Here is a 56,107-nt window from a genome sequence, read left to right as displayed (position 1 = left end):
GCGCCGGGTCGCGGGCAAGGGCGCGATGGCCATGGCCGCGCTGCCCTTCGAGGACGCGGCCGCCCGGCTGGCCGGCCACCCCGCGGTCTGCGCCGCGATCGCCTCCTCCCCCGGCTCCACCGTGGTCTCGGGCGACACGGAGGCGGTCGCCGCCCTCGTCCGGGACTGGGGAGCCGAGGGCATAGCCGTCCGGCCCGTCAACTCCGACGTCGCCTTCCACAGCGCGCACATGGACCCGCTGACGGAAGCGCTGCGCGAGGCCCTCGCGGACCTGCGGCCGCGCATGCCCGAGGTGCCCCTGTACAGCACCGCGCTCGACGACCCGCGCGCCCGGGCCCGCCACGACGCCGGCTACTGGGTGGCCAACCTGCGCAACCCCGTGCGCCTCGCCCAGGCCGTCACCGCCGCCGCCGAGGACGGGCACCGCCGCTTCCTGGAGGTCTCGCCCCACCCCGTCGTCTCCCACTCCGTCGGCGAGACGCTGGACCACCTGGAGGTGGCGGGCGGCCACGTAGCCCACAGCCTGCGCCGCAACCGGCCCGAACTGCGCACGCTGCTGCTGAACCTGGCCGCGCTGCACAGCCACGGCGCCGCGGTCGACTGGACCGCCCACTACCCGGCGGACCGGATGGCGGAGCTGCCCCCGATCGCCTGGCAGCACCGCCGCTACTGGACCGACGCGGTGCTGCCGGCGGGTGCCGTCGTCGCCCACGGGCACGACGTCACCGGGCACACCTTGCTCGGCCCGCCGGTCGACGTGGCCGGCACGACGCCCCTGCGCGTCTGGAACACCTACCTGGACGACTCCGTGCGGCCGTTCCCCGGCGGCCACGCCCTGCACGGCACGTCGATCGTCCCCGCCTCCTCGATCATCCACACGTTCCTGGAGGCCGCCCCGGGTCAGGGCGGCAGCAAGGCGCTCTTCGGCGTCTCGCTGAAGTTCCCGGTGGCCCTGGCGACGCCGCGCGAGGTGCAGGTCGTCCAGGAGGGGCTGACGCTGCGGCTGAGCACCCGGCCGACGGGCCCCTCCGGTGCGACCGGGCCGGGCAACTGGCTGACGCACACCACCTCGTCGACGATGGCCGCGGACGCGCCGCCCTTCCCGGCGGGCATGGTGTCCGTGACCGCACCCGAGGGCCTGACGGCCGCCGACCCGTCGGTCGTCATCGGGCGCCTGGACGCCATCGGCGTGGAGGGCATCGCCTGGCCGTGGACGGTCGAGGAGCTGCTCACCGGCGAGGGCGTCCTCCGTGCCCGCGTGCACGCGCCGGCGGTGCCCGGCGACCAGGTCACGTGGGCGCCGCTGCTGGACGCCGCGCTGGGCATCGTCCCCGTCATCTACGGCGGGCCGCCCGCGGTCCGGATGCCCGCGCACATCCGCGAGGTCCGGGTGGTGGGCGAGGCCCCCGAGACCGGCTGGGTCGACATCCGCCTCGTGGACCCGGCGACGGACACCGTGGACATCGTCATCAGCGACGAAGAGGGACGGCTGCGGGCCTGGCTGCCGGGGACGCGCTTCGGGGCGCTCCACGAGCACGGCGCCGCGGCGGACGACGGCGCGGCCGCCGCCGGCCCGGAGCCGCAGGCCGCGGACGGCGCACAGGCCGGCGCCGGGGACGACCCGGCGCGGTGGCGGGAGCTGCCGCCGGACGTGCTCGCCGCCCGCGTCCAGGAGGAGATCACGGGGCGGCTGGCGCGCGAGATGAAGATGCCCGCCGGCGAACTCGACCCGGAGCGGCCGCTGACCGACCTCGGGCTCGACTCGGTGATGTCAATGCGGGTCTGCGCCCGGCTGGAGAAGCTGCTAGGCGTGCGGCTGCCGGTGACCGTGCTGTGGAACTACCCCACCGCGAAGGGGCTGGCCGGCCACGTCACCTCCCTCCTCGCCCCGGAGAGCGAGCCGGTGACGGCCTCCGCGTAACAGCCGGCGCCGTCCGCGCAGCAGCGGGGACGGCGCACGGGCGGCCCGTGCACGCACCCCGGCCCGGGAGCCGTACACGGGCCGCCGCACGCTCGGCAGCACTTGCGGCGGACGGCTAGACCAGCGGGGTAAGGAACCGTTCCGGCTGGCACGCCTCGCAGGGAAGGGCGTTGCGCGCGAGGAGCTCCTCGCGGGCCTGCGCCGTGGACATGGTCACCTCGCCTCCCTTCGGTACCCAGCATCCGGCGTGGTGCAGTTCGTGCATGTTCCGCCCGGAGCCGCGGTGCGTGGTGACCGGCCAGACCGCGTGCTCCATGTCGGCCCGGTACGGCGGGCGGCCGTCCCCCTGGCGGTGGCCGCCGGATGCCGGCGGATCGTCCTCCAAGTAGGCGTCGTCGGTGAGGACTTGCAGGACCACGGCGCGGACCCAGTCGCGCGGGTCCATCCCCGACTCCTGCGCGGCCGCCGTGATGAGGGCGAGTTCGTCGTCGCTGAAGAGCTGCTCCATGCCGCGCGACGGTAGCAGCGCGGGGCCTCCCGCGGAGGGCGGTTGCGCAGGTCGCGGTACCCCTGCGCGAGGTGCCCGAGCGGGGCCCCGATGCGGTTCCCGCTCGGCGTGGAGTTAGCCCGAAAGAGTAAGCCGGAGCCGGCCCGTCCGCACGGGTGATCGCAAACGCCGGATCTTCGCCTCCGGCTCCCCTAGGCTCCAGGACGTCACCGGCCCCTGAAACCTTCGGCCTTCCAAACCAAACAGACCGGATGGTTCGGTACCGCTGTCAAATGATCTCGGTACCCGTACCGGTACGGACCGTGCTGTCCGCGCTGCCCTCCGCATTCATGCTGTGACTGCGCCCTGGGGTTCGGGGCGTGCTCGCTCTACGGGAGGAAGCAGTGCCCAAAACACTCAATGGGGAGGACACCCCGTTGCACGGGGCGTCGGTGGAACCGTCTGAGGGGTCCGTGGGCATCAGAGCCCGCGTCGAGATACCCGTGCAGCGCGCCGACGGGGCCTGGACGCCCGGCCAGATGGTGACGTTCACCGGGCTCGGCGACGGGCTCGAGCACGTGGCGGTGCAGTTCGGACCGATCGCGGACGTCCCGCTGGTCCGGCTGCACTCCGAGTGCCTGACCGGAGACGTCTTCGGCTCCGCGCGGTGCGACTGCGGTCCGCAGCTGACCGAGTCGATGCAGCTGCTCGCCGCGTCCGGCGGCGTCCTGCTCTACCTGCGCCAGGAGGGCCGCGGCATCGGCCTGTACAACAAGCTCGACGCCTACCGCCTGCAGGACCAGGGCCTGGACACGTTCGCCGCCAACCGCGAGCTGAACTTCTCGGACGACCTGCGGGACTACCGCTCGGCCGCCCAGATGCTGCAGGCCCTCGGCGTGACCCGGATCAGGCTGCACACCAACAACCCCGACAAGGCCGCGCAGCTCGCCGCGTACGGCATCGAGGTCGTGGAGCAGGTTCGTACCGGAATCTTCCGTAACGAGAACAACGACCACTACCTGCGGGCCAAGGCCGAGTACGGCGGCCACTCGATCGAACTCGTGGAAGGAACAGCGTGATCCAGCACCGGGGACCCATCAGCGGCATCGCGGCGTGGCAGAGCGCCTACGTCGCCACCGCCGGCTACGACAACCAGGTCATCTGCTGGGACCAGCAGACCGGAACGGCCCTCGCCCGCTCCTTCCACGACCACCTGGCCAACCAGTGCGCGTTCTCCCCGGACGGGCGCCACCTGGTCACCTCCTCCAGCGACTACACCGCCCGCCTGTGGACGGTGCCGGACCTGCGCCTGGTCGCGGTCCTCGCCGACCAGGAGGACGACGTGGAGATGTCGGTCTTCCACCCGTCCAAGGAGCTCATAGCCACCGCCTCCCGGGACCACCGGGTGCGGGTCTACGACTTCTCGGGCACCCTCGTCGCCCGCTTCGCCGGGCACACCGCCGACGTCATCTCGGTGGAGTGGGCCCGCGACGCCGACGAGCTGATCTCCTCCAGCGACGACGGCACCATCAAGCGCTGGTCGCTGGAGACCGGCGGGCTCGTCGCCGACCTCGACATGGACGGCATCGAAACCGACACCATCGCCATCTCCTCCGGCGGCACCATCTTCGCGGGCAACGACGAGGGACAGATCATCGTCGTCGGCCCCACCGAGCGCACCGTGCTGCCGGCCCACGAGGCGGGCATCAAGCGCCTGGTCCTCGACGACGCCCGCAACCTGCTGGTCAGCCTCAGCTACGACCGCACCATGCAGCTGTGGGACGTCGCCTCGGGCGTCCCCGAGCGCCGCGACACCACCGCCCTGCCCGACGACGTCTGGCCCCGCTCCTGCGCCTTCGCGGGCGGCTCCCGGCTGGTCTTCGCGACCTTCGGCGCCGGCTACCGCGGCTACGACTACGAGGGCCGCACCTGGGACGCCGCCGAGGTGGCCCCCACCCAGGGCGTCAACGCCGTGCTGCCCACCCCCTCCGGCACGCTGACCATCGGCGACGCGGGCATCGTGCACCGCGGCGACACCGGTGTCGTGCACCACGAGGGCGAGGTCGTGGCCCGCACCGGCAGCCTGTGCAACTTCCTCACGCCGCTGGGCGGCCTGGTCCTCTCGGGCGGCCAGCTCGGCAAGGTCTTCGACGCCCTGACGGGCCGTGAGCTCCACCAGCACCGCTCCCCGCTCAACTGCGGTGCGGCCTTCGAGCGCGACGGCGTCTCCTACGCCGTGGTCGGCGCCTACACCGGCGAGGGCCTGCTGCTGCGCCTGACCGGCGCCGGCGAGGCCGAGCACGTCGAGGACCTGCCGCTGCACACCAACGCCGTCAAGGGCGTCGCGGTCTCCGGCGACCTCATCTTCTCCGTGGCCGCCGACGCCTCCGCGACCTGGTACCGCATCTCCGACCTCACCAAGGTCGCCACCATCGAGGACGCGCACGACCGGATCGCCAACGGCTGCGCCGGCCTGGGCGACGGCTGGTTCGCCAGCGTCAGCCGCGACCTGAAGCTGCGCGTCTGGGACCCGGAGCAGCGCGCCGAGGTCCTCGACACCCCGCACACCCACTCGATCAAGTGCGTCGCCGCCTCCGCGGACGGCCGGGTGATCGCCTCCGGCAGCTACAACGGCCGCATCGCGCTCTACGACCGCACCGCCGGCGCGTGGACCACCGTCGTCCGCCCGACCACCGCGGGCATCTCGTCCCTCACCTGGGACGCCGAGCGCAAGGCGTTCGCCGCGTCGTCCTACGACGGCCAGGTGTACTACACGCCCGCCGTCTGAGGACGGGCCGGCGACCGGTCGCGGGGGGGGGGGGGGGGGGGGGCGCCCCCCCCCCCCCCCGCGACCCATGCCCGCACCCGGAACCACCTCAGCACCAGCACCACCACGAGCACACGACAGGACCGTGCACCGATGGGCGCAAGCCACTCCATAGCCGACCGGTACACGGTCGAACGCACCGACGCCGTACCGCCCGACCAGCGCGCCTACGCCGCCCTCCTGCACAGCGACTTCCGCGAGCACTACGCCCGCGGCCGCGACGTGTGGACCGGCGAGGAGGCGATGCGCCAGGCGCCGCGCGCCCTCATGAGCGCCCTCCGGGCACGGACCGCGAGCACCCGGGCCGGCGCCCCCGGCCCCGGCGGCTCCGGCGGCTCCGTTCACGTTCTCGACATCGGCACCGGTCACGGCCGCGACGCCCGGCTGCTCCTGGCCGCCGGGCACCGCGTGACCGGCATCGACCTCGTCGCCTCCCCCGAGTGGGAGGCCCTCGCCGCCCGCCACCCCGGCCGCGCCCGGTTCCTCGCCACCGCCGCCCTCGACCTGCCCGGCACCGCGCAGTACGACGCCGCGCTGGACAACGGGTGCTTCCACCACCAGCACCCGGGGACGTACGGGCCGTACCTGCGCCGCATCCACGAACTGCTGCGCCCCGGCGGCCTCCTCACGCTCTCCGTCTTCCACGCGGCGGACGGCAAGGGCGGCCTCTACGCGAACGCGGGGAACCGCCTGTACCGCGAGTTCACCGAGCCCCAGCTCACCGCGCTGGCCGCCGCCCACGGGTTCGCCCTCGTGGCGGCCTGCCGGGTGCCGCGCGCCGTCGGGGACCTCGCCTACCTCGTGAGCACCTTCCGCCGCGCCGAGGCCGGCGGGCCGCAGACCGGAAACCCCCTCCGACCGTCCACGGGAGACCCGTCATGACCAGCAGCACGCCACCGGTCATCCTCGCCAACCCCCACACGCTCACCGACCGGGCCGCGATGGGCCTGCCCGACGCCTTCGTGGCGCGCGGCCCGCAGCACGTCCTGGCCGGCCACCGCGACCTGCTCGCCGCGGAACCGGACGCCCTCGTCGCCGTGGCGCAGGACCCCGCGGAGCCGTTCGCCCGCCGGTACGCCGCCGGCACCGTCCTCGGTCTGACGGGCGACCCCCGGCTGCGCCCCGAGGACCCGCCGATGGCCGACGTCCCAGCCGCGCGGGTCCGGCTCGGCCTGGAGCCCGGGAAGGTGGCCGAGGTCACCGGCCGCTGGCGCCACGCCGGCGTCCAGGAGGAGTGGATCGCCAAGGAGTGCCCCGCCTACGAGGCGGACCTCGCGGCGTACCGCATCGCCCTGTACCCCGTCACCAACGCCGAGTACCGGCTGTTCCTGGAGGACACCGGCCGCACCGAGCTGCCCACCGGCTGGCGCTTCGGCGTCTACCCGGAGCAGTGCGCCAACCACCCCGTGTGGACGGTGAGTCCCGAGGCCGCCGACGCGTACGCGGACTGGCTCTCGGCCCGGACGGGGCGCCGCTTCCGGCTGCCCACCGAGGCCGAGTGGGAGTACGCCGCCTCCGGCGGGGACGGGCGCGCCTTCCCGTGGGGCGACGACTTCCGGCCCGGGGCCGCGAACACCGTCGAGGAGGGCCCGCTGACGACGACGCCGATCGGCATCTTCCCGGCCGGCCGCTCGCCGTTCGGCGTGTACGACCTGGCGGGCAACGTCGAGGAGTACGTGGCCGGCGACTACGCCCCCTACCCGGGCGGCGAGGAGGTCGCCGACGACCTCGCCGTCGCCGAGGGCGCCTACCGGGTGGCCCGCGGCGGCAGCTTCACCCGCTTCGGCGACCTCGCCCGCTGCCGCCGCCGGCACGGCTGGTACAAGCGCGAGATCTACGCCATGGGCTTCCGGCTCGCGGAGACGCCGTGACGGCCGCGCCCGCCGCCACTCCGGCGGAACGCGAGGCGATGCGCCGGGCCCTGGAGCTCGCGGTGACCGCGCTGGGCCGCACCAGCCCCAACCCCGTCGTGGGCTGCGTCCTCCTGGACGCGTCCGGCGCCACCGTGGCCGAGGGCTACCACCGGGGCGCGGGCCACATGCACGCCGAGGTCGAGGCGCTGGCCGCCGCGGGGCACCGGGCCCGGGGCGCGACCGCCGTGGTCACCCTGGAACCGTGCGCCCACCGGGGCCGTACGGGCCCCTGCGCGGACGCGCTGCTCGCGGCCGGGGTGAAGCGGGTGGTGTACGCGGTGCCGGACCCCGTCCCCGGCCACGCGGGCGGCGCCGAGCGGCTGCGGGCCGCCGGGACCGAGGTCGTGGGCGGCGTGCTGCGCGAGGAGGCGGAGCGGGCCAACGAGCTGTGGCTGACCGCGACCCGGCTCGGCCGGCCGTGCGTGACCTGGAAGTTCGGCGGGTCCCTCGACGGCCGCTCGGCGGCGCCCGACGGCACCTCGCGCTGGATCACCGGCCCCGAGGCCCGTGCCGACGCGCACGCGCTGCGCGCCACGCACGACGCGGTGCTCGTCGGCTCGGGGACGCTCCGCGCGGACGACCCCCACCTGGGGCTGCGGCACGGCGTGACGGGCCGGCCGCCGCTGCGCGTCGTGCTGGACCGCACCGGCGCGATCAGGCCCGGCGCACGCGTCCTGGACGACGCGGCCCCGACCCTGGTGGTCGTCGGCGAGTCCGCAACCCCGCCCGCCCTTCCCCACGGACACACGGTGCTGGCCCTCCCCGAGGCCGGCGGGCGGCTGGACCTGACGGCACTGATGGACGCGCTGTACGAGCGGGGACTGCGCTCCGTGCTGCTGGAGGGCGGGGCGCGGCTGGCCGCGGAGTTCGCCGCGCGCGGCATGCTCGACCGCGTGGTCGCCTACGTCGCCCCGCTGCTGCTCGGCGGCGACGGGCGCGCGGTGCTCGACGGGTTCGGGGCCGGCACCCTGAGCGAGGCGCTGCGCCTGCAGCTGGACGAGGCCGGCCGGCTCGGCGACGACGTGCGGCTGGTGCTGCGCGCCCGTCCGCTGCCCGGCGGGCCGGAGCCGGAGGAGGCGCCGTGACCCCTCGGGTCGCGGTCGTCTACCACAGCCGCCGGGGCACCATGCGGGCCCTGGCCGGGGCGGCGGCGGCCGGGGCGCGGGCCCGGGGCGCGCAGGTGCGGCTGCTGCGGGTCGCCGGCGACGAGCCGGGCCCCGGACTGCCGGACGGCGTGGCGGCGCCGGAGGACGTGCTGTGGGCGGACGGCCTCGTCCTGGCCTCGCCCACGTACTTCGGCAACGTCTCCGCCGCGTTCAAGCGGTTCCTGGACAGCACGTCGAAGCTGTGGTGCGAGGGGCTGCTGGCCGACCGGGTGGTGACGGGCATGACGGCCGCGACGTGTCTGCACGGCGGCCGCGAGGCCACCTTGCTGACGCTGTATCAGTCGGTCTACCACTGGGGGTCCTGGGTGCTGGGCACCGAGCCCGGCGACCCGGCCTTCCACGGCGCGGGCGGCAATCCGTACGGGCTGGCCGTCACCGCCCTGCGCGACGGCTCCGTCGCGGAGGACGACCTGGCCGCGGCCTGGGCGCTGGGCCACCGGCTGGCCGCCGCGGCCGGCCGGGCGCGGCCGCGCCGCCCCGCGGAGGACCGCCCGCGGGCCGGGGGCCGCGGGGAGCGCGGCCGCGTGACGGTCGTGCACTGCGCCGAGGACGAGACGGTCCGGCTGCTGGCGCAGGAGTGCGCGGCCGGGGCCCGGGAGCTCGGCGCCGAGGTGCGGCTGCGCCGGCTCGTGGGGCCCGGCGTCCGGCGCGAGTCGGGGCTGCCCGCCCGGGCGGGCGGGGCCCCGCCCGCCGCCGCCGTCGGCCCGGACGACGTCGCGTGGGCGGACTCGGTGGTCTTCGGCGCCCCGGCGCGGGCGGGCGCCGTGGCCGCGCCGCTGCTGGGCTTCCTGCAGTCGCTGGAGCCCCCGGCCGGGCCGGGGCCGCTCGCCGGCAAGCCCGCCAGCGGCTTCGTCTCCACCGCGCGGCCGCACGCGGGCAGCGAGTCGGCCCTGCTCTCCCTCCACCACGTGCTGCACCACTCCGGTGCGGTGGTGGTGCCGCCCGGCTACACCGACCCCGCGGTCTTCGAGGCGGGCGGCAACCCGTACGGCACGTCGCACACCCGGTCGGCGGGGGCCCTGCCGACCGTGCAGGCGCTCGCGGCCGCGCGGCACCAGGGCAGGCGCATGGCCCTGGCCGGCGACCGGCTGCGCCGACGCCCGTCCGCGCCCCGCGCGGACACCCCCCTCGGGAAGGAAGTCACATGACCGTCAAGCAGTACGACGACATCGGCGAGGCCTACGAGGGCTTCAAGTCGCTGCCCATGGCCCGCTATCCGGAGTCGGCCAGCTTTCTGCGGATGCTCGGGGACCTGACCGGCCGGTCGGTCCTCGATCTGGCGTGCGGCACCGGCTTCTACACCCGGCAGGCCAAGCGGCTCGGCGCGGCGGACGTCCTCGGCGTCGACGTCTCCGAAGGGATGGTGGCCGCGGCGCGGGCCATCGAGGAGCGCAGCCCCCTCGGCGTGCGCTACCGGGTGGCCGACGGGTCGGACCTGCCCGTCTTCGACCGCCGCTTCGACGTGGCGACGGCCGTCTACCTGCTCAACTACGCGGACGACGCGGCCACGATGGAGTGGATGTGCCGGGGCGTGCACCGCAGCCTGCGGCCGGGCGGCGCGTTCTACGTGCTCACCCAGGCGCCGGACTACCGCTTCGACGGGCCGCCGACCGAGAAGTACGGCTTCCGTTACGAGCGGGTGGCCGAGGGCGAGGTGGGGCCGCGGGTGCGGATCACGGCGCTCCTGGAGTCGCCCGTCGAGTTCGTGACCAACTACCCGCGGCGCGAGGTCTGCGAGGGGGCGCTCTGGGCGGCCGGGTTCCGGGACGTCACGTGGGTGCCGCTGGAGGTGCCCGAGGAGGGCGTCAGGCTGTACGGCGCGGAGTTCTGGGAGGACTTCCTGGCCAACCCGCCGCTGGTGATGCTGCGCTGCATCGCCGGCTGACGGCTGACGGCCGCCGGTCCGGCGGATCGCGGTGCACGCCCGGGGCGCGGCCTCCGTGATCCGCCGGAGGCCCCCGTCACAGGAGCCAGGGCTTGAAGTCGTCCGCGGGCGGCAGGCCCGAGTGCTCGCGGGCGGCGGCGGCCGTGCGGTGGATGTGGAACAGCAGCCGTACGGCCGCGCCGGGGTCGCTGAAGGTCGCCTGCCCGTCGGGCTCCTCGCGCAGGGCACGGTCGACGCGCGGCACGACGGTGCGCGGGCCGATGATGGTGGCGCCGGCGGTGAACAGCATCCGCTCGGCCTCGCAGTAGGCGTCGGGCTCGGCCGCGGGGGCGGTGGAGGTGGTGATGACCGCCACGGGCTTGCCGGCGAGCGGGGAGCCCTCGGCGGGCCAGGTCAGCCAGTTGATGAGCGTACGCAGTGAGTCGGGCGGCGCGGCGTCCGACTCGGGGGCGGTGAGGACGATGCCGTCGGCGAGCGAGGCCATCTGGCGCAGCGCGTCGGCCACGGGGTGCGAGGGGGCGACGATTCCGCTGCCCGCGCGGGCCAGGACGGACGGCGCCGTGCTGACGACGAGCCGGGTGCCCGAGGCGCCGGGGGCCGAGAGGGCGCGCAGCAGCGGGTCGCCGTAGGGGTCGTCGTCGGTGGGGGCGCTCAGCCCCAGCAGCAGTACGTTCTCCACGGTGGGACTCCTTCCTTCGTTTTTTGACGGGTGGGCCTTGACGGATGGGCCTTGAGGGGACGTGCGTTCAGGGGTCGCAAGAGGCTTGCGGGGGGGCAGTCGGCGGGTCAGCCGGCCGGGGCGGGGCGCAGCCGCCGGGAGACGAGCACGCCCGCCAGGGCGAGCACCGCGGTGAGCGCGAAGGTGAACAGCAGCCCGGCCCGGGTCGTCGCGCCGTGGTGGTGGGCCATGGCGACGGCGGCGCCGCCGATGCCCGAGACCAGGGCGGTGGCGAGGGTCTGGGCGAGTTGCAGGGAGCCGCTGACCAGGCCCTGCTGGGCGGCGGGGGCCTGTTCGAGGGTGTCGGTGGTGGCGGCGTTGAAGCCGATGCCCATGCCGATGCCGCCGAGGGCCCAGCCGGCGATGGCGAGGAGCGGGGGCACGGCGGGGACGAGGACGGCCGCGGCCATGACGGCGAGCCCGGCGAGCAGCACGGTGAAGCCGAGGGTGACGCTGCCGGTGCGACCGCCCGGCCGGCCGTCGCGCCGGGCCTGCCAGGCGGAGCCGGCGACCCAGGTGATGGCACCGGCGGACAGGCCGAGTCCGGCCAGGGAGGCGTTGACGCCGCGCAGTTCCTGCAGGCCGAGCGGGAGGAAGGCCTCGCTGCCGAAGTACACGCCGCACAGCAGGAAGCGGATGCCGATGCCGGCGCCGGTGCCGGGGCGCAGGCTCAGCGTTCCGGGCGGGGTCACCCGGCGCAGGGCCGGTACGGCGACGGCCGCGCCGGCGAGGGCGAGCACGACGAGCAGCACGGGGTTCTTGAGCAGCAGGGCCTGCAGAAGAAGGGCGGTGCCGGCGGTGAGGAGGACGGCGGCGGCGAGCGGGCTCTTCCACCAGGGGCCTGCGGGGGCGTCGCTGCCGGTGGTGCCGGAGGGGCCTCCGAGGCGGCGCAGGCCCGGCAGGGTGAGGGCGGCGGCACCGGCGATCAGGGGCAGCATCAGCAGGAACACGCCGCGCCACCCGGCGAGTTCGGCGAGGGTGCCGGCGATCACGGGGCCGATCAGCGAGGGGACGGTCCATGCGGAGGAGAGCAGGGCGAACATCCGCGCCCGGAGGCGTTCGGGGTAGGCGAGTCCGATCACCGTGTAGGCCATGCTCATGACGGCCCCGACCCCTAGGCCCTGCAGCGCCCTTCCGAGGAGGAACAGCGGCCAGCCGGAGGCCGCGCCCGCCACCGCGCAGCCGGCGGCGAAGACCAGCATCCCGGCCGCCATGGAGCCCGCGGGCCCGCGCCGGTCGGCGGTACGGCCGGCGACCACCGTGCCGACGACGTTGGCGAGCATGAGCGCCGACAGACCCCAGCCGTAGGCGCCGAGTCCGCCGAGGTCGGCGGCGATGCCGGGCAACACCGTTGCCACGCCCAGGGATTCGAAGGCGACCATGCTCACGGAGAGGACGACGCCCAGGGTCAGCGCCCGGTAGGCCCCGGCGAACACGCTCTCCGCCGGCGGGGCGGCGCGGTCCGCCCCGGAAGGCGCCGCCGGGGCTCCGGCCCCCTCCGCCAGCTGGTTCACCTCTTGTGACACCACGACCTCCAGCACCAAGTTTCGTTACGTTCCGGGACGGAATCAATTGCAGCTTACCTATACTGGCCGCATGGTGAACACCCCTAACGGCGCGGTGGCCGAAGCGCGGGATCCGCGCCCCGGCACGCAGCAGCGCACAGGAAGGCCACGGGACGGGCGCATCGACGCGGCCGTGCCCGCCGCGGTGATGGAGCTCCTCAACGAGTCGGGCTACGGGAACCTGACCCTCGAAGCGGTGGCCGCCCGGGCGGGGACGAGCAAGCCGGCCCTGCGCCGGCGCTGGCAGTCCCGCCAGCACCTGGTCGTGGACGCGCTGGTCACCACGGTGGGCACCACCCCCACGCCGGACACCGGCTGCACCCACTGCGACCTGATCGCCGGGATCGGCACGCTCAGCCAGGCGTTCGGCACCACGCTCGGGCGGCGCGTCCTGCCCGCCCTCGTGGCCGACCTCGCCGACCACCCGGAGCTGGAGAGCCTGTTCCTGGAGCGCTTCTTCCACACGCGCCGGGCCTCGACCGCCGAGGCGCTGCGGCGCGGGATCCGGCGCGGTGACCTGCGGCCCGACGCCGACATCGACCTGCTGCTGGACATGCTCGCCTCCACCACGTACTACCGGGTGCTCTTCGGGCACCTGCCGGTGACCCCGACGCTCGCGGAGGACGTGGTCCAGGTCGTCCTCAAGGGCGTGGCGACCGACTCCTGGCGGGGGCGCCACGAACACGGGGTCTTCGACGGGTTCTGACGCGCGGGGCACCGGAGACCGGGCGCAGTGACGGCCCGGCAGGTACGAGGGGAGGGAAAGACTGTTGCTCAGTCGCGACAACGAAACAGCGGCCCTGGACGGGGCCTTGTCCGCCGCGGAAGCCGGAATGGGGGCCAGCCTGCTGCTGGAGGGCGGCATCGGCGCCGGCAAGTCGCACCTGGTGCGCGCCGCACTGAAGACCGCCCGGAGCAGGGGCTTCACGACGGTCTCCGCGCGCGCCAGACCCGGCGAGCGGAGCCGGGACCACGGCGTCCTGCACCAGATACGCGACCGGTTGCCGGGCGCGGAGGCGGTCCGGGAGGACCCGGCAGCCGGGGACGCCGACGGCACCGCCGGGGCCGAGCAGGCCGCCGCGGTGCACCGGCTGATCACGGCCGCCACGGCGGACGCTCCCCTGCTGGTCGCCATCGACGACCTGCAGTGGACGGACGCCCTGTCGCTGCGCTGGCTCGGCTATCTGACGGCCCGTCTGGAGGGCCTGCCCGTCGTCCTGCTGGCCACCCTCGGCGTGGACCGGCCCGGTCCCGCGGGCGGGGGCGGGGACCGGCAGGGGGCCGAGACGCCGGCCGGGGTCGCCTCGTTCTTCCACCGCCGCGTGGTGCTGCGGGGCCTCACCACGGACAGCGTCGGCTACCTCCTCACCGCATTCACCGGCGAGCAGCCGGACCCCGGTCTCGCCGACGCCTGCCGCCGGGCCACCGGCGGCAACCCGCTGCTTCTCCAGGCGCTGCTGCGCGAGCTGCTGCGCACCGGCCTCGCGCCGGGCGACGTCTCCGCGGACCGCGTGGCCGCCCTGGGCCCGGTGGAGATCGCCGAGACGCTCCTGGCCCGGCTCGGCGGCTGCTCCCCCGAGACCGGTGCGGTGCTCGACGCCGTGTCGGTCGTCGCGCCCGGGGCGACCGCCCCGCTCGTCTCCCGGCTCGCCGGCATCGGCACCGGAGAGGCCGCCGACGCGCTCTACCGGCTCGTGCGCTGGGGCATCCTGACGGAGGGCCGGGACGGCATCGGCTTCGCCCAGCCCGTCGTCATGGCCTCCTTCCGGGCCCGGATGGCGCCCAGCGAGCGGGCCCGGCTGCACGCGGAGGCCGCCAGGGCCCTCTACGCGGGCAGCGCCCCGCGCGAGCGCATCACCGCGCACCTGCTCCCCGCCGCGCCCCTGGGCGAGCGCTGGGCCCTGCGGCTGCTCGTCGACGCGGCCGACACGGCGCTGGCGGGCGGCGCCCTCGCGGAGGCCCGCGTCTGCCTGGAGCGCGGCCTCGCCGAGTGCGGGCCGGAGGAGGAGCCGGGGCTGCTGCGCCGGCTCGGCCACATCGAACTCGCCGACGGCCCCGAGGCCGCGGCCGCCCGGCTGCGCCGCACCGTCGACCTCATCCGGGGCGACACCGAGCAGCGCGCCATGGCCCTGCTGGACCTGGCGCAGGCCGCCGCGATGACGGGCGACCTCCCCGAGGCCCTGCGGATCGTCGAGCTGGAGGCCGGGGAGCTGGAGCGCTCCGGCGCCCCCAAGGAGCTGCGGGCGGGCTTCCGTGCCGTACGCGGCCTGCTGGAGCTCGTCGAGGGCCGCGGCGTGCGCCCGGCCGTGCCCTCGTCGTCCTCCCCCGCGCAGCTGAGCGAGGTCGCCCGGAGCCCGTGGGTGCGGCGCGCCGAGGCCGCGGTCCAGGCCATGGGCGCGCAGTGGGCCGGCGTGCAGCGGGCCGAGGCCGTCCAGCAGGCCCGCCTCGGGCTCGGCGAACCGGCCGCCACCGTCAACGACCACGCGCTGATGCGGCTGGGCCTCGTCCTCGTCCTGGCCCGCTCGGGCGCCGAGGAGGAGGCCCTGGAGTACGGCACGTCCCTGCTCGCCGCGGCGACCGCGGAGGGCTCGCGCACCGTGGCCGCGCTGGCCCGCGCCGTGCTCGCCGAATGCGCCTACCGCGCGGGCCGCCTGACGCAGTGTCTGGAGGCGGCGCACGCCGTTCTGGAGCAGGGCCCCGAGCCCGCCGAGCGCGAGTGGCTGGGCTCCGCCATGGCCCGGGGCTGGCTGGGCAGCGCCCTCTACGAGTCCGGGGACGCGGACCAGGCGCAGCGCGTGCTGCTGGAGCCCGGCCTGGAGAGCGCGGTGCCCGCCGCCACGCTGCCCGGGCTGCTCTTCCACCGCGGGCGGCTGCAGGTCTCCTTGGGGCGGGTCGGGCCGGGGCTGGCGGACCTGGAGGAGTGCGGGCGGCTGATGCTGCACCGCTGCTGGACCGGCCCGGTGCCGTACCCGTGGCGTTCCGAGGCGGCCCTGGCGCACGCCCGGCTCGGCGCCGAGGAGACCGCCCGGGAGCTCGTCCGGGAGGAGCTGGCCCTCGCCCGGGACTTCGGCGCGCCCCACGCCGTGGGGATCGCCCTGCGCGCCGCGGGCCTGCTCGCGCCCGGCGAGGAGCGGGCGGCGCTCCTCACGGAGTCGGCCGGGCTGCTGCGGGAGGCGGGTGCCGCGCTCGACGAGGCGCGGGCGCTGCGCGACCTGGGCCGCGAGCTGATGCGGACCCGCAGGGCGCGGCAGGCCCGGGAGCACCTGCGGGCCGCCGCCGCGCTGGCCGAGAAGTGCGGGGCCCACGTCCTGGTGCAGGAGCTGCGCCAGGACATGGTCGAGGCCGGTGCCCGGCCGCGCCGCGACACCGAGATCGGTCCCGCCTCCCTCACGCCCGCCGAGCGGCGCACGGCGCTGCTCGCGGCGGAGGGCCTCACCAACCGGGAGATCGCGGGGCGGCTGTACGTGACGCGGCGCACGGTGGAGATGCACCTGAGCCGGGTCTACCGCAAGCTGTCGATCCCGGACCGCCGTGCGCTCCGCCTGGTGACGGGTGATCAGCGCCCGGCGTCCCCTTCGTGCCCGCACGAGCACGAGGCGGCGGAGTCCTGTGCGTAGGGCGCCGTCCCGGCGGCGCCGGGCCGGGCCTCTCCCCTAGCTCCCGGCGCGCTCGACCGAGGCCGTGAACCTCTCGTCGTACGCCCCGGCCAGGTCCAGCAGGGCCTGCGCGCAGTCGCCGTTGTACGAGGGGCCGTGCATCAGGCCCATCGTCGCCGGCTCCAGCGCGGCGAGCCGGCGCATGGCGGGGGCGGTGGCGGCCGTCAGGCAGGTCGCGCCGAAGACGTCCTCGGCGGCCACCGCCGGCCCGACGATCTCCTGCTCCGTCAGGGCCGGCGCGTCGCCGACCCGGGTGAAGAGGTCCCCGCAGAACAGGGTGCGCGTGGTCTCCTCGTAGAGCAGCCCGGCGTCCCAGCCGTGCGGCATGTGCGGGGTCTCCAGCCTGCGGACCCGCTTCCCGCCGAGGTCGATCACCTGGCCGTCCGCCAGCGGCACCGGCGGGCGGTCGGCCAGGTCGTTCACGGACACCAGGCATCCCATGGCGCCGTGCGCCGCCCGGGCCTGCGGGGCGGCGGCGAGCCAGGAGTTGAGGGAGCCGCACTCGTCGGCCTCGACGTGCCCGAAGGTGATCCAGCGCAGGCCGGCCACCGGCATCACCCGGGCCACGGCCTGCGACACCAGGGGGAAGAGCGCCCGGAGGCCGCAGTGGAACAGCAGCGGCTCCTCGGCGACGACGAGGAACTGGTTGAACAGGAAGTCCGCCTCCTCGACGTAGGTCGACAGCCGGTAGATGTCCGGCGCGATCTCCGTGACCCGGGTCTCCATGGCCCTGCTCCCTCTCTCCGGACCCGCGGTCCGCCGGTCCTCCTGCTCTCCTTCTACCGCCGGGGCGCCGGTCCGGCGGCGCCCCCCGGCTGTTGTCTCGGTACCGGCACCCAAATGCTCCGGGGAGTGTTACGGGCCGCTCCGTGATCCACGTGCCGCGCGGCGGGCGGAATCGTGAGGTCCCGAACGTCCGGACGAAGGAGACGCGCCCCATGACCGACACCGCCGCCGTCCGCGCAGCCCATGACGATCTGCAGTACGACCGGATCGGCGGGGACTACGAGCTGTCCAAGCTGCTTCCGCTGACCCGGTTCGTGGAACGGCCCGGCGTGCTGGGCCTGCTGGCCGACGTGCGCGGCCGGAGCGTCCTCGACCTCGCCTGCGGCACGGGCGTCTACAGCCGGCACGCCCGGCGGCTGGGCGCGCGGCGCGTGCTGGGCGTGGACATCTCGCCGAAGATGGTCGAGGTCGGCCGGGCCGCGGAGGAGCACGAGCCGCTGGGCGTCGAGTACGCGGTGGGCGACGGCGCCGACCTGCCGCGGCTGGGGGACTTCGACGTCGTCCTGGCCGCGTACCTGTTCAACTACGCGGGCTCGCCGGACGTGATGGCCCGCATGGCCCGCTCCTGCGCGCGCAACCTGCGCGAGGGCGGCGAGCTGCGGGCCTTCGTCGCGCACCCGGACTTCGACTTCGGCCGGCCGCTGCCGGAGACGTACGGCTTCTCCTTCGGCCGCGAGCCTGACCCGGCGCACGAGGGCCGGATCCGGGTCACCGCGCACACGCGGCCCCCGGTGAGCTTCAGCGCGTACCTGCCGCCGCGGCGGGTGTACGAGGAGGCCTTCGCGGCGGCGGGCTTCCACGGCTGCGCCTGGAGCCCGGTCCCGCTGTCCGTCGAGGGGGTGCTGGAGTACGGGCCGGAGTACTGGGACGACTTCAGGGCCAATCCGCCGTGGGTGGTCTTCCGCTGCGTCAAGGGCGCCGCGGACCGGCGCGGATGAGCGCGGGACCACGCCTGCCATGGAATTCCTGCTGCCCGAGCGCCTGGACGACGCGCTGGAGGCCCTGGCCGCCCGCGCCGGCACCGTTCCCGTGGCCGGCGGCACCGACGTGATGGTGCGGCTGACCCGGGACCGGGAGCGCCCGCCCGCCGCCGTCGACCTCACCCGGATCCCCGGCCTGGCCCGCTGGGAGCGGCCGGCCGGCGGGGTCCGGCTGGGCGCGGCGGTGCCCTACACGCGGCTCGCCGAGGAGCTGGCCGGCCCGCTGCCCGGGCTCGCGGCGGCGGCCCGCACGGTGGGCTCCCGCCAGATCCGCAACCGGGGCACCGTGGGCGGCGCCCTCGGCACCGCCTCCCCCACCGGGGACGTCCATCCCGTGCTGCTGGCGTGCGACGCCGAGGTCGAGCTGGTGTCCGTGCGCGGCACCCGGCGGGTGCCGGTGCGGGAGTTCTACACCGGCCCGGGCCGCACGGTCCGCGCGCCGGACGAGCTGATCCGCGCGGTGCGGGTGCCTGCGGCCGAGGGGCCGCAGAGCTACGCCAAGGCGGGACGGCGCGCCGCCGTGACCATGGCGACCTGCTCGTTCGCCGTGGCGCTCTGGCCCTCGCGCGCCTGGGTGGGCACCGGCATCGGCTCGGCGGCGGAGACGCCCCGGCCCGCGCGCGAGGCCGAGCGGTTCCTGGCCGGGGAGCTCGCCGGGCGGCGGCTGTGGCGGTCGCGGGGGCCGCTCCCGGACGCCGTGGTCACCCGCTTCGGCGAACTGGCGGCCGCCGCGGCCTCACCCGTGGACGACGTGCGCGGCTCGGCCGCCTACCGCCGGCACGCGGTGGCGGTGCTGGCGCGCCGGGGCCTGTGCTGGGTGTGGGACGACTACCGGGCGGGCCGCGGGCCGGGCCGTCCGGCGGAGGGAGCGTCATGCGTCTGACCCTGACGGTGAACGGCGAGCGGCACGACGTGGACGGCGTCGCCGGGACGGAGAGCCTGCTGTCCGTCCTGCGGCAGCGCCTCGGCCTGTCCGGCACGAAGAACGCCTGCGAGCAGGGCCAGTGCGGCTCGTGCTCGGTCCACCTGGACGGGGTGCTGGTGTGCGCGTGCCTGGTGCCCGCGCCGCAGGCCCACGGCCGGAGCGTCGGGACGGTCGAGGGCCTGGCCGGCGAGGACGGCCCGCACCCGGTGCAGGAGGCGTTCCTGGCCTGCGGCGCCGTGCAGTGCGGCTTCTGCACGCCCGGCATGCTCAAGGCCGCGGAGGACCTGCTGCGCCGCTGCCCCGACCCCGGCGAGGCCGAGATCAAGGACGCCCTCGCGGGGAACCTGTGCCGCTGCACCGGCTACCGGCACGTCCTGGACGCCGTCCGCCTCGCCGCCGCCCGCACCCGCACCCTCACCCCGGAGCCCCGCCCGTGACCCCGCACGCCCCGGACGCCCGCCGCCTTCCCGGGACGGTCGGTGACAGCGCGCCCCGCCCGGACGGCCCGCTGAAGGTCCGCGGCGCCTTCGCGTACTCCTCCGACCTGTGCGCGGAGGACATGCTGTGGGGCACCACCCTGCGCAGCCCCCACCCGCGCGCCCGGATCCGCGCCGTCGACACCTCCGCCGCGCTCGCCCTGCCCGGCGTCCGTGCGGTGCTGACCCACCGTGACGTGCCCGGCCGCAACCTGCACGGCTCGATGGTCGCCGACCAGCCGGTGCTCGCCGTGGATACCGTCCGCTACGAGGGCGAGCCGGTCGCCGTCGTGGCCGCCGAGGACCCGGAGACGGCCCGCCGGGCCGCGGAGCTGGTCCGCGTCGCCTACGAGGTGCTGCCGCCGGTCACCGACGCCGAGGCGGCCCTCGCCCCGGACTCCCCCGCCGTGCACCCGGGCGGCAACCTCCTGCGCCACGTGCCCCTCCGGCGCGGCCGGGCCGCCCGCGGCGAGCCGCTCACCGCCGACGTGGTCGTGCGCGGCGTCTACGAGGTCGGCATGCAGGACCAGGCGTTCCTGGGGCCGGAGTCCGGCCTGGCCGTGCCCGACCCGGACGGCGGGGTGACCCTGCACGTCGCCACCCAGTGGCTGCACGTCGACCACGACCAGGTGGTGGCGGCCCTGGCCATGCCGCGGGACAAGGTGCGGCTGCGCCTGGCGGGCGTCGGCGGGGCGTTCGGCGCGCGCGAGGACCTGTCGATGCACGCGCACGCCTGCCTGCTCGCGCTGCGCACCGGCCGCCCGGTGAAGATGTGCTACACCCGCGACGAGTCGTTCGTCGGCCACGTGCACCGCCACCCGGCGAAGATGGCCTACGAGCACGGGGCCACGCGCGACGGGCGGCTCGTCTACGTCAAGGCCTCGATCGTCCTCGACGGCGGCGCCTACTCCTCCAGCTCCCCCGCCGTGGCCGGCACCGTCGCCACCTGCTCCGCCGGCCCGTACGAGGTGCCGGACGTGCACGTGGACGTGCGCGTCGTCTACACCAACAACCCGCCGTGCGGGGCGATGCGCGGCTTCGGCGCCGTGCAGGCCTGCTTCGGCTACGAGTCGCAGATGGACCGCCTCGCCCGCGAACTCGGCATGGACCCGGTCGAGCTGCGCGTCCGCAACGCGGTGGCCGAGGGGTCGGCGGTGGCCAACGGGCAGGTCCTGGACCACCCGGCGCCGGTCGCCGAGCTGCTGCGCCGGGTGCGGGACCGGCCGGTGCCCGGGCCGTCGCTGCCCGAGGGCGGCCACCTGGGCCGGACGACCTCGCGCGGGGAGTCCGTCGTGCGCGGCGTGGGCTACGCCGTCGGCTTCAAGAACGTCGGTTTCGTGGAGGGCTTCGACGACTACTCCACCGCCCGGGTCCGGCTGGAGGCCGGCGACGGGCAGGCGCGGGCCGTGGTGACCAGCGCGGCGGCCGAGGTCGGCCAGGGCGTGGTGACGGTCCAGGCCCAGATCGCCCGGACCGAACTGGGCGTCGAGCAGGTGACGGTGGAGTTCGGGAACAGCTCCTTCGGCTCGGCCGGGCCGTCGTCGTCCTCCCGGCAGACGTACGTCACCGGCGGCGCGGTGAAGGCGGCCGCGGAAGCCGTCAGGGCCCGCGTCCTGGAGCGTGCGGACCGGCTGCTGGGGCGGCCCGGCGCCGCCACGGGCCTGTCCGGCGGCGCGGTGACCGGCGCCGGCGGGGAGGTCCTGTGCAAGCTGGCCGAGGTGCTGGGCGACGAGGCGATCGAGGAGACCGCCGAGTGGCACCACCGGCCCACCTTCCCCCTGGACCCGCACACGGGGCAGGGCGACTCGGTCTTCCAGTTCGCCTTCGCCGCGCACCGGGCGGTGGTCGACGTCGACGTCGAGCTCGGCCTCGTCCGCACGGTCGAGATCGCCACCGCACAGGACGTCGGCAAGGCCGTCAACCCGCAGGCCCTGCTGGGCCAGATCCACGGCGGCACCGTGCAGGGCCTGGGGCTGGCACTGATGGAGGAGATCCGGGTCGAGGGCGGCCTGATGCAGAACCCGTCCTTCACCGACTACCTCGTCCCGACCGTCCACGACGTGCCGCCGATGCACGTGGACGTGCTCGAACTGGCCGACCCCCACGCCCCCTACGGCGTGCGCGGCGTCGGCGAGCCCCCGAACATCTCCAGCCCGGCCGCCGTCGCGGCGGCCGTCCGGGACGCCACCGGCCTCGCCCTGCCGCGCATCCCGCTGCGCCCCGAGGACGTGGCGGGACTGACCGGCACGGACACCGCGGGCCCGGCACCGTCCGTCCCCGGGCCGGCCACGGCCGGGGCCCCGCCCACCGGAGGAGACCCTTCATGACCCAGGAGCGCACGACCCAGGAGCGCGCAGCCGCGCAGTACGACGTGATCGGAGCGCGCTGGGAGGACGCGCGGTCGCTGCCCACGGTCCACCCGGAGCGCGCGAGCTTCCTCGCCCTGCTCGGCGACGTGACCGGGCTGGACGTCCTCGACCTGGCGTGCGGCGACGGCTTCTACACCCGGCAGGCCAAGCTGCTGGGCGCGGACCGGGTGGTGGGGGCGGACGTCTCGGAGGAGATGGTCGCGGCGGCCCGGGCGGCCGAGGAACGGGCGCCGCTGGGCACCCGCTACGTCACCGCGGACGCGGCGGACCTGCCGGACCTCGGCCGCTTCGACGTCGTCACCGCCGCCTACCTGCTCAACTACGCGCGGGACGAGGAGACGCTGACGGCCATGTGCCGCGGCGCCTTCGAACGGCTGCCGCAGGGCGGGCGGTTCCTCGGCGTGACGCAGAACCCGAGCTTCTCCTTCGACGGGCCGCCGCCCGCCCCGTACGGCTTCGCCTTCGACCCGCTGGAGACCTCGGCGTTCGGCACCCGCATCCGGGTCACGGCGGCGCTGGAGCCGCCGATCACCTTCGAGACCTGCCTGATCCGGCCGGAGGTGTACGAGGCGGCGTTCGCGGCGGCGGGCTTCGCGCGGCTGTCCTGGGTGCCGCTGCACGTGCCGGACGCGGCCCGGGAGCGGTTCGGCGCGGCCTACTGGGACGGCTTCCTCGCCAATCCCCCGATCGTCATGTTCGAGGCGCGCCGCTGAGGGCGCGCCGGCGCCCCGGTGCACCGGCCGGCACCGGGGCCGGGCGGCCGGTCAGCCGGCGGCCGCCAGCCGGGGCGGGTGGATGGCCGCCAGGAGTTCGTGGAGCCGGTCGAGGCCTTCGGGACGGACCGAGTAGCAGATCTGGGTGCCGCGGCGGCGGGTGACCACGAGGCCGGCTTCGCGCAGCACCTTCAGGTGCTGGCTGATGGTCGGCTGGGTGACCTCGAAGAGCTCCGTGAAGTCACAGGCGCACGTCTCGGGTTCGGCCGCCAGCGCACGCATGATGCCGAGCCGCACGGGGTGTCCGAGCGCCCGGAGCATGGCGACGTCCGTCTTGTCCTCCGCAGGTTCTCTCACGTTTGACAGGCTATCAAATAGCGTCTATATAGTGGATCTCCTAAATAGGAAATTGCCTATGGACACTGGTTCGGAGGTCCGATGACCGACAAGACCGAGGCGCCCGGCGCCGACGCCGCCGGGGGCGGCGTCCTCTCCCCCCGCTACCGCGCACTGTCGTTAGGGCTCATCACGTCGGTCACGCTGGTGGCCTTCCTCTGGCTGGGCGTCGCCACGGTCCTGCCGGAGGCCGCCGAGGACCTCGGCGGGGTCCACCTCTTCGGCTGGGCGTTCACCGCCTTCATGCTCGCCAACCTCTTCGGCACCATCGCCGCCGGCCAGGGCGCCGACAAGGCCGGCCCCACCCGCCCCTACGTGCAGGCCTTCGTCGTCTTCGTGATCGGCTGCGTGGTCGCCGCGATCGCCTCCGACTGGTGGATCCTGCTGCTGGGCCGCGTCCTGCAGGGCCTCGGCGTCGGCGGCGTCCTCGCCCTGGCCTACCTGATCGTCGGCCTCGCCTACCCCGACGAGCTGCGGGCCCGGATGCTGGCGCTGGTGGCCTCGGCGTGGACGCTGCCCGCCCTGCTCGGCCCGGCCATCGCCGGTGCGATCGCGGGCGCCACCAACTGGCGCGTGGTCTTCCTGATCCTCGTCCCCCTGGTGCCCGCCGCCGCCCTGCTCACCCTGCCCGCGATGCGCAAGCTGAAGCCCACCGGCGACGGCACGCCGGGCGAGAACCGGCTGCCGCTGACCGTACTGCTGGTGCTCGGCGTCGGCGCGCTGCTCGCCGGCCTGGAGAACCGCAACCTCGCCGTGCTCGTGCCGCTGGTCGTCGTCGGCGTCGCGATCACCCTGCCCGTGCTCGGCAGGCTGCTGCCCGCCGGCACGCTCACCGTCCGCCGCGGCATGCCCGCCGGCATGATCGTGCGCGGCCTGGTCAGCGCCGCCTACTACGGCGGCGAGTCCTTCTTCCCGCTCAGCATGACCCGCGTGCTCGGCCTCAACACCCTCGGCTCCGGCCTCGCGCTGTCCGCGGGTGCCCTCACCTGGGTCAGCGGCGCCTGGCTGCAGGCGAAGCTGGACACCCGCAGCGGTGGCAAGGGCCGGCACGCCCGCGTCGTCCTGGGCTTCGTCCTGCTCGTCGCCGGTGACGCGCTGATCGCCCTGGCGGTGGGCACGGACCTCAAGAGCGTCCCGCTCGCCATCGCCGGCTGGGCCGTCGCCGGTCTCGGCATGGGCTTCGTCTACCCCGCCGTCACCACGATCGTCCTGTCCCTGGCCGACAAGGGCAAGGAGGGCGCGGCGAGTTCGAGCCTGCAGCTGTGCGAGACCCTGTCGGTCGCCGTGATGACCGGCCTCGGCACCGCCATCACCGCCTACGGCTCCTCGCACGACTGGTCCGACAGCCGCGGGCTCGGCATCATCTACGTCATCGCCGCCGCGTGCGCCTTCCTCGGCATCGCCGCGGGCCTGCGGACCGCCGTCCGCAAGGTCACCGGCGGCGGCACCGCGGACGGCGGCCCGGAGAGCGGTGCCGCGGCCGCGGCGACCCTGCAGGAACCGGAACGCACCGCCTGATCTCCCGGCCCCGTTCCGGTGTGCGCGGGCCCGGTTCGGTGCGCGGCGCGGAAAAGCTTCGGTCGCTGTACCGGGCCGGTCCGTGCTGTTCGCGGCCGCACTTTTCGTGATGCTTGAGGAGCCCGGTGCGAACGACGCGCCGGGTGTGCGGCCCCGGTGCCCGACCGCCCCGCAAGGGGCGGGCCCGGGCCGGGCCGCAGCCGGGAAGCTCCCCCTCCGTCAGGCGGGAGCGGAGTCACGGGAGGGAACCATGCCCGAAGCAGTGCTCGGCGGCGGCGTGCCGGCCGGCGGAACGGGGCCCCTGCTCACGGCGGAGCGCCACCGCGGCGGGGCCCGCGTCCGGTCCCGGGTGGAGATCCCGCTCCACCTGGCCGACGGCTCCTGGCAGACCGCGCACGTCATCACCTTCGACGGGCTGTCCGACGGCCGGGAGCACATCGCGGTCTCCTACACCCGCCACCCGGACGTCCCGCTGGTCCGCGTCCACTCGGAGTGCCTGACCGGCGACGTCCTCGGCTCGGGGCGGTGCGACTGCGGGCCGCAGCTGGACGAGTCGCTGCAGCGGGTGGCGGCGGAGGGCGGCATCCTGCTCTACCTGCGCCAGGAGGGCAGGGGCAGCCGCGACATCAGCCTCTACGACAAGCTCGACGCGTACGGCGCCCAGGACCCCGGTCCCGGCGTCCCCGCCGCGGGACACGGCCTGCGCCTCGCCGACGACTCCCGTGACTACCACGCGGCCGCCCAGATGCTCCGGGCCCTGGGCGTCTGCCGGGTCAGGCTGCTGACCAGCAACCCGGACAAGGTGCAGCAGCTGAGCTGGTACGGCATCGCCGTCGAGGAGCGGATCGGCTTCGCAGGCGCCTGCCGGGCGTGAGGCGCTCCCTCACGCGCCGCCCCCGGGCCGGGTCCTCACCCGGCCCGGGCGCCGGACCAGGCCGCGGGCTCCGGGCGCACCCCGGAGCCCGCGGAGCCGCTCTCCGGCAGCTCCGCGAAGTACCCGGCGAGGCCGGACCGGCCCTGCACGGCCAGCTTGCGGTAGACGCGGCTCAGGTGCAGCTCCACGGTGCGCTGGGTGACGAACAGCTTCGCCGCGATCTCCCGGTTGGTGAACTTGGCCACCGCCATGAGCGCGACCCGGCGCTCGGTCGGGGTGAGGGCGTCGATGCCGGCCTCGGTGGACCGCCGCGGCCGGGCCCCGGCCACCAGCAGCTCCTGACGGGCCGTCTGGGCCAGCACGGCCGCCCCGCACTGCTCGGCCAGGGACTGCGCGCGCCGCAGGTGCTCGCGGGCCTCGCCGAGCCGGCTCGACTTGCGCATCAGGATGCCCAGGTCGGTCAGCGCCCGGGCCAGGTCCAGCCTGGCCGAGGAGTCCTCCAGCACCTCGACGGCCTCCTGCAGCGCCTCTTCCCCGCCGAGGCCCTTGGCCAGCAGCCCGGCCACGCGCAGGGCCCGGCCGGTCGCCCGGCGGCCGCCCCAGCGGCGGGCCCGGGCGAGCTCCTCGTCGACGAGGGCGAGCGCGGTCTCGCGCTCGCCGAGCGCGGCGTGGACGAGGGCCGCTTCCGAACGCCAGGACAGCACCGACGGGTTGAGCTGGCCGGCGGCGCCGAGCCGGCGGCCGCACTCCATCAGGTCGGCCAGGCCGGCCTGCGGATGGCCGCAGGCCACGCGGAGCCGGCCGCGGTGGAAGAGCAGGGCCGCGAACGCGGCGCCCTCGGGCACCTCGGCGTCCAGGCCGAATTCGTTCAGCGCCCGGTTGGCCTCGCGCAGTTCACCGGCCTCCAGCAGCGCCGCGACGACCGCGGCCATCGCCTGCCCGGTGCGGCTCCAGTGGCCGGAGGGCGAGGTGCCGGCGGGCTCCAGGGCCGCGCGCGCGTCCTCCAGGCAGCCGGGGATGTCACCGGTGCGGTAGCGGACTTCGGCGCGCATGCTGTGGGCGATCGTGAGCAGGGTGCGCGAGCCCTCGGCCCGCGCCCGCTCCAGCAGCGCGTGGCACTCGGTCAGGGCGAGGTCGAGCTCGTCCGCGCGGGCGAGCACCTGCAGGGGCACGGTGCGGGTCGCGATGCGCCAGTCGAGGCTGACGTGTTCCTCCTGCAGCGCCTGCCGGGCCTGGTGGACGGCCCGGTCGCGCTCCTCGCCGCGGCGCGAGGAGCGCAGGGCCGCCAGGCTGAGCCGGGTGTGGCGCTCGCCCGGCGTCGCGTGGGCCGCGGTGGGGAGCGGGTCGGCGACCGCGGCGCAGTCCGCTTCGACGGCCGCGTCGACGGCGTGGTTCAGCTCGCGCAGCAGGCAGCGCTCGGCCCGCAGGGCGTCCGCGGCGGCCTCCTCCGCGCTGCGGGCCTCCGCCACCCCTTCCAGGAGGACGCGTTCGGCCTCCTCGGGCCGGCCCAGGAGTTGCAGGGCGTGGGCGATGCACAGCCGGATGTCGGCGCGTCCGGCGGGGTCGGGCTGCAGGGCGAGGGCGCGCCGCAGGTGTTCGACCGCGGCGGCCGGGTCGGCGGCGAGCTCGATCCGTCCGAGGGTGCGCAGGAGCTTGCCCCGGCAGGGGCCCTCGCACTCCTCCAGGCCGCGGTGCAGGTAGGCACGCGCGCGGCCGGTGTCGCCGCGCTGGATGACCTCGCCGGCCGCCGTGCACAGCACGGTGCAGGTCCAGTGCAGGCCCAGGGTGCTGCGGACGCGCAGGAGCTGGGCCGCGACGCGCTCGGCGGGGGCGCCGGACTCGTGGAGGAGCTGGGCGGCGCGGGCGTGCAGGGCGTCGCGGCGGCTGGGCGGGATGCGGGCGAGGACGGCGGTGCGCAGGACGGGCCGGGCGAAGCGGACGACGCTGTCCTGGCCGGTGAGGGCGCCTGCCCGGACGAGGGCGTCGACGACGTCGGCCGCGCCGAGCGCGTCCAGCCCGAGCAGCCGGGCGATCATGGTGGTGGTGGCGGAGCCGTCCAGGACGGCGGTGGCCTGGAGCACCGCCGCGGCGCCGGGGTAGGCGCGGTCGTAGCGCGGCAGGAGCGTGTCGGCGACCTCCACCGGGGCGAGTTCCCCGAGGCGGCCGGCGGCTTCGGCGTCGGGCCGCAGGCCGTGCAGGCGCATCAGGCGGAAGAGGGCTTCGAGGAGGTACGGGCTGCCGCCGGTGGCGGTGCGGCACGCTGCCACGAAGCGGGGGTCGGGGGTCTCGGGGGCGGCCGCGCCGGAGTCGGTGGCGGCGAAGGCGTCGGCGGCGACGCGGGCGGTCTCCTCGGCGGACAGGCCTCTTAACAGCACCCGGTGGCGGAAGGAGGAGAGCACCTCGGCGAGGACCGGATCGCCGGGGGTCTCGCCGAGGGCGACGGTGGCGACGACGACGACCGGCGTGTTCTCCAGACGGGCCATCAGGTAGCCGAGGCAGCGCAGGGACGCGGTGTCGGCCCACTGGAGGTCGTCGACGGCCAGCATCAGCGGGGTGCCGGTGGCCAGCAGCCGGGCCAGCGGGTGGACCGCCCCGGAGCCGGGCGCGGGGTGCGCGGCGTACGGGGCGGGGCAGTTGAGGTGGGCTTCCCACAGGCCCGGGGCGGCGGGGCCGGCGGGGCCCTCCGCGGCGCCGTCCAGGATGCTCCGGGCGCCGGCCATGAGCTGCTGCGCGACGCTGTACTCGGCGTCCTGCTCGGAGGCGCGGGCGCGGGCGGACAGCAGGTGAAGGCCGTGTTCTCCGGCCTGGTCCATGGCCTCGCGCAGGAGTCTGGTGCGCCCCATGCCGGCCGTGCCTTCGATGAGGATGCTCTGACCCCGGCCGTCGCCGGCGGCTTTCAGGATGTCGTGCACGCGCGTGCCCTCCCCGTAAGGCGGCGGGGCCGTCCCGGAGCTGCATGCCACTCCCCCGGGTCCCCCGTTTCCGGCCTGGTCTTTGCTGCCGTGTTGCCGTGGGTAGTGATGTGTCTCAGGAGGCCGGACCGTGAAGTCGAAGACGTTAACTCATATGAACAAGCTGACCAATAGTTGGCTCACCGTAGCTTATGGCATGACAAGAAGTGACCCTAACTTGAGAGTTGGGGCATTTCAACAGGTGTGCCGGAGCCACGGGCGCCGCCTGCTGCGCGGCGCCCGTGGCTCGGGGGATCCGGGTCCGGGGATACGGAGCGGGGCTCCGGCCGGGGTCGGGGGAGGGCGGGAGTCCGGCGGGCGTCAGGAGCGCTGCGTGCCCTGTTCCAGCTCCCGGAGCTTGCGGATCATGTCGGCGGCCATCCGCTTCCCCTCCGGGGAGAGCGCCGCGAGGTCGCCGCGCAGATAGACCGCGCTCACCCCGGCCTCCGCCATCGCCTGGTCCAGTTCGCGGCCGGCCAGGACCTCTTCGTCGATCATCCGCCGGGCCACGTCGTCCTCGGTGAAGTAGGAGACGGGCACGTCGAAGTACGCGGCGAGCGCGCACAGGTGCCGCAGCGTCGGATTCGTCCGCTCGCCGCGGTGCAGCTGCCACAGATACACACTGGAGAAGGTCTCGCCGGACTGCGCGGCGATCTCCGCGGCCAGCTTCTTGTAGGACGGCTTGCCGTTCTCGCTCGGCCCGGCACGCATCTTGAGCAGGTGGTCGAGCTTCTCCGCCACCGTGAGGCGGCGCCGGTCCGGACCGTCCCTCTCTTCACTCATCCTCTGCCAACCCCCCTCTGCACGGGACCAGTTTAGGCACGCGGGGCCGGGCCCCGCGCCCCCGGGCGCCCCGGAACTCGCTCGCTGTGATCGGACATGCACTCAGCATGTCCCGCGACCCCGCCCCCGCGCAGGAAAACGCCCGTGCTCACCGGCCGCCGCGAGGCGGCGGGTCAGTCGCCCGCCGCCTTGCGGAACTCGGCGAGGGCGGCGGTGCAGAACGCCTTCAGGTCGGCCGGTTTGCGGCTGGTGACCAGCGTGCCGGGCCCGTCGTTGCAGACCACGACCTCCTCGTCCACCCACGTGCCGCCCGCGTTGCGGATGTCCGTGCGCAGGCTGGGCCAGGAGGTGAGCGTGCGGCCGCGCATGACGTCCGCCTCGACGAGGGTCCAGGGGGCGTGGCAGATGGCGGCGACGGGCTTGCCGGCGTCGAAGAACGCCTTGACGAAGGCGACGGCCCGCTCGTCCATGCGCAGGAAGTCGGGGTTGGCGACGCCGCCGGGCAGGACCAGGCCGTCGAAGTCGCCGGCCCGCGCCGTGGCCACGTCCTCGTCGACGGCGAAGGTGTCCGCCTTGTCGAGGTGGTGGAAGGCCTGGATGCGGCCCGTCTTCGTGGACACCAGCCGCGGTGCCCCGGCGCTGTCCATGACGGCCTGCCAGGGGTCCGTCAGCTCGGCCTGCTCGACACCCTCCGGTGCCGCGAGAAATGCGATCCGCATGGTCATGGGGGTCCTCGTTCGGTGGGATCCGGGTGGGAACGGTGTGTACGGAAACGGTGTGCGGCAAGGCTCAGTCCGGCAGCTGCGGCAGCACCTTGCTGCGGTAGAAGTCGAAGAAGCCGCGCTGGTCGGGACCGATCTGGTTGATGTAGACGGTGTCGAAGCCGGCGTCGGCGTAGGCGCCGATCGCGGCCAGGTGGGCCTCCACGTCGTCCCCGCACGTCACCGCGGCGGCGACCCGCTCCTCCGGGACCAGCTCGCTCGCCTGCTCGAAGTGGCGTGGGGTGGGGAGGATCTGGGCCAGCTCGCCGGGGAGCTGCTCGGTGGCCCACAGCCGGTGCGCCGTGCGGAGGGCCTCGTCGCGGTCGGTGCCCCAGCACACCTTCAGCCCGCCGTGCGCGGGCTTGGTGCCGCCGCCGCTGCGCCGGAAGCGGTCGACCGCCTCGGCGTCGGGGGCCATGGTGAGGAAGCCGTCGCCGATGCGCCCGGCGAGCTCGGTCGCGGTCGGCCCGAACGCCGAGATGTCGATGGGCACGGGCTCGTCGGGGACGGTGTACAGCCGGGCGTTCTCGACGGTGTAGTGCTTGCCGTGGTGGCTGACCTCGCCGCCCTCGAAGAGGAGCCGCATCACCTGGACGGCCTCCTGCAGCATCTCCAGCCGCACCGCCGCCTGTGGCCAGGGGTCGCCGAGGATGTGTTCGTTGAGCGCCTCGCCGCTGCCCACGCCGAGCCGGAAGCGGCCCTCCAGCTGGACGGCGGCGGTGGCGGCCGCCTGGGCGACGACGGCCGGGTGCATCCGCATGATCGGGCAGGTGACGGCCGTCCGCACGGGCAGCGAGGTGGCCTGCGAGAGCGCGCCGATCACCGACCAGACGAAGGGGCTCTGGCCCTGTTCGGCGTTCCACGGATGGTAGTGGTCGGAGATCCACAGGGAGGTGAAGCCGGCCTGTTCGGCCATGCGCGCCTGTTCGACCAGGTCGGCGGGGCCGTGTTCCTCGCTGGACAGGAAGTAGCCGTATTCCGTCATCGGGGGTGACCTCCTGGAGGGCCGGGGCTTCGGCCACCGGGTATCCCCTCGGGCGCCGCGGAAACACCCGGGCGGAAATCCGTGCCCCGGCCCGTCACTCCCCGCAACCGCGCCCTCCGCGCCGGCACCGGCGCAGGGCCGTGCGGGCCGCTGCGGCCGCGGCGAGCAGGCCGGCGGCCGCGAACAGCTCCGGGTGCCGGGCGAGGGCCGCCTGCGGGGAGCGCCCGTGGGACCGCTCGTCGAAGACGCCGTGGGCGCCGAAGTCGCCGCCGGCGGCGTCGTCCACCGGCTGCCACAGGTTGTGCGGCCGGTCCGGGCGCACCTGCTCGTCGGTCTGCTGGGAGGAGATGCCGGTACGGGCCAGGTAGCGGTCCAGCAGGGCCGGGGCCGCCTTGTCCGCCAGGATCGTCGCGAGGGTCGAGCCGCCGACGTAGTACTGCTTGCGCCGGGGCCGGCAGGCCGCGTGGAAGACGGCGCGGGCGGCGACCTCCGGCTGGTAGATCGGCGGGACGGGCTGGGGGTGGTTGGGCAGCTTGGACAGCACCCAGGAGAACTGCGGGGTGTTGACCGCGGGCATCTGCACGACCGTGATGCGGACGCGGCTGTGCCGGGCGAGCAGCTCGGTCCGTACGGCGGAGGTGAAGCCGTTGACGGCGTGCTTGGCGCCGCAGTAGGCGGACTGCAGGGGCACGGAGCGGTAGCCGAGCGCCGAGCCGACCTGGACGACGGTGCCCGCGTCGCGCGGGAGCATCCGGCTCAGTGCGGCCCTGGTGCCGTGGACGCAGCCGAGGTAGGTGACGGCGGTGACGCGCTCGTACTCCTCCGGCGTGATGCGGCTGAAGGGCGCGAAGACGGAGGTGAAGGCGGCGTTGACCCAGACGTCGATGGGCCCGAACGCGTCCTCCGCGGCGCTCGCCGCGGCCTCCACCTGGGCGTGGTCGGCCACGTCGGTGGGCAGGACGAGGGCCCTGCCGCCCAGCCGGGTGACATCGGCGGCGGCGGCCGCGAGCCCGGCCCCGCCCCGGGCCAGCAGGGCCACCCGGTCGCCCTTGCGGGCGAACATGCGGGCCGTGGCGCGGCCGATCCCCGCGCTGGCGCCGGTGATGACGACGGTCCGGGTCATGGGGCTCCTTTCCCTGGGGCGGCGGGTGCTGACCTGGTCGGGCGGTCAGCGCACCCGGTACGGTTCGGCGCGGCCGGCGAGCAGGACCAGGCCGTGGCCCGGCGTGCCCTCCTCGCCCGGGCGGACGGATCCGCCGCCCGGGTCGAGGGCGCCGGCGAAGAACAGCGACTCGATCCTGGTGTGGTCGTGGAACCACTCCAGGTGGCGCAGGTTGGGCACGGCGGCCGCCGCGTGGGCGTGGACGTGGGGGGCGCAGTGCCCGGAGATCTGCACTCCGGCCGCCTCGGCCAGGGCGGCGGCCCGCAGCCAGACGGTGATGCCGCCGCAGCGGGTGGCGTCGGCCTGCAGGCAGTCCACGGCGCCGGCCTCCAGCATGCGGCCGAAGTAGGAGAGGGTGTAGCCGTATTCGCCCGCGGCGACGTCGGGCAGGGTCGCGGCGCGGATCTGCGCGAGGCCGGTGAGGTCGTCGGAGGAGACAGGCTCCTCGAACCAGAGGACGCCGTGGGCGTCCAGGTGCCGGGCCAGCCGGACGGCCTGCTTGCGGGTGTAGGCGCCGTTGGCGTCGACGTAGAGCTCCGCGCGGTCGCCGATGCTGCGGCGGGCGCGGGCGACGCGGTCGCGGTCCCGGTCCTCCGCGCCGCCCCACGACTCCCCGATCTTGATCTTGACCCGGGGGATGCCGAGCTCCTCGGTCCAGCTGCGCAGCTGGCGGTCCTGGTGGGCGTCGTCGTAGGTGGTGAAGCCGCCGCTGCCGTAGACGGGCACGTCCGTGCGGCACGCGCCGAGCAGCCGCACGAGCGGCAGGCCGAGCAGCCGGGCCTTGAGGTCCCACAGGGCGATGTCGACGGCCGAGAGGGCGCCGGCGACGAGGCCGGGGCGGCCGGCGTTGCGCACGGCGCGGCTCATCGCCTCGTTGGCCGCCGGCACGTCGAGAGCGGGGCGGCCGGTGACGACGCCCGCGAGCTGACCGGTGATCACTTCGGCGGTGGCCGGGGCGCCGTAGGTCCAGCCGGTGCCGGTGGTGCCGCCGGAGTGCACCGACGCCAGCACCAGCGTGGTGGAGTCCCACGCCAGGGTGCCGTCCGCCTCGGGGGCGTCCGTGGGGACGGTGTAGACGGCGGTCTCCACGCTCTCGACGAGGGGGTCGCCGGCGGCGGGGCGGCTCACCGGGGGGCTCCCGCGGGCGAGCGGAGGCCGCTGCGGGCCCCGGCGGCCAGCCGCCCGGCGGCGCGGTCGACGAGGGCCATGATGGTCAGGGCCGGGTTGGCGCTGCCCTGGGTGGGCAGCACGCTGCCGTCGGTGATGAGCAGGTTGGGCACGGCGAAGGTGCGCAGGTCGGCGTCGACGACGCCGCTTCGGGGCCCCGCGGCCATCCGGCAGCCGCCGACGAGGTGGGCGTACCGGTTGATGGTGATCACCTCGGTGGCGCCGGCCGCGCGCAGGATGTCCTCCATCACGGTGCGCGCGGCGCGGATGAGCATGCGGTCGTTGTCGCACTGGCTGTAGGAGAAGTGGGCGACGGGCAGGCCGTAGCGGTCCTTCTCGGACGAGAGGGTCACGCGGTTGTCCGGTTGGGGCAGCAGTTCGCACAGGGCTCCGAGGGTCGCCCAGTGGATGTAGTCGCCCATGTAGGTGCGCAGGTCCTCGCCCCAGTGGCCCTGGGCCGCGACGTGCTCGGCCCAGACGATCGGCAGCGGGGCGACGGTCTGCACGGAGAAGCCGCGCCGGTACGGCTTGGACCGGTCGGTCTCGTAGAAGTCCTCGGTGCTGACTTCGGGGGGCGGCGCCTTGTAGGCGCGCACCTCTTCGGTGAACCGGCCGGAGGTCTGCGGTGCGCCCTGCACCATGATGTAGCGGCCGACGAGGTCGAAGTCGTTGCACAGTCCCTCGGGGAAGCGGCGGCAGGCGGAGTTCAGCAGCAGCCGGGGCGTCTCGATGGAGTAGCCGGCGACGGCGACCATGCGGGCGCGCTGCAGCCGTTCCCTGCCTTGGTGCACGTAGCGGACGCCGGTGGCCAGGCGGCCCTGCGCGTCGAGTTCGATGCCCGTCACCATGGAGTCGGCGCGGATCTCGGCCCCGTGGGCCAGCGCGTCGGGGACGTGCGTGATGAGGGTGGAAGCCTTGGCGTTGACCTTGCAGCCCTGCAGGCAGAAGCCGCGGTAGATGCAGTGCGGGCGGTTGCCGAAGCGGCCGTTGGTGATGGCGACCGGGCCCACGCGCGCCTCGATGCCCAGGGCGGCGGCGCCGCGCAGGAACACCTCGCCGTTGCCGCCGACGGGGTGCGGGGCGTGCGGGTAGGGGTGCGGGTCGCCCCACGGCCAGTACTGGCCGGCGACGGGCAGCTCCTGCTCGATCCGCTCGTACGAAGCGCGCAGGTCCTCGTAGCGCAGCGGCCAGTCGGCGCCCACCCCGTCGTCGGTGAGCGTGGAGAAGTCGGAGGGGTGGAAGCGGGGCGTGTAGCCGGCGAAGTGCGTGGTGGAGCCGCCGACGCCGCGCCCGGAGTTGTTGGAGCCCAGCGGGACCGGGTCGTCGCCGGAGATGACGCGCGGTTCCGTCCAGTACAGGTGGTGCGAGCCGGCCTCGTCGCTGACCCAGTCGTGGTCGGGGTTCCAGAACGGGCCGGCCTCCAGGCAGACCACCGACCAGCCGTGCCGGGCCATGCGCTGGGTGAGCGTCGCGCCGCCGGCGCCGCAGCCGATGACGACGAGGTCGACCTCGTCGGTGTCGGCGAAGCGGCGCATGCCGCCGATGAGGGCGGGGTCGAAGCGGGTGTCGTCGCGGGGCAGGAGCCAGGCGGAGGCGTTGCGTTCGCGGACCGGGCGGTGGGAGGCGGTGGTCTGCCGCAGGGTGGCGGCGGCCGAGGAGAGGACGGTCCGGGCGGTGGGGCGGGGCAGGGAGGGGGAACGCGGCGGTTCGCGGAGCGTCTCGTAGGGCGGCGGTTCTTCCTCGGGGTCCTCGGCGACGGGGTCGACCGGGTGCTGCTCGGCCACTTCCCACCGCTCGCGCAGGCCCTCGCCGAGCCGGAGGTAGCCGCGCGGGTAGGCCGGGCCGCCGAAGCCGATCTCGTTCCAGGCCCAGGGGTGGGAGTAGAACGCGGTGGCGGTGTAGCGGGTCCACAGCCCCCACACGTGGCCGGCGGGCATGCCGTGCCAGCGTGCGCTGCCGGTGTCGCGCACGGCCTGGATCAGCGCGGCCTGCCGTTCGCGCGCGAGGCCGGGGAAGGGGGTGCCGTGCGCGGCGCGGGCGTCGTCGTCGAGGGCGGCGAGCGAGCGCCGCCACGCCTCGTCGTCCTCGGGCATGTCGGCGTACCGCCAGCCGTCGGTCTGCATTTCGGCGAGCCGGGCGTCGACCATCTGCAGGACGGGCACCCTGGGGTCGTCCCACTGCGCGAGCAGGTGGTCGAAGAGCGGCCGGGCCACGGCCTCCTCGGCGAGGGTGAAGAACCGCAGGTCCGGGAGCCTGGCGGTGCGGGAGAGGACGACGCCGGAGGTGGTGGCGTCCCACGTCCCGGCCTGGGCGAGCACGTCGTAGCCGGGGAACCGGTGGTGCTTCCGCCCCGGGACCGGCGCGTCCCGCCCGCCGGGTTCGTCGTGGCCCCGCACGGTCACCGTTCCCTGCGCAGCAGGGCGGCCAGCAGGCCCATGCCGCCGACCATCGTGACCAGCAGCGGCGCGAACAGCGGCGGCCCCAGCTCGATGTTGTAGCGGGCCATGGACCAGCCGCCGGGCTTCTGGGCGATGCCGCGGACGTGCAGGTAGGTGCCCTGCAGGCCGTTGGCGGCGATCGCCGCCGACGCCAGGGGCAGGGCGGTCTTGGCCATCCGCTCGCTGGCGAACCCGGCCACGCCCGCAGCGGCCCCGACGGGCCCGAGCAGCACGGGCCACCACATCACGCGGTTGCCGAAGCTGGCCCGGTCGTGCTCCAGGTAGATCTCCGCGGCCGTGACCACGGAACCGACCGCCGTCAGCAGGGACAGCGTGCGCTCGAAGCGGCCGTGCCGGACGTTCCGCACCATGCGGTCGAGGAGGTACGGCGCCTTGGCCGCCGGCCGGCGCCGTGCCCTCCGCGGCAGCGGGCTCATCCGCCGTCACCCGCCGCGTGCCCGCGGTGCTTGTGGCCGCCGGGCAGGATGTCCTGGATCTTCGCCTTGAGCCCCTGCCGGACCACGGCGGCGCGGTCGCTGTCGCCCTTGAGGACCGCCGCGGCCGCGGCCTCGATCTGGTCGAGGGTCGCGTGCGGCGGGATGGGCGGCACGGCCGGGTCGGTGCGGAAGTCGATGACGAAGGGCCGGTCGGCGGCGAGGGCCTGCTGCCAGGCGGCGACGACCGCGCCGGGCTCCTCCACGCGCACGCCGTCGAGGCCGATCGAGCGGGCGAAGTCCGCGTAGGGCACGTCGGGGATGGCCTGCGAGGGCAGGAACTGCGGGGCGCCCTCCATGGCGCGCATCTCCCACGTGACCTGGTTGAGGTCCTGGTTGTTGAGCACGGCCACGATCAGCCGCGGGTCCTGCCACTCCTTGTAGTACTTACCGGCGGTGATCAGCTCGGCCATCCCGTTCATCTGCATCGCCCCGTCGCCGACGAGGGCGATGGCCGGCCGGTCGGGGTGCGCGAACTTGGCGCCGATGGCGTACGGCACGCCGGGGCCCATCGTGGCCAGCGTGCCCGACAGCGAGCCGCGCATGGCGCCGCGGATCCGCAGGTGGCGGGCGTACCAGTTGGCGGCCGAGCCCGAGTCGGCCGACAGCATCGCGTTGTCGGGCAGCAGCGGGTCCAGGGCGTGGAAGACGTACTCCGGGTTGACCGGGTCGGCGGAGACCGCGGCGCGCCGCTCCATCACCTCCCACCAGCGGGCGGTGTTCTTCTCGATGCCGGCCCGCCACGCGCCGTGCTCCTTCGGCTTCAGCTGCGGCAGCAGCCGCGCGAGGGTCTCCCGCGCGTCGCCGACGAGGTTGATCTCGAAGGGGTAGCGCAGGCCGACCATGAAGGGGTCGATGTCGATCTGCACCGCGCGCGCCTGCCCGAACTCCGGCAGGAACTGCGTGTACGGGAAGCTCGACCCGATGACGACCAGCGTGTCGCAGTCGCGCATCAGCTCGTACGAGGGCCGGGTGCCCAGCAGCCCGATGGAGCCGGTCACGTACGGCAGGTCGTCGGGCAGCGCGTCCTTGCCCAGCAGCGCCTTGGCCACCCCGGCGCCGAGGACGCCGGCGAGCTGCTCGACCTCGGCGCGCGCGCCGCGGGCGCCCTGGCCGACGAGGATCGCCACCCGCTCACCGGCGTTGATCAGCTCCGCCGCCCGGGAGATCTCGGTGTCCGCGGGCACGGGCGCGTAGGGCGCCACGCCGAGGCTGGAGGGGACCATCTTGAACGCGTGCTGCGGCGGCGAGTAGTCGAGCTCCTGCACGTCGGCCGGGATGATCAGCGCCGTCACCGTGCGCTTCGTGTAGGCCGTGCGCATCGCCCGGTCCAGGACGTTCGGCAGCTGCTCGGGGACGGTCACCATCTCGCAGAACTCGGAGGCGACGTCCTTGTACAGGCTCAGCAGGTCCACCTCCTGCTGGTAGGAGCCGCCCATCGCGCTGCGGTTGGTCTGCCCGACGATCGCCACCACCGGCACGTGGTCGAGCTTGGCGTCGTAGAGGCCGTTGAGCAGGTGGATCGCGCCGGGCCCGGAGGTCGCGGCGCACACGCCCACCTTGCCGGAGAACTTCGCGTAGCCCACGGCCTCGAAGGCGGACATCTCCTCGTGGCGGGACTGGATGAACCGCGGGTTGTCGTCCGCCCGGCCCCACGCGGCCAGCAGGCCGTTGATGCCGTCACCCGCATAGGCGAACACGCGGTCGACGTCCCATTCGCGCAGCCGCTGGAGGAGGTGGTCGGACACCTTGGTGGACATGGGTCTCCCTTTCACGGGGGCGTTGCGGTCGTCTCGCGGCGGGGCGGCGCGCACCCCGCCACAGTGCTACGGGTGACCGCTCTCGGGCGGGGGAAACCCGGCGTCCGGCGAATCCCTCGGACGGACCCGCACGGACGTGCGGTGTCAGTCCTTCGGCCGGTAGCGGTGCAGCGCCCAGCAGGGCAGGCCGAACCAGCACACGATCAGCCAGAGCACGATGCCCGCCACCAGCCAGGGGACCGCGGAGTTGTGCAGGGCGACGCGCAGGATGAGCAGCAGCGACGAGGCGACGGTGCACAGCAGCAGGACGACCCCGGCCATCGTCAGCCGGGCGGCCCACACGACCGTCTCCGGCTTGATGCGGCGTCCGGTGACGAGCCGGTGGAAGGAGACCGGGCCGATCAGGGCGCCGGTGGTGGCGGCGCCCAGCATGACGGTGACCACGTAGACGGTGTGGTCGGTGGCGTCGAGCGTGGCGAAGCGCGGGGTGAAGACCACGGTCAGCAGGAAGCCGAAGAGGATCTGCACGCCCGTCTGGGTGACGCGCACCTCCTGCAGCAGTTCGCCCCAGCGCCGGTCGGCGCGCTCCTCGGGCGTCTCCCGGCGGCCGCCCGGGGACCCGTCGGGGGGCACGCGCCTGCCGGGGCCGCCGTCCTGCGCTCCGCTCACCGCCATGCCGTCCCTCCGCGTCGACGCGGACCGGAGTACCCCCGGCCGGCCCCGGACATGCATGCGTGCTGCCGCCGTGCGCCGCCATACCCCGCGGCGGCCCGGGTACACGCCCTGCGACACGCGCCGTGCGGGATCCGCCGGATCGCCGGGCCCGCAGGCCGATACTGGGGCATTCCCGCGAGTTGCGGAGGTGGAGCGGATGGCGCGCGGCATCGCACGGGCCGCGGCGGAGGTCCTCGCGTGGTGGGCGGGGCTCACCGCGGTGTGGACCGTCCTCATCAGTCAGGCCGACGCGCTGGAGCTCGCCGCCGGAGCGGGCGCGGCCCTGCTCGCGGCGTGGGCGGCCCGCGGCGCCCGCCGGGCCGCGGCCCGGTGAACTGGTGGCTGGCGGCCGCCTGCGCGCTCATCGCCGGCGGTCTCGGGCCCTGCCTGTGGGCCGCGGCCCGCGGGGCGGCCGGGCAGCGCGTCGTCGCCCAGAACATGGCGACGCTCCTGCTGTGCCTGGTCTTCCTGCTGCTGGCCCAGGGCTACGGGCGCCCCTCCTACGTCGACCTCGCGCTGGTCATCGCGGTGCTGGGCCCGGCGGGCACGCTCGTCTTCACCCGGCTGCTCGGTGACGAGATCGGCGAGCGGCCGCCCGGGCGGCGCTGGCTCACCCCCGCCGTGCTCGCCGGCACCCCGGCGGTCGTCGTCCCGATGTGCGTCGTGACGGGACCGGGCCGGGCGATGCTCAAGCTGGTCCTCATCGGCGTGCTCCTGATCGCCGGCGGGGCCGTCACGTCCGCGGCGGTGCGCCATGGCTGACGCGCTCGCCACCGTCGCCCTGCTGCTCGTCGCGGCCGCGGCCACCGTGGCGGTGCTGCAGCGCGACCCGGCCCGGCAGGCGATCGTGCTGTCCCTGCTGGGCCTCGCGCTCGCCGTCCTCTTCACCGTCCTGCAGGCGCCGGACGTGGGTCTCGCGCAGCTCGCCGTGGGCTCGGCCGTCACTCCGCTGATGATCCTGCTGACGGTCCGCAAGGTGCGGCGCAAGGGGCGTCGGGAGTGACGCGCCGCGTACGGCTGTGGATCCTGGCCGTCGGGCTGCTCACCGTCGCCGCGCTGTACGCGGCGGCCTGTACGGACCTGCCGGGCTTCGGCAACTCCTGGCACCCGTACGGCGACCGGGCGGTGCGCGCCTCCCTGCAGCAGCACACCGCGAACGCCGTCTCCTCCGTCAACTTCGACCAGCGCGCCTTCGACACCCTCGGCGAGGAGAGCGTCCTGTTCGCCAGCGTGCTGGGCACGCTGGTGCTGCTGCGGCAGACCCGCGGCGAGAAGCGCGTCGCCCCGGAAACCGCCCGCGTGCCGGGCGTCCTGCGGCGCTACGGCCGCCTGATGCTGCCGGTCGCCCTGCTCATCGGCCTCTACGTGATCGCGCACGGCCAGCTCAGCCCGGGCGGCGGCTTCCAGGGCGGCGTGGTCGTCGCCACCTCCGTGCACCTGCTGTACATCGCCGTCGACTACCCGGCGCTGGAGCGCTTCCGGCGGCTCGGCGTGTATGAACTGGCCGACGGGGCGGGGGAAGCCGCGTACGTGCTGCTCGGCGCCGCCGGGCTGATCGCGGGCTCGGCCTACCTGGCCAACACGCTGCCGCTCGGCACGTTCAACACGCTCTCCTCCGGCGGCACGGTGCCGCTGCTCAACGCCGCCGTCGGGGTGGAGGTCACGTCGGCCGTCGTGGTGCTGCTGGCGCACTTCCTCGGCCAGGCCCTGGAGCTGGAGGAGGACGGCGGGAGCGCCGAGAAGGGAGAGAGGGAAGAGAGGGGTGAGAAGGGTGCGTGACACATGAGCCTGTTTCCGTATCTGGTCGCCGGGTGGGTCTTCCTCGTCGGCGTCCACGGCATCGCCACCAGCCGCAATCTCGTCCACGCCGTGGGGTGCCTCGCCGTCACCCAGTCCTCCACCTATGTGCTCCTGCTGTCCGTCGGCTACCGGAAGGGCGCCACCGCACCCGTCTTCTCCGACGTGCCGGTGGACTCGCGCGTCGTCGACCCCGTGGTGCAGGCCCTCGCCCTCACGGACGTGGTCGTGGGCGCGACCATCACCGCCCTGCTGCTCGCCCTCGTCGTCCAGACCGCCAAGCGGCACGGGACCGTCGATCCCGACGAGCTGTCCGCGCTGAAGGGCTGAGCGGGGTGGGCCGGCTGCTCCCGCTGATCGTCGTGGTGCCGCTGCTGGGCGCGGCGCTGCTGGTGGCGGGCGGCCGCCACGTGCCCCGGCCGGTCGCGGAGGCCGTGGCGGGGCTGGCCGCGGCGTCCTCCGCCGGGCTCGCGGCCTTCGGCCTGAGCCGTCCGCCGGACGTCTCCTGGCTCGGCGCCTGGCGTCCGCTGGGCGGTCACAGCGTGGGGATCGTCCTGGTCGGCGACCGCATCGGACTGGGCCTGGCCGCGCTGACGTCGCTGCTCGTCGTGGCCGTGCTCGCCTATTCCTGGCACTACTTCGAGGAGCCGCCGGAAGGGCACGGCGGCGCCTTCCCCGCCCTGGTCCTGCTCTTCCAGGCGGGCATGTGCGGCTTCGCACTGACCGGCGACCTCTTCGACGCGTTCGTGTTCTTCGAGCTGATGGGCGTCGTCGGCTACGCCCTGACCGGCTACCGCGTCGAGGAGCCCCGCCCGGTGCAGGGCGCGCTGGCCTTCGGTTTCGTCAACTCCCTCGGCGGCTACGCCAGTCTGCTCGGCATCGGCCTGCTGTACGCCCGCACGGGCGAGCTCGGCATGGCGCAGGCCGGCCGGGCCCTGGACGAAGCGGCCGCCTCCGCGGGCCACGGCGGCCCGGACGCCCTGGTCGTCGCCGCGTTCGTGCTGGTCCTGACCGGGCTGCTGGTCAAGGCCGCGGCCGTGCCCTTCCACTTCTGGCTGCCGGATGCGCACGCCGTGGCGCCGACGCCGGTGTGCATCCTGCTGTCCGGCGTCATGGTGGAGATGGGCGGCTACGGCGCCGCGCGGGTGTACATGACCGTCTTCGCCGGACCGGGCGGCGTCCCGGCCGCGGGGGCGCGGCGCACGCTCCTGGTGCTGGGCGTGGCGAGTGCGCTGGTGGGCGCGCTGATGTGCTGGCAGCAGCGGCACGTCAAGCGGCTGCTGGCCTTCTCCACGGTGGCGCACACCGGCCTGTTCCTCACCGGGATCGCCCTCCTGACGCCGCACGGCATCGCCGGCACGGCCCTGTACGTGCTCGGGCACGCCGGGGCGAAGGCCGCCCTCTTCGCGTGCACCGGCATCCTCCTGGACCGGCACGGCACCGTCGACGAGTGCGAGCTGCACGGGAAGGGCCGCGACACCGCGGGCGTGGGTCTGCTCTTCGCCGCCGGCGGGCTGGCGCTCGCCGGGCTGCCGCCGTTCGGCACGAGCCTGGGCAAGGCGCTCGTGGAGGAGCAGTCCCCCTGGCTGCCCGCCCTGTTCGTGCTCGTCTCGGCGGTGACCGGCGGCGCGGCGCTGCGGGTCGCCGCGCATGTCTTCCTCGGCGCGGGGCAGGCGGGAGGGGACGGAGAGGAAGGGGCCGAGGGGCCGGAGACCACCGGCGGGGGCGAGGAGCCCGAGACCGGCCGCCGCGTGCGCCGCCCGCCCGTCCCCATGGTGACGGTGGCGGCGCTCCTGCTGGCCGGGTCGCTCGCCGTGGGCACGGTGCCCGCGCTCACCGGCGCCGTCACGGCCGCCGCGGAGGCCTTCACGGACCACGGCGGCTATGCGGCGGCGGTGCTCGACGGCCGTCCCGCCGGGCGTGCGGGAGGGGCGTACGACTGGTGGACGTGGTCCGGGGCGGGCTTCGGCCTGCTGTCGGCGGCGCTCGCCGTCGCGCTCGCCGCCCTGGCCGTGCGCCGGTCCTGGCGGGCCGTGCCGGGGAGCGCGCCCCTGCGGCGGCTGCAGTCCGGGCACATCGGCGACTACGTGACCTGGACGGTGGCCGGCGTCGGGCTGGTGTCCCTGCTGGCCCTGTGGTGACCGGTGGCGGCACTGCCACGACCCGGTTGCGGGCCCCAGGCGCCGCGGGCAAGGTGAGGAAACGTAAGCATTCACGACAAGGATGGACATCATGCCCCGAGGTTCGAGCCCCAAGCGTGAACGGCAGTACGAGCACATCAAGGAGAGCGCCGAGCAGCGCGGCGAGAGCACCAAGCGCGCGAAGGAGATCGCCTCGCGCACCGTCAACAAGGAGCGGGCCCGGGCCGGGGAGTCGAAGACGGCGAGCAAGTCCTCGACCCAGGACATGTCCTCCTCCCGGCGGGGCGGGCAGCGCTCGCACAGCGGCGCCAAGGGACCCACCTACGACCAGCTGTACGCCGAGGCCCAGCGCCGCAACATCCACGGCCGGTCGAACATGAACAAGGCCGAGCTCCAGCGGAAGCTGGGGCGCTGACCCCGCCGAGATCCGCTACGGCGTCTTGTACAGCGGTCCGGGCCCGGCGGAGCCGCCGGGGGCCTGGATGACGGGCACCGGCTTGTTGTGCGGCCAGCCGTCGGAGGCGTCGTCGAAGCTGAGGTCCCCGCTGGCGGCGGGGACCACGGCGGCGTCGTGCAGGTTGGTCAGCTGGTTGAAGACGTCCTGCACGCCCGGCGTCTCCCGGCCGGTCTGCCCGGTGACCATGCGCAGCGCCCACACGGCCGTGAGCACGGAGTCGTGGTGCATGACGGCGTAGCCGTCGTTCAGCTCCTTGTCGGGGAACTTGAGGTCGCGGAAGCTCTGCAGGAACGGCTTGAAGCCGCTCGGCGCGCCGTCCCCCTTGATCCAGTCCTCGGTGCTGGTCGCCGACGCCTCCAGGATCGTGATCCTGCTGTCCTGGAGCAGCTCCCGGACGTCGTTGGCCTGCTGCACGGCGCCCTGGGAGCCCGCCAGGATGGTGATGGGCCTGTCGTGCCCGCACTGGTTGCGCGAGGACAGCGACCGCACGAGGTCGGAGAGGTCGCGGCCGCGGCCCGCGTAGAAGACGAGCTCCGACTTGGTCAGGCAGATGTTGTTGAAGGCGTTGAAGAACAGGCCGGGCATGCCCTCGGTGCGGGGGCCGGTGGTGCCCACGAAGGAGACACGGCGCTTGTCGATGTAGTCGGGGAAGACCTCGTCGTAGGCCTGGCGCATGGTCCGGACGTAGTTGTCGTCCCGGCTGTCGAAGACGAGGTAGCCGCGGCGCTGCCCGGGGGGCAGCCGGTCCAGTCGCTGCCGCAGCGACTTGGCGTAGTCGGTGTTGGACGGCGAGACCTTGAACAGGCGCTCGGAGTTGAGGTTGGTCGCCGTCAGGACGGCGCCTATCGCGGGGATCTTCCGCTTGGCGAGTGCGTCGGCGGCGCGCTGGGTCTCGGGCACGCTGACGCCCATGCCGGCCACGGCGACCACCGGGTGCTCGCCGCCGGTCATGCCCGCCAGCTGCTCGACGACCGGCTGCCAGTGCAGCTGGTTCCTGCCCTCGCTGGCGAGGACGAGCTGGATCTGCGGCGTCCGCCCGTGGATGCCGGTGGCGTTCACCGCGGAGAGCCCGGGGCAGGCGTTGGCGCGGCACTGCGCGGTGTAGGCCCCTTCGAGGCTGCTCCTGATCTCCTCGATCGGCAGCACGCTGCTGTCGCTCTCGGTCATGGGGGTCAGGAGGGCGACCTTCACGTACGGGACGGGGGTCTTGCCGGCGCCGGGCTTCTCCCACTGGTCGCGCACCCGCCGGTTCTCGGCCGCGATCTTCTCGGTGACGTCCTTGAGCCGGGGGTCGAAGGCGTACGCGGTCTCGTTCATGACGCCGATGCACTCGCGGTCGCCGCCGGAGCCGGCCCATACGAGGCCGGGCACGCCGGCGGAGCAGCGCTCCTCGCCGTCGTCCTCGCCGCCCAGCAGCCAGAAGCCCCCGCCGGCGAGGAGGGCCAGGACGAGGACGAGCGCGGTGATCCCGAGCGGGCCCTTCCACCAGGGTGGCAGTTCGTCGAGCGGACGGGGTCGGTTCACGGGCATGGTGCGGACTCCTTGCCGGACGGCGGTCGCGCTGCGGCGCGGTCAGACGTACTTCGCGGCCTCGTGCCTGAGCCCCACCCTGCGGGGGTCGGAGTGCATGGCCAGGTTCTGGAACATCGAGCTGATCGTGTCGTTGAGCTCGGGCCGGGCGGCGGGCATCCGGTTGCGGGGGTCCCCGGCCAGCCACAGGGCGGCCACCAGCATGGTGAGGGCCCGGCGTCCGGGGTCGGCGAAGGAGCGGGGGGCCAGCTCCTCCGCGAGCCGGTCCACGCGCAGGGTGGGTGTCTGCCCGGGCACGACCGGGGCGCGCAGGGGCGCGGCCGTGACGGCGTAGAGCTCGTACAGCCAGGCCTCGGTGCCGGGCAGTTCGGTCAGGTCGAGGGCGAGGTGGCCGACGACGTCGTCGAGCCGGCCGAGGGCGAGCGCGTGGTAGAGCACGTCGAGGCGGTGGCCGTGGCGGGCGTGCCAGTCCTGCATGAGTTCGTGCACCACTTCCCAGCGCGACCTGCGGCGGGCCAGCTCCTCCAGGAGCAGCAGGCGCAGCCAGGGGTGCAGGACGGGCCCGCCGGACAGGGGCCGCGGGTGGGCGTCGCGCAGGTAGCCGGAGCCGCGGCCGCCGCGCGCTCCGGCGTCCTGGGGGACGGGGTCGACGAGCCACAGCCGGGTGCCCGTCGCGCGGGCCAGGGTGTTGCGGGTGCGCAGGGAGAAGGCGTCGAGCAGGTCGGTGTCGCAGGCCGCGTCGAACTCGCGGGCGGCGGAGCACTCGACGAGGGCGGCGCGCTGCTCGTCGTTCAGGCCTTCCAGGAGGTCGTGCAGGAGGGCGCGGCCGAGCGGCGGGGCGGTTTCCGGCTCGTCGCCGTCGGTGGGGGCGGGCAGGGCGAGGAGGCCGCGCAGCAGTTCCTCGCCGTCGCCGCGGCCGGGGACGCGCGCCGCCGCCTCCAGCAGCCGGTGGGCGCTCCAGGCGTGGCCGCGGGTCAGCCGGTGGACCAGCGGGGGCGCCTCGGGCAGGCGGTCGGCGAGGCCCGCGCCGAGCTGGGAGACCTCGCCGGCGGTGAGGTCGCGCAGCTGGACGCAGTACCAGCGCCAGGAGGAGTCGGGCGGCGGGTCGGGCACGGACCGTTCCCAGTCGGCGTACGAGGCCTGCTCCGGCGTGCGGATCCGCACGCCGGCCGGTCCGGGCGCGAAGGGGCCGGGGATCCGGCCGGCGTCGGAGGCGGTGGCGACGGCGAGCAGCGGGTCGGGGGCGCCGCTCGCCTCGCGCAGCTGCACGAGGAGGTCGAGGAAGTCCCGGCCGCCCGGGGCGTCGATGTTGTCGAGGAGGACCACGCAGTTGCGGTCGCGGCGGCGGCGTGCGAACTCGCCGCGCAGGTCGGCGAGGAAGGCCTCGCACAGCCGCCGGTCGACGGCGGCCCGGTCGGCGTCGGTGCGGCTCTTGCTGAGCTGGTTGAGGGCGACGAGTTCGTGGAGGGGGGTGTGCGGGCCCGCGTACCAGGAGAAGCCGGTGCGCCGGGCGATGCCCAGCGGCATCCGGGGCGGGTGGCGGATCAGCCCGGCCAGCAGGCCGATGCCGGGGATCTGCAGGAGGTTGAGGTCCTGGAGGAGGCCCGCGACGTCGGCGGCGCGGTCGGCGGCCACGGTGTGCTCGTGGGCGTCGTGCAGGGCGTGGCGCAGCTGGTGGCCGGCGCGGCGGGAGTCGTGGGCGTCGAGCGAGAGGCCGGGGTCGACGACGAGCAGGCCCAGCGTGAGGCGGGGGAAGAGCAGGGCCGGCTGGCGGGCGAAGCGGTGGGAGAGCCCGTAGGCGAGGCGGCCGGCGACCTCGTGCGGCCGGCGGGGCCCGGCGGAGGCGAAGTCGTAGAGCGCGTGGGGCCGGTGGGAGCCGAGGTAGCCGAGCCATTCGAGGGCCGCGGTCCGGCCGCTGCCGCGGGTGCCGACGAGCACCACCACGGGCAGGCCGCGCCCGCCGGCTTCCGCGCGCCCGTCCTGGACCCGTGTGCGGCATTCCTGGTACAGCGCCTCGATGCCCTCGGTGCCCAAGGGCCGTCTCGCAGGCTCCGGCATGTCACTCAGCCCCCCCTCGGGCCGGCGCTGCCACCGCCGACCGGTCAGAAAATGCTGCCACGCGGGTGACGCCGGCGGGAGCCGTTCGACGGCAACTGACAGGGGGGCATGCGGAACCGGCGCCCCCAGGCCGGGGGGCGCCGGCTCGTGTCAGCTCCGTGCCGTGGTCTGCTCGGGGTCGTCCACGGGGGCCGCGGCCAGGGGCGTGCGGGCCGCGCGCCGGCGTGCGAGGGGGTATCCCGCACCCAGGAGGGCGAACCAGACGGCGATGACGTAGAGGGCCACGCGGGTCTCGGACTCCCAGCCGATCAGCACGGTCACGAAGGCGAAGGCCACGAGCGCGAGCCAGTTGGTGTACGGGGCTCCCGGCATCCGGTACGCGGACTTCCGCGCCAGCCCGGCGGCCACGGCCTGACGGTACTTCAGGTGGGTGACGAGGATGATGCTCCAGACCGCGATCGCCCCGCCGGTGGAGACCGCCGTGATGTAGGCGAAGGCGTGCTCCGGGTCGATGGCGTTGATCAGCACGCCGAGGGCCATGACCAGCGCCGAGACGACGACGGCCGTGGCGGGCACGCCCCGCTTGCTGAGCCGGCCGAGGGCCGCGGGGCCGTGGCCGTTGAGCCCGGCGGTGCGCAGCATGCGGGCCGTGGCGTACAGGCCGCCGGCGTTGCACGAGGAGAGCGCCGAGGTCAGGACGACGAAGTTGACGATCCCGGCCGCGGCCGGGATGCCGATCCTGGTGAAGGCGGCGACGAACGGGCTCGTGCCGGGGTGGAACTCCTTCCAGCTCACGACGGACAGGATGATGAACAGGGCGCCGAGGTAGAACAGGCCGAAGCGCAGCGGCAGGCTGTTGATGGCCCGCGGGATGTTCTTCTCCGGGTCCTTGGTCTCACCCGCGGTGACGCCGACGAGCTCGACGCCGAGGTAGGCGAAGAGCACGATCTGCAGGGTCATCAGGGAGTTCCACACGCCCTTGGGGGCGACGCCGCCGTCGGCCCACAGGTGGCTGACGGAGGCGGTGTCACCGGCGTCGCCGAAGCCGATGATGAGCACGCCCAGGCCGATGAGGATCATGCCGATGATGGCCGTGACCTTGATGATCGCGAACCAGAACTCCAGCTCGCCGAAGATCTTCACCGAGATGAGGTTGGCGCAGGCGAGCACCACGAGGGAGATCAGCGCGGTCTTCCACTGGTCGAAGCCGGGGTACCAGTAGTTGACGTACTGCCCGGCCGCGGTGATCTCGGCCATGCCGGTGGTGACCCACATGATCCAGTACGTCCAGGCGGTGGCGTACCCCCAGAACGGCCCGAGGAAGCGGTGCGCGTAGTCGGCGAAGCTGCCCGAGACCGGGTGGTGGGTGAGCAGCTCGCCCAGGGCCCGCATGACGAGGAAGAGCACGGCGCCGGCGGCGGCGTACCAGATGATGAGGCTGGGGCCGGCCTGGGATATCGCCGTGCCGGCGCCGAGGAAGAGGCCGGTGCCGATGGTGCCGCCGATGGCGATCATCTGCATCTGCCGGGAGCCCAGGGTCCGTTTGTACCCCTCGGTGCCGGTGCCCGGGTCCCCCGTGGTTGGCGAGCTCACAGTTCTGACGTCCTCTCTTGCCGTTCCTGGCGTGACGTGTGCGTGGTGACGGAAACGATCCGTCGGTACAAGATCCCTCAGGAGGGGCGCCCGTGACCAGAAGATTGCACCACGAGGACCCGTGGTTTCCCGGGCGGTCCGCCGCCCGGCGGGCGCGGGCGGGCGGTTCCGGTGGCGGCGTTGCTTGACCCTGCGCGGTGGTACTGATAGACCGCCAGTCACCTGAACGCACCGCCGTTTCCGGGGGGTTCACCCATGGAGATCACCGACGACTTCGGCCTTCCGGTCGCGATGATCGGCCCGGACGAGCTCTCCTCCGCCCCCTGGCGGCGGTCCGGTGCCGCGCGCGCCGCCGTCGTCCGGATGCCCGCTCCCCCGCCGGAGCTGTACGGCGCGCTGGCCCGCCGCGGCTTCGTCCGCAAGCCGTCGACCGTGACCTGGCGGGCGGCCCTGGGCGCGAGCGAGGAGGAGTTCCTGGCGCGGCTGCCCCGCAAGACCCGGCAGCACGTGCACCGGGCGCGCCGGCTGATCGCGCGGGAGGGCCTGCGCGAAGCGGTCGAGGACCGGATAACGCCGGAGAGCCTCGACCGCTTCCTCGCCCTCTACGAGGACCGGGTGTCGCGGATGCCCTACGGCGTGGCCTTCGCGCGCAGGCACCGGGAGAACATCCTGTACGGCCCGGAGAAGTACGCGGGGGTCTTCCTCTACCGCGGGGACGCACTGGAGGGCGGCGCGCTCGTGCTGGAGTGCCCGGAGGAGGGTGCGGTGCGGGTGCGCTGGTCCGCCGTCACCGAGGCGGCGCGGCGGGCGAGTCTCCCGCGTCAGCTCTACTGCACGACGATGCGGGTGGCCCGCGAGAAGGGGTACGCGTGGGCCACGCTGGGCGACGATCCCAACCTCTACGGCCACATCGCCCGGCCGGGGCTGTTCACGTTCAAGGCGCGCATGGGGTTCGAGGCGGTTCCCTCGCAGGACTTCGCGGACCCGGCGGGCTTCGACGAGGCCGATCTGGTGCTGTCGCTGGAGGCGCTGACGGACCCGGTGCTGATGCTCGGTTACGCGGACGACGGCCCGGGGCGCGCCCTGCGCTCCCACGTGGTCAGCGCTTCGGGCACCGGTCTCGACGCCGGGCCGTACACGGCCGCCTTCCTGTCCGGCGCGCCCGCCGTCCGGCCGCCCGGGGAGCCGGGCGGGGCCGCGGGTCCCGCGGCCGGGGGCACCGGCTGACCGTTCACGGGGGCATGGTGCCCGGCGCGCACCAGGCCGGCCCGCCGCCCCCGCAGGGCGGCTGCGGCTCCGCGGGCACGCCCTGTGCGCGCAGCCGGGCGCCCTCGTCCAGGTGGAAGTCGGGGCGGGGCCGGTCCTCGTCGTAGTAGCGGTGGTAGACGGGGGTGAGGGCGCCGGACATGGGCGGCACGATCCACGACCAGTCCGCGGGGCAGCCCCGGCCCGCGTCCTCCTCCCTGGCGACGTGCCGCAGGAAGCGCTCCGACTCGGTGTGGTGGTCGGCGATGGTGACCCCGGCGGCGTCGAAGGAGTGCAGGACCGCCCGGTTGACCTCGACGAGGGCCCGGTCGCGCCACAGGGTGCGCGCGCTGGAGGTGTCCAGGCCGAGCCGGCGGCCGACCTCCGGCAGGATGTCGTAGCGGTCGCCGTCGCACAGGTTGCGGACGCCTATCTCGGTGCCCATGTACCAGCCGTTGAAGGGCGCCGCGGAGTAGGAGACGCCGCCGATGCGCAGCTGCATGTGGGAGATGGCGGGGACGGCGTGCCAGCGCAGGCCGAGCTCGGCGAACCAGGGCAGGGAAGGGTGGCTGAGCGGCACTTCGAGGACGTCGCCGGGGGGAACGGCGAACCACTGCGGGGCGTCCCCCCGGGACTGGATGATCAGCGGCAGGACGTCGAACCTCCCGCCCGCGCCTTCCCAGCCCAGTTTGGTCGCGAGCTCCGTCAGCCCGAACCCCCTGGGGTCGCCGGTGTAGCCGCCTTCGAAGCGCAGGTAGCCGGCGTAGCGGATGAGCTGTTCGTTCCAGATGAGGACGGGCGGGCCTTCGGCGTCGTCCTGCGGGAAGACGGTGATGACGGGCCTGACCCGGCCGCCGTTGGTGGCGGCGCGCAGATGGGCGAGGCACTCGGCCGCGACGCCGGCGGGGTCGGTGACATGTCTGCGGTCGCGGACGCACAGGCTCCGCCAGTAGAGGCGGCCGATGCAGCGCGCGGAGTTGCGCCAGGCGACCTTGGCGCCGAAGGCGAGCTCCTCGGAGGTGTGGCGGTACGTGCCCGTCTCGGCTATCTCCCGGCGTATCCCCAGCAGCCGCGCGTGGAGCGCGTCGTCCTCCAGGCCGCATTCGCCGGCGAACTGCCGGAGGAAACGTTCCGCTTCCTCCCGGTCGGCCACGGTCCCCGGGCGCCGCCCGTCTCGCTGATCGGTCGTCATCGAGCCCCCACCTTGCGCCGGCCGTCGCCGCCTCGGGCCCGGACGGCCGGAAAAGACCTTCGGAATGCGCGCCGGGACATCGTATGCGGCGGCACACCGGCGGCCAAGGCGTTCTGCGAGAAGGCCGCCGGCCCCTCCCCCATCACCGTGTCCGATGACCGCCAGACACGGGGCCCCGGCCTGGCAACAATGACCACGTGCTCGACTTCGACAGCTACTACCGGGCCATGGCGAGCCGTGACGCGCGCTTCGACGGGTCCTTCTACGTCGCGGTGACCACCACCGGCGTCTACTGCCGCCCGGTGTGCGGCTCGCGGACGCCGAAGCCGGAGAACGTGCGCTTCTTCCGGATCGCCGCGGCGGCCGAGGCGGCGGGCTTCCGGGCGTGCCGGCGGTGCCGGCCCGAGGCCGCGCCGTCCTCCCCCGAGTGGAACGTGCGCGGGGACCTGGTGGCGCGGGCGCTGCGGCTCATCGCGAGCGGCGCGGTCGACGAGATCGGGGTGGCGGGCGTGGCCCGGCAGCTGGCGGTGAGCGAACGGCACCTGCACCGGCAGCTGGTCGCGGAGGTCGGCGTCGGCCCGCTCGCCCTGGCGCTGAACCGCCGCACCCAGGTGGCCCGGCTGCTCATCGAGTCGAGCGCGCTGCTGCTGTCGGAAGTGGCCCTGGCCTCGGGCTACTCCAGCGTCCGGCAGTTCAACGACGGGATGCGCGCGGCGTTCGGCTGCTCGCCGACGGAGCTGCGCCGGGCGTGCGGCGGCGGCGCCGGTCCCGGGCCGCAGGCGCCGGGCCGCTCCGGGCCGCTGGTGCTGCGCCTGCGCTACCGGCCGCCGTTCGACGGCGCGGCCCTGCTGGCGTGGCTGGGCGAGCGGGCCGTGCCGGGCGTCGAGGAGACCGACGGCAACCGCTACCGCCGCACGCTGCGCCTGCCCCGGGGCACCGGGACCGCCGAGCTCGACCTGACCGTCACGGCCGGAGGCGGCGGCTGCCGGACGCGGCAGCAGCACGTGACGCTGCGGCTGACGCTCGCCGACCTGCGCGACGTGACGGCCGCGGTACGGCGCTGCCGCGACCTCCTCGACCTCGACGCCGACCCGGCGGCGATCGGCGAGGCCCTCTCCCCCGACCCGTGGCTGGGGCCGCTGGTGCGCGCCGCGCCGGGGCTGCGGATGCCGGGGTGCGCGCACGGCTTCGAACCGGCCCTGCAGGTGGTCCTCGGGCAGTTCGCCCCTCTCGCGGAGGTGCGTACGGTCTGCGCGCGGCTGGCCGCCCGCTGCGGCGAGCCGGTCGCCGGGGCCGCGGAGGGCCGGCCGGGCCGGCTGTTCCCCTCCGCCGGGGCGCTGGCGGACGCCGATCTCGGGGCGTTCGGCCTGAGGGGCGGGCCGGCCACCGCCGTACGGGCCCTGGCCTGCGCGGTGGCCGACGGGAAGCTGTCGCTCGAACGGGACGCCGACCGGGAGGAGACGACGGCGCGGCTGCGCGAACTGCCCGGGGTGAGCGGCTGGGCCGTGCAGCGCATCGCGATGCACTCCCTGGGCGACCCCGACGCGTTCGCCCCGCAGGACCCCCGGGTGCGGGCCGCCGCCAGGGCGCTCGGCCTCGCCGGGGCCCGCGGCGGCGGCCGGCTGGCCGAACACGCGCGGGGCTGGCAGCCCTGGCGCTCGTACGCCGCACTGCACTTGCAGGAAGCCGCGCCTGCAGAGCCCGAACCGCTTGCCCGGCGGCCTTGCTGAAGGAACGCCGCGGCCTTGCTTCCGCGGCTCCGCCGCGTGGGCGCGACCAGCCGCACACGGCCTGCAGCCGACCGACCGCCCGTCAGGCGGACCGCCGAGGAGACCGATGACAGCACACCGTACGCACGGCTCGACGCTGCCCACCCCGCTGGGCGCGTTCAGCCTGCTGACCGTCGAGGACGGAATCCTCGCCACGGGATTCACCGCCGACCCGGCGGACCTCGTGGGCGAGCTGCCCGCCCCGTGGCGCGACCACGACCCCGTGCCCGTCCCGGCACCCGCCCCGTACGCGTCCGCGCTCACCGCCTACTTCGAGGGCCGGGTCGAGGCGATCGACGCGCTGCCCGTCGTGCAGAGCGGCAGCGGCTTCCGGATGGCGGCGTGGCGGGAGATGCGCCGGGTCCGGCCCGGCACGACGATCAGCTACCGGGAGCTGGCGGCCGCCGCGGGCAGGCCGGGCGCGGCACGGGCCGCGGGCGCCGCCTGCGCGGGCAACCTGGTTCCCCTGATCGTTCCCTGCCACCGCATCCGCCGCTCGGACGGCACGCTCGGCGGCTACTACTACGGTCTCGCGGCCAAGCGCTGGCTGCTCGGCCACGAGAGGAGCGCGGGCGGCCGGTGAGCGCGTACGGGCGGGTGCTGAGGTCGGGCGGTTTCGGGCGGCTGTGGCTGGGCGCGTCCGTGTCGCTGCTGGGCGACGGGATGACGTTCCTCGCCCTGGCCTGGCTGGTGCTGGACGAGGGCGGCACGGGCCGGCTGGGCCTGCTGGGGGTCTGCTTCACCGCGCCGGTCGTCGTGGGCGGCCTGCTCGTGGGGCCGTTGCTGGACCGTTTCGACAAGCGGGTGCTGCTGATCGCGGACAGTGTCTTCCGGGCGGGGTGCGTGGCGTCGGTGCCGCTGGCAGCCGCCCTCGGCGGGGTGCCGGCGTGGCTGCCGTTCCTCGTGGCGGTGGTGTACGGGCTGCTCAAGATGGTGCCGCTGGCCGGGTTCCCCGCCGCGATCCCGCAGCTCGTCGCGGACCGCGACCTGGACGCCGCGAACGCCCTCGAATCGCTGAGCTTCAGCGTGGCGTCCGTGGTGGGCCCGGCGGCCGCCGGTGTGCTCGTGGGGACGATCGGCGCACCCCGTGTGCTGCTCGTCGACGCGGCGTCCTACCTGGTCTTCGCGGCGCTCGTGGCGACGGTGCGCCGGCCGCTGTCCCCTCCCCCGCGCCCGGCACGGCAGGAGCGGGCACCGAGGGTGTCGTTGAGGGCGGTCGCGCGCGACCGGGTGATCGTCTCCACGACCGCCGCGTTCATGCTCTTCAACATCGCCGACGGGATGCTGCTCCTGGTCACCGGCCCCTGGCTCGCGAAGAACGAACTGCACGGCGGGGCCTCGGTCCTGGGCGCCCTGACGGCGGCCTTGGCGGCCGGGGAGTTCGCCGGGGCGGCCCTGGCCGGAGGCCGCCCGGGGCCCGCGTCCGTACGGCGGATCGGGCTCTTCCAGACGGGGGCCGCACTGGCCTTCCTGGCGGTGCTGGGCGCGCCGGAAGCCCTGGTCGTCGGGGCCGGGTTCTTCACCGTGGGCCTGCTGAGCGCGCCGATGACCGTGTGGGCGCAGTCGCTGCGGATGCGGCGCATCCCGCCGGAGCTGCACGGCCGGGCCTTCGCCGCGCTGCGCACGCTGATGACGGGCACGGCGCCGCTCGGTGCCGCCGTCGCCGCGCCCCTGCTGGCCGGCGGCAGGCTCGGCGCGGCGGCCGTGACGATGGCCTGCTGCGCCGGGCTGCCGGGCCTCTATCTGCTGCTGTCCTCCGCGGGCCGCCGCCCGTCGGTGGACGGTGCCCCGGGGGCGGAGGCGGTTCCGGCGCGGGCGGACACGGTCTGAGGACCGCCGGCCACCGTGTGCACGGGCGGTCTGCGGCCGAGGAACCCGTGCAGGGCGAACTCCGCGCCGTAGGCGCCGGCCAGCGGGAAGACCACCAGATCGCCCGCGCGCAGCCGGCCGACCCCGATGCCCCGGGCGAGGATGTCCTCGGGCGTGCACAGGGGTCCGGCGAGGGAGACGACGGCGTCATGCACCTCGGGCCGGGCACAGGCGTACGGCCAGCGTGCGACGTCCACGACGGCCGCGTCGAGGGCGACTTCCAGCAGGGCGGGCAGCATGAAGTGGTTGATGCCGCCGGCGAGGACGGCGAACCGGCTGCCGGCGACCTCTTTGACGTCCGTCACCTGGGCGGCGTAGTGGGCGCTGTCCGCGACGAGCCAGCGCCCCGGTTCGAGGACGAGCCGGATGCCCGGCGGTGGCGGTGCGGCGCGCAGCCGCGCGGCGAAGTGCGCGAGGTCGAACGGCGCCTCGCCGCGGGGGGCGACGCCGAGGCCGCCGCCCGCGTCGACCACGCGCAGGGCGAAGCCGTGCTCGCGGGCCGCGCGGACGGACCAGCGCAGCCGGCCGAGCACGTGGGCGGCGTGGCCCTCGGCGTCGAGGTTGTTCGACACCACGTGGAAGTGGTAGCCGGCGAGGTCGAGGCCGGGCAGGGCGCGGGCGACGGCGGCCGCCCGCGCCAGGCCGTCCTCGCCGATGCCGAACTGGGTGGCGCGGCCGTCCATGCGCAGCGCCCCCTGCAGCGGCACGGTGGCCGCGTTGACGCGCAGCACGACGGGGACGCGGCGGCCGGCCCTGCGTGCGGCGGCGGCGATCCGGTGCAGGTCGAGCTCGCTCTCGGCGCTGACGAAGTCCGCGCCCGCGGCGGCGACGGCGGCCAGCATGGCGTCGGTCTTGCCGGGGCCGGTGGCGATCAGCGCGCGGGCGCCCGCGGCGCGGGCCGCTTCGGCCTCGCCCTCGGAGGAGACGTCGAAGCCGTCGGTCTCCGGGGCGAGCGCGCGGAGCGTGGCCGGGAAGGAGTTGGCCTTCACGGCGTAGAAGACCTCCGCCCAGGCCGGCAGCCGTGTGCGCAGGAGCGCCGCCCTGCGGGCCGCCGCGGACGGGTCGTGGACGTAGGCGCACAGCGGCTCCGCCCCGGCCGCTTCGGCGAGCGCGCGCAGCCGTGCGACGACCGGGCCGGGCAGGGCCGAGACCGGCAGCGCCGGGCGGACGGCGGTGCCGGGCGACCACTGCTGCGCGGGCCACGGCACCGCCCCGCCCTGCCGTACGGGCTTCGCGGCCATCAGAAGTACGACTCCAGGGAGCCAGTGCGCCGGATGTCCAGGGTGGCGCAGTGGAAGGCGCCGCCGAAGGCCGTGTAGTGCTCGAAGGAGCAGGGGACGGGCTCGAACCCCCACTGTTCGAAGGCCTTCAGGAGCGGTGTCTGGGACCGCTCGGCGACGACGTGCACGGGGTCGAGCATGAGCACGTTCAGGCTGCTCCACGCGCTCATCAGCCCCCGCTGCATGACCGGGGTGACGACCGGCTCCGGGGGGATGAGCACGTCCCAGGAGCGGAAGGCGGAGGGGAGCCCGTCCGGGTCGATGAACTCGGGGTTGACCAGGACCTTGCCCGGCGCCAGCGGCAGCAGCGAGGTGTCGATGTGCATGGCCCGCGGGTAGCGGGAGACGACCTCGTGGACGCGGTACTCCGGTCCGAGGTGGCGGCGGAGCCACTCCAGGCCGAGGGCGTTGGTGACGTGGCTGCGCTCCATGAACAGGTCGCGTCCGCAGCGCATGACGTCGGCGGCGTCGAAGACCGGTTCGGCCTCGGTGACGAGGTAGGTCATCTCCTCGCCCGGCGGCGGGATCTCGTACCCGGGGCGGTACTGCGCGTCGAGGAGGCGCGGCTTGGGGGCGGCGGTCCAGCGGGCGCCGCGCTCGAAGTACTCGGTGAGCAGGCCGCGGTAGGGCCAGACCTCGTGGTACCGGTTCCGGTCGGCCATGGGCACTTCGATGATCTCGTCGCCGACGACGAGCAGCAGGTCGCGGGGGTTGGCGGCGGACAGGCCGTTGGCGACGGCCCAGGCGGGGGTCGCGAACGGCCGCGAGGGGTCGGGCGGGTCGGGG

General features: G+C 75.1%; 49 protein-coding genes (2 of these 49 only partly in view). 28 read left to right on the top strand and 21 right to left on the bottom strand.

What is annotated here, in order from left to right:
* Positions 1 to 1,921 carry the 3' portion of a type I polyketide synthase gene (locus ACFZCD_RS09420; protein ID WP_391829209.1) on the top strand. It extends 1,964 nt beyond the left edge of the window, so only the last 1,921 of its 3,885 coding nucleotides appear in the window; its start codon lies beyond the left edge, outside the window; it ends in the stop codon at positions 1,919 to 1,921.
* A 115-nt stretch (positions 1,922 to 2,036) separates the two neighbouring features.
* Here the strand turns inward: ACFZCD_RS09420 and ACFZCD_RS09415 are convergent, their stop codons facing one another.
* Positions 2,037 to 2,429: a DUF6233 domain-containing protein gene (locus ACFZCD_RS09415; RefSeq protein ID WP_391829208.1), complete on the bottom strand. Its 393-nt coding sequence runs from the start codon at positions 2,427 to 2,429 to the stop codon at positions 2,037 to 2,039.
* Between the two features lie 452 nt (positions 2,430 to 2,881).
* Here ACFZCD_RS09415 and ribA (ACFZCD_RS09410) point away from each other — a divergent pair, with 452 nt between their 5' ends.
* From ribA (ACFZCD_RS09410) to ACFZCD_RS09380, 7 genes are all read left to right on the top strand, one after another.
* Positions 2,882 to 3,487, top strand: coding sequence for a GTP cyclohydrolase II (gene ribA / locus ACFZCD_RS09410; protein ID WP_391829207.1), 606 nt, complete (start codon positions 2,882 to 2,884; stop codon positions 3,485 to 3,487).
* On the top strand, positions 3,484 to 5,196 hold the full coding sequence (locus ACFZCD_RS09405) for a WD40 repeat domain-containing protein (RefSeq protein WP_391829206.1): 1,713 nt from the start codon (positions 3,484 to 3,486) through the stop codon (positions 5,194 to 5,196). Before ribA (ACFZCD_RS09410) ends, ACFZCD_RS09405 begins: the two co-directional genes overlap by 4 nt.
* Before the next feature lie 132 nt (positions 5,197 to 5,328).
* Entirely contained in the window at positions 5,329 to 6,117 is a 789-nt protein-coding gene (locus ACFZCD_RS09400) for a class I SAM-dependent methyltransferase (RefSeq protein ID WP_391829205.1), read from the top strand.
* Entirely contained in the window at positions 6,114 to 7,106 is a 993-nt protein-coding gene (locus ACFZCD_RS09395; protein WP_391829204.1) for a formylglycine-generating enzyme family protein, read from the top strand. The genes ACFZCD_RS09400 and ACFZCD_RS09395 overlap by 4 nt, the downstream gene beginning before the upstream one ends.
* A gap of 38 nt (positions 7,107 to 7,144) precedes the next feature.
* Complete coding sequence (gene ribD / locus ACFZCD_RS09390; protein ID WP_391829615.1) at positions 7,145 to 8,233, top strand: bifunctional diaminohydroxyphosphoribosylaminopyrimidine deaminase/5-amino-6-(5-phosphoribosylamino)uracil reductase RibD; 1,089 nt, start codon at positions 7,145 to 7,147, stop codon at positions 8,231 to 8,233.
* On the top strand, positions 8,230 to 9,462 hold the full coding sequence (locus ACFZCD_RS09385; protein ID WP_391829203.1) for an NAD(P)H-dependent oxidoreductase: 1,233 nt from the start codon (positions 8,230 to 8,232) through the stop codon (positions 9,460 to 9,462). The genes ribD and ACFZCD_RS09385 overlap by 4 nt, the downstream gene beginning before the upstream one ends.
* Entirely contained in the window at positions 9,459 to 10,199 is a 741-nt protein-coding gene (locus tag ACFZCD_RS09380) for a class I SAM-dependent methyltransferase (RefSeq protein WP_391829202.1), read from the top strand. Before ACFZCD_RS09385 ends, ACFZCD_RS09380 begins: the two co-directional genes overlap by 4 nt.
* Before the next feature lie 76 nt (positions 10,200 to 10,275).
* Here the strand turns inward: ACFZCD_RS09380 and ACFZCD_RS09375 are convergent, their stop codons facing one another.
* Positions 10,276 to 10,878, bottom strand: coding sequence for an NAD(P)H-dependent oxidoreductase (locus tag ACFZCD_RS09375; protein ID WP_391829201.1), 603 nt, complete (start codon positions 10,876 to 10,878; stop codon positions 10,276 to 10,278).
* Positions 10,879 to 10,985: 107 nt separating this feature from the next.
* Complete coding sequence (locus ACFZCD_RS09370; protein ID WP_391829200.1) at positions 10,986 to 12,443, bottom strand: MFS transporter; 1,458 nt, start codon at positions 12,441 to 12,443, stop codon at positions 10,986 to 10,988.
* Positions 12,444 to 12,513: 70 nt separating this feature from the next.
* Between ACFZCD_RS09370 and ACFZCD_RS09365 the strand changes: the two genes are divergently transcribed.
* Both ACFZCD_RS09365 and ACFZCD_RS09360 read left to right on the top strand, forming a co-directional pair.
* Positions 12,514 to 13,188 (top strand): TetR/AcrR family transcriptional regulator, encoded by a 675-nt coding sequence (locus ACFZCD_RS09365; protein WP_391829199.1) that lies wholly within the window; start codon positions 12,514 to 12,516, stop codon positions 13,186 to 13,188.
* Positions 13,189 to 13,252: 64 nt separating this feature from the next.
* The gene (locus ACFZCD_RS09360) at positions 13,253 to 16,099 is read left to right on the top strand and encodes an AAA family ATPase (RefSeq protein WP_391829198.1); all 2,847 of its coding nucleotides are present in this window, start codon (positions 13,253 to 13,255) and stop codon (positions 16,097 to 16,099) included.
* Between the two features lie 36 nt (positions 16,100 to 16,135).
* Here the strand turns inward: ACFZCD_RS09360 and ACFZCD_RS09355 are convergent, their stop codons facing one another.
* The gene (locus ACFZCD_RS09355) at positions 16,136 to 16,864 is read right to left on the bottom strand and encodes an MBL fold metallo-hydrolase (protein ID WP_391829197.1); all 729 of its coding nucleotides are present in this window, start codon (positions 16,862 to 16,864) and stop codon (positions 16,136 to 16,138) included.
* A 212-nt stretch (positions 16,865 to 17,076) separates the two neighbouring features.
* Here ACFZCD_RS09355 and ACFZCD_RS09350 point away from each other — a divergent pair, with 212 nt between their 5' ends.
* The 5 genes from ACFZCD_RS09350 to ACFZCD_RS09330 are packed head-to-tail and all read left to right on the top strand — an operon-like array spanning position 17,077 to position 22,387.
* Positions 17,077 to 17,862 (top strand): class I SAM-dependent methyltransferase, encoded by a 786-nt coding sequence (locus tag ACFZCD_RS09350; protein ID WP_391829196.1) that lies wholly within the window; start codon positions 17,077 to 17,079, stop codon positions 17,860 to 17,862.
* A 19-nt stretch (positions 17,863 to 17,881) separates the two neighbouring features.
* Positions 17,882 to 18,787, top strand: coding sequence for an FAD binding domain-containing protein (locus ACFZCD_RS09345; RefSeq protein ID WP_391829195.1), 906 nt, complete (start codon positions 17,882 to 17,884; stop codon positions 18,785 to 18,787).
* The gene (locus ACFZCD_RS09340; RefSeq protein WP_391829194.1) at positions 18,778 to 19,266 is read left to right on the top strand and encodes a (2Fe-2S)-binding protein; all 489 of its coding nucleotides are present in this window, start codon (positions 18,778 to 18,780) and stop codon (positions 19,264 to 19,266) included. Before ACFZCD_RS09345 ends, ACFZCD_RS09340 begins: the two co-directional genes overlap by 10 nt.
* Positions 19,263 to 21,632 carry a xanthine dehydrogenase subunit D gene (gene pucD, locus ACFZCD_RS09335; protein ID WP_391829193.1) on the top strand — a complete coding sequence of 790 codons (2,370 nt, stop codon included), beginning with the start codon at positions 19,263 to 19,265 and terminating at the stop codon, positions 21,630 to 21,632. Before ACFZCD_RS09340 ends, pucD begins: the two co-directional genes overlap by 4 nt.
* Positions 21,629 to 22,387, top strand: a complete 759-nt coding sequence (locus tag ACFZCD_RS09330; protein WP_391829192.1) for a class I SAM-dependent methyltransferase — start codon at positions 21,629 to 21,631, stop codon at positions 22,385 to 22,387. Before pucD ends, ACFZCD_RS09330 begins: the two co-directional genes overlap by 4 nt.
* Before the next feature lie 51 nt (positions 22,388 to 22,438).
* Here ACFZCD_RS09330 and ACFZCD_RS09325 read toward each other — a convergent pair whose 3' ends face one another.
* Positions 22,439 to 22,744: an ArsR/SmtB family transcription factor gene (locus ACFZCD_RS09325; protein ID WP_391829191.1), complete on the bottom strand. Its 306-nt coding sequence runs from the start codon at positions 22,742 to 22,744 to the stop codon at positions 22,439 to 22,441.
* 81 nt (positions 22,745 to 22,825) lie between these two features.
* Here ACFZCD_RS09325 and ACFZCD_RS09320 point away from each other — a divergent pair, with 81 nt between their 5' ends.
* Both ACFZCD_RS09320 and ribA (ACFZCD_RS09315) read left to right on the top strand, forming a co-directional pair.
* On the top strand, positions 22,826 to 24,301 hold the full coding sequence (locus ACFZCD_RS09320; protein ID WP_391829190.1) for an MFS transporter: 1,476 nt from the start codon (positions 22,826 to 22,828) through the stop codon (positions 24,299 to 24,301).
* 250 nt (positions 24,302 to 24,551) lie between these two features.
* Entirely contained in the window at positions 24,552 to 25,175 is a 624-nt protein-coding gene (ribA, locus tag ACFZCD_RS09315) for a GTP cyclohydrolase II RibA (protein WP_391829189.1), read from the top strand.
* 35 nt (positions 25,176 to 25,210) lie between these two features.
* Here ribA (ACFZCD_RS09315) and ACFZCD_RS09310 read toward each other — a convergent pair whose 3' ends face one another.
* The 10 genes from ACFZCD_RS09310 to ACFZCD_RS09265 form a co-directional block, all read right to left on the bottom strand.
* The gene (locus ACFZCD_RS09310; protein WP_391829188.1) at positions 25,211 to 28,087 is read right to left on the bottom strand and encodes an AAA family ATPase; all 2,877 of its coding nucleotides are present in this window, start codon (positions 28,085 to 28,087) and stop codon (positions 25,211 to 25,213) included.
* A gap of 360 nt (positions 28,088 to 28,447) precedes the next feature.
* Positions 28,448 to 28,909 (bottom strand): XRE family transcriptional regulator, encoded by a 462-nt coding sequence (locus tag ACFZCD_RS09305; protein ID WP_391829187.1) that lies wholly within the window; start codon positions 28,907 to 28,909, stop codon positions 28,448 to 28,450.
* Positions 28,910 to 29,082: 173 nt separating this feature from the next.
* Positions 29,083 to 29,628: a type 1 glutamine amidotransferase domain-containing protein gene (locus tag ACFZCD_RS09300; protein WP_391829614.1), complete on the bottom strand. Its 546-nt coding sequence runs from the start codon at positions 29,626 to 29,628 to the stop codon at positions 29,083 to 29,085.
* 70 nt (positions 29,629 to 29,698) lie between these two features.
* On the bottom strand, positions 29,699 to 30,655 hold the full coding sequence (locus ACFZCD_RS09295; RefSeq protein WP_391829186.1) for a TIGR03557 family F420-dependent LLM class oxidoreductase: 957 nt from the start codon (positions 30,653 to 30,655) through the stop codon (positions 29,699 to 29,701).
* Between the two features lie 94 nt (positions 30,656 to 30,749).
* Positions 30,750 to 31,778 (bottom strand): SDR family oxidoreductase, encoded by a 1,029-nt coding sequence (locus ACFZCD_RS09290; protein ID WP_391829185.1) that lies wholly within the window; start codon positions 31,776 to 31,778, stop codon positions 30,750 to 30,752.
* A 45-nt stretch (positions 31,779 to 31,823) separates the two neighbouring features.
* Positions 31,824 to 32,945 (bottom strand): enolase C-terminal domain-like protein, encoded by a 1,122-nt coding sequence (locus tag ACFZCD_RS09285; protein ID WP_391829184.1) that lies wholly within the window; start codon positions 32,943 to 32,945, stop codon positions 31,824 to 31,826.
* Entirely contained in the window at positions 32,942 to 35,380 is a 2,439-nt protein-coding gene (locus ACFZCD_RS09280) for a GMC family oxidoreductase (protein WP_391829183.1), read from the bottom strand. The genes ACFZCD_RS09285 and ACFZCD_RS09280 overlap by 4 nt, the downstream gene beginning before the upstream one ends.
* A 2-nt stretch (positions 35,381 to 35,382) precedes the next feature.
* Positions 35,383 to 35,859, bottom strand: coding sequence for a hypothetical protein (locus ACFZCD_RS09275; RefSeq protein WP_391829182.1), 477 nt, complete (start codon positions 35,857 to 35,859; stop codon positions 35,383 to 35,385).
* On the bottom strand, positions 35,856 to 37,676 hold the full coding sequence (locus ACFZCD_RS09270; RefSeq protein ID WP_391829181.1) for a thiamine pyrophosphate-requiring protein: 1,821 nt from the start codon (positions 37,674 to 37,676) through the stop codon (positions 35,856 to 35,858). The genes ACFZCD_RS09275 and ACFZCD_RS09270 overlap by 4 nt, the downstream gene beginning before the upstream one ends.
* 144 nt (positions 37,677 to 37,820) lie before the next feature.
* Positions 37,821 to 38,351, bottom strand: a complete 531-nt coding sequence (locus ACFZCD_RS09265; protein WP_391829180.1) for a DUF6328 family protein — start codon at positions 38,349 to 38,351, stop codon at positions 37,821 to 37,823.
* Positions 38,352 to 38,547: 196 nt separating this feature from the next.
* On the opposite strand from ACFZCD_RS09265, the gene ACFZCD_RS09260 reads away from it, so the two are divergent.
* The 7 genes from ACFZCD_RS09260 (at position 38,548) to ACFZCD_RS09230 (ending at position 42,743) form a co-directional block, all read left to right on the top strand.
* Positions 38,548 to 38,724, top strand: a complete 177-nt coding sequence (locus ACFZCD_RS09260) for a hypothetical protein (protein WP_391829179.1) — start codon at positions 38,548 to 38,550, stop codon at positions 38,722 to 38,724.
* Positions 38,721 to 39,152, top strand: coding sequence for an MrpF/PhaF family protein (locus ACFZCD_RS09255; protein ID WP_391829178.1), 432 nt, complete (start codon positions 38,721 to 38,723; stop codon positions 39,150 to 39,152). The genes ACFZCD_RS09260 and ACFZCD_RS09255 overlap by 4 nt, the downstream gene beginning before the upstream one ends.
* Entirely contained in the window at positions 39,145 to 39,393 is a 249-nt protein-coding gene (locus tag ACFZCD_RS09250) for a hydrogenase subunit MbhD domain-containing protein (RefSeq protein WP_391829177.1), read from the top strand. The genes ACFZCD_RS09255 and ACFZCD_RS09250 overlap by 8 nt, the downstream gene beginning before the upstream one ends.
* On the top strand, positions 39,390 to 40,169 hold the full coding sequence (locus ACFZCD_RS09245; RefSeq protein WP_391829176.1) for an MnhB domain-containing protein: 780 nt from the start codon (positions 39,390 to 39,392) through the stop codon (positions 40,167 to 40,169). Before ACFZCD_RS09250 ends, ACFZCD_RS09245 begins: the two co-directional genes overlap by 4 nt.
* Positions 40,170 to 40,172: 3 nt before the next feature.
* Entirely contained in the window at positions 40,173 to 40,517 is a 345-nt protein-coding gene (locus ACFZCD_RS09240) for a sodium:proton antiporter (protein ID WP_391829175.1), read from the top strand.
* Between the two features lie 5 nt (positions 40,518 to 40,522).
* Positions 40,523 to 42,328, top strand: a complete 1,806-nt coding sequence (locus tag ACFZCD_RS09235; protein ID WP_391829174.1) for a complex I subunit 5 family protein — start codon at positions 40,523 to 40,525, stop codon at positions 42,326 to 42,328.
* A 91-nt stretch (positions 42,329 to 42,419) separates the two neighbouring features.
* Entirely contained in the window at positions 42,420 to 42,743 is a 324-nt protein-coding gene (locus tag ACFZCD_RS09230) for a plasmid stabilization protein (RefSeq protein WP_391829173.1), read from the top strand.
* Positions 42,744 to 42,758: 15 nt separating this feature from the next.
* Here ACFZCD_RS09230 and ACFZCD_RS09225 read toward each other — a convergent pair whose 3' ends face one another.
* The 3 genes from ACFZCD_RS09225 to ACFZCD_RS09215 all read right to left on the bottom strand — a co-directional run bounded on the left by ACFZCD_RS09225 (position 42,759) and on the right by ACFZCD_RS09215 (position 47,894).
* Positions 42,759 to 44,315, bottom strand: coding sequence for a hypothetical protein (locus ACFZCD_RS09225; RefSeq protein ID WP_391829172.1), 1,557 nt, complete (start codon positions 44,313 to 44,315; stop codon positions 42,759 to 42,761).
* A 42-nt stretch (positions 44,316 to 44,357) separates the two neighbouring features.
* Positions 44,358 to 46,373 carry a hypothetical protein gene (locus ACFZCD_RS09220; RefSeq protein ID WP_391829171.1) on the bottom strand — a complete coding sequence of 672 codons (2,016 nt, stop codon included), beginning with the start codon at positions 46,371 to 46,373 and terminating at the stop codon, positions 44,358 to 44,360.
* Positions 46,374 to 46,523: 150 nt separating this feature from the next.
* The gene (locus ACFZCD_RS09215) at positions 46,524 to 47,894 is read right to left on the bottom strand and encodes an amino acid permease (protein ID WP_391829613.1); all 1,371 of its coding nucleotides are present in this window, start codon (positions 47,892 to 47,894) and stop codon (positions 46,524 to 46,526) included.
* 327 nt (positions 47,895 to 48,221) lie between these two features.
* On the opposite strand from ACFZCD_RS09215, the gene ACFZCD_RS09210 reads away from it, so the two are divergent.
* Entirely contained in the window at positions 48,222 to 49,193 is a 972-nt protein-coding gene (locus ACFZCD_RS09210; RefSeq protein ID WP_391829170.1) for a GNAT family N-acetyltransferase, read from the top strand.
* A gap of 4 nt (positions 49,194 to 49,197) precedes the next feature.
* Here ACFZCD_RS09210 and ACFZCD_RS09205 read toward each other — a convergent pair whose 3' ends face one another.
* The gene (locus tag ACFZCD_RS09205) at positions 49,198 to 50,403 is read right to left on the bottom strand and encodes a nitric oxide synthase oxygenase (RefSeq protein ID WP_391829169.1); all 1,206 of its coding nucleotides are present in this window, start codon (positions 50,401 to 50,403) and stop codon (positions 49,198 to 49,200) included.
* 197 nt (positions 50,404 to 50,600) lie between these two features.
* On the opposite strand from ACFZCD_RS09205, the gene ACFZCD_RS09200 reads away from it, so the two are divergent.
* The 3 genes from ACFZCD_RS09200 (at position 50,601) to ACFZCD_RS09190 (ending at position 54,002) form a co-directional block, all read left to right on the top strand.
* Complete coding sequence (locus ACFZCD_RS09200) at positions 50,601 to 52,133, top strand: bifunctional transcriptional activator/DNA repair enzyme AdaA (RefSeq protein WP_391829168.1); 1,533 nt, start codon at positions 50,601 to 50,603, stop codon at positions 52,131 to 52,133.
* Between the two features lie 106 nt (positions 52,134 to 52,239).
* Entirely contained in the window at positions 52,240 to 52,755 is a 516-nt protein-coding gene (locus ACFZCD_RS09195) for a methylated-DNA--[protein]-cysteine S-methyltransferase (protein ID WP_391829167.1), read from the top strand.
* The gene (locus ACFZCD_RS09190) at positions 52,752 to 54,002 is read left to right on the top strand and encodes an MFS transporter (protein WP_391829166.1); all 1,251 of its coding nucleotides are present in this window, start codon (positions 52,752 to 52,754) and stop codon (positions 54,000 to 54,002) included. The genes ACFZCD_RS09195 and ACFZCD_RS09190 overlap by 4 nt, the downstream gene beginning before the upstream one ends.
* Here the strand turns inward: ACFZCD_RS09190 and ACFZCD_RS09185 are convergent.
* Together ACFZCD_RS09185 and ACFZCD_RS09180 are read right to left on the bottom strand one after the other, a co-directional pair.
* The gene (locus ACFZCD_RS09185; RefSeq protein ID WP_391829165.1) at positions 53,912 to 55,282 is read right to left on the bottom strand and encodes an alanine racemase; all 1,371 of its coding nucleotides are present in this window, start codon (positions 55,280 to 55,282) and stop codon (positions 53,912 to 53,914) included. The genes ACFZCD_RS09190 and ACFZCD_RS09185 overlap by 91 nt on opposite strands.
* Positions 55,282 to 56,107, bottom strand: the 3' portion of a protein-coding gene (locus ACFZCD_RS09180) for an amidinotransferase (RefSeq protein WP_391829164.1). 242 nt of this gene lie beyond the right edge of the window; 826 of the gene's 1,068 nt are visible here — the last part of the coding sequence; its start codon lies beyond the right edge, outside the window; its stop codon occupies positions 55,282 to 55,284. The genes ACFZCD_RS09185 and ACFZCD_RS09180 overlap by 1 nt, the downstream gene beginning before the upstream one ends.

The organism is Streptomyces sp. NPDC008001, assembly GCF_042958085.1.
Classification (GTDB): Bacteria; Actinomycetota; Actinomycetes; order Streptomycetales; family Streptomycetaceae; genus Streptomyces.
Note: the sequence above shows the minus strand (reverse complement) of the source record. Positions and strands in the feature narration are given on the sequence as shown.

Bases quoted from the DNA above. Each gene is read 5' to 3' on its own strand.
- ribA (WP_391829189.1), top strand. From the start codon at position 24,552: ATGCCCGAAGCAGTGCTCGGCGGCGGCGTGCCGGCCGGCGGAACGGGG.
- ACFZCD_RS09300 (WP_391829614.1), bottom strand. From the start codon at position 29,628: ATGCGGATCGCATTTCTCGCGGCACCGGAGGGTGTCGAGCAGGCCGAG.
- ACFZCD_RS09340 (WP_391829194.1), top strand. From the start codon at position 18,778: ATGCGTCTGACCCTGACGGTGAACGGCGAGCGGCACGACGTGGACGGC.
- ACFZCD_RS09330 (WP_391829192.1), top strand. From the start codon at position 21,629: ATGACCCAGGAGCGCACGACCCAGGAGCGCGCAGCCGCGCAGTACGAC.
- ACFZCD_RS09230 (WP_391829173.1), top strand. From the start codon at position 42,420: ATGCCCCGAGGTTCGAGCCCCAAGCGTGAACGGCAGTACGAGCACATC.
- ACFZCD_RS09365 (WP_391829199.1), top strand. From the start codon at position 12,514: ATGGTGAACACCCCTAACGGCGCGGTGGCCGAAGCGCGGGATCCGCGC.
- ACFZCD_RS09220 (WP_391829171.1), bottom strand. From the start codon at position 46,373: ATGCCGGAGCCTGCGAGACGGCCCTTGGGCACCGAGGGCATCGAGGCG.
- ACFZCD_RS09195 (WP_391829167.1), top strand. From the start codon at position 52,240: ATGACAGCACACCGTACGCACGGCTCGACGCTGCCCACCCCGCTGGGC.
- ACFZCD_RS09275 (WP_391829182.1), bottom strand. From the start codon at position 35,859: ATGAGCCCGCTGCCGCGGAGGGCACGGCGCCGGCCGGCGGCCAAGGCG.
- ACFZCD_RS09205 (WP_391829169.1), bottom strand. From the start codon at position 50,403: ATGACGACCGATCAGCGAGACGGGCGGCGCCCGGGGACCGTGGCCGAC.
- ACFZCD_RS09305 (WP_391829187.1), bottom strand. From the start codon at position 28,909: ATGAGTGAAGAGAGGGACGGTCCGGACCGGCGCCGCCTCACGGTGGCG.
- ACFZCD_RS09345 (WP_391829195.1), top strand. From the start codon at position 17,882: ATGGAATTCCTGCTGCCCGAGCGCCTGGACGACGCGCTGGAGGCCCTG.
- ACFZCD_RS09215 (WP_391829613.1), bottom strand. From the start codon at position 47,894: ATGCAGATGATCGCCATCGGCGGCACCATCGGCACCGGCCTCTTCCTC.
- ACFZCD_RS09185 (WP_391829165.1), bottom strand. From the start codon at position 55,282: ATGGCCGCGAAGCCCGTACGGCAGGGCGGGGCGGTGCCGTGGCCCGCG.
- ACFZCD_RS09350 (WP_391829196.1), top strand. From the start codon at position 17,077: ATGACCGACACCGCCGCCGTCCGCGCAGCCCATGACGATCTGCAGTAC.
- ACFZCD_RS09290 (WP_391829185.1), bottom strand. From the start codon at position 31,778: ATGACCCGGACCGTCGTCATCACCGGCGCCAGCGCGGGGATCGGCCGC.
- ACFZCD_RS09320 (WP_391829190.1), top strand. From the start codon at position 22,826: ATGACCGACAAGACCGAGGCGCCCGGCGCCGACGCCGCCGGGGGCGGC.
- ACFZCD_RS09265 (WP_391829180.1), bottom strand. From the start codon at position 38,351: ATGGCGGTGAGCGGAGCGCAGGACGGCGGCCCCGGCAGGCGCGTGCCC.
- ribD (WP_391829615.1), top strand. From the start codon at position 7,145: ATGCGCCGGGCCCTGGAGCTCGCGGTGACCGCGCTGGGCCGCACCAGC.
- ACFZCD_RS09400 (WP_391829205.1), top strand. From the start codon at position 5,329: ATGGGCGCAAGCCACTCCATAGCCGACCGGTACACGGTCGAACGCACC.
- ACFZCD_RS09415 (WP_391829208.1), bottom strand. From the start codon at position 2,429: ATGGAGCAGCTCTTCAGCGACGACGAACTCGCCCTCATCACGGCGGCC.
- ACFZCD_RS09240 (WP_391829175.1), top strand. From the start codon at position 40,173: ATGAGCCTGTTTCCGTATCTGGTCGCCGGGTGGGTCTTCCTCGTCGGC.
- ACFZCD_RS09260 (WP_391829179.1), top strand. From the start codon at position 38,548: ATGGCGCGCGGCATCGCACGGGCCGCGGCGGAGGTCCTCGCGTGGTGG.
- ACFZCD_RS09210 (WP_391829170.1), top strand. From the start codon at position 48,222: ATGGAGATCACCGACGACTTCGGCCTTCCGGTCGCGATGATCGGCCCG.
- ACFZCD_RS09270 (WP_391829181.1), bottom strand. From the start codon at position 37,676: ATGTCCACCAAGGTGTCCGACCACCTCCTCCAGCGGCTGCGCGAATGG.
- ACFZCD_RS09295 (WP_391829186.1), bottom strand. From the start codon at position 30,655: ATGACGGAATACGGCTACTTCCTGTCCAGCGAGGAACACGGCCCCGCC.
- ACFZCD_RS09395 (WP_391829204.1), top strand. From the start codon at position 6,114: ATGACCAGCAGCACGCCACCGGTCATCCTCGCCAACCCCCACACGCTC.
- ACFZCD_RS09250 (WP_391829177.1), top strand. From the start codon at position 39,145: ATGGCTGACGCGCTCGCCACCGTCGCCCTGCTGCTCGTCGCGGCCGCG.
- ACFZCD_RS09380 (WP_391829202.1), top strand. From the start codon at position 9,459: ATGACCGTCAAGCAGTACGACGACATCGGCGAGGCCTACGAGGGCTTC.
- ACFZCD_RS09355 (WP_391829197.1), bottom strand. From the start codon at position 16,864: ATGGAGACCCGGGTCACGGAGATCGCGCCGGACATCTACCGGCTGTCG.
- ACFZCD_RS09225 (WP_391829172.1), bottom strand. From the start codon at position 44,315: ATGCCCGTGAACCGACCCCGTCCGCTCGACGAACTGCCACCCTGGTGG.